Consider the following 55,661-nt stretch of genomic DNA (forward strand, 5'->3'; position numbering starts at 1 on the left):
CACGTCGAAACCAGGTCGCCCCCAACGAGAGAACTGTCATTGTACCCCAAGCGCAAGGGAAGTACAGCGCTTTCGCTTAGAGCAAGCTTAATCCGCAAGCCCCAAAAAAAGCCACAATACTTGGCCAAAATGCAATATTCTATTGCGATCATGACGCAACGAAAGCAACCCGATATGGCGTGTATCGTATGTGGCAACACCAAGGTCGCAGGCCTCGAAGGATGGCATGCGACCTGTCCCGTATGCAGCTATGAAAGCGCCGCGCTGACCGACGCGATCAATGCCCACACGGGACCCGAAGTCAACGAAGCCGAGCGCGAAGCCGGCCTCAAGGCGCTGCGGCTGGAGAATTTCCGCGTCATCGTCCAGTACGCCCGGAAGCATGCGCCCCCGGCAGGCCGCCGCCTGCTCGACGTTGGCAGCGCCCATGGCTGGTTCCTGGAAACGGCGCGCGAACAGTTCGAGGTGCTGGGCGTGGAGCCGGATGCCGTGGTCGGGGGACGCGCCGCCGCGCGCGGCCTGCCTGTTCGATCGGGCTATTTCCCGGACGTGCTGGCCGACGGGGAGCGCTTCGATGTCATCGTGTTCAACGACGTCATCGAGCACATCCCGGATATCCGCTCCGCCCTCGGCGCCTGCCACGAGCGTCTCGACAGCGGCGGCATCCTGATCCTCAACCTGCCGAGCAGCAGCGGTTTCTTCTACCGCCTGTCCAAGCTGGTCGCGCGGCTCGGCTGGAAGGCGCCGTTCGACCGCCTGTGGCAGAAAGACCTGCCGTCGCCGCACGTGCACTACTTCAATCCGAGCAACCTGCGCCGGCTGGTCGCGGGGCAGGGCTTCGAACTGGTCGAGGCCGCCGAACTGCCGGCCCTGCGCGCCAAGGGCCTGCTGGAGCGCCTGCGCTGCGCCGGCAATGTGCCGCTGGTCTCGCTGTACGTCCAGTACGCCGCCATCCTGTGCGCCATTCCGGTGCTGCGCATGTTCCCGAGCGACATCATCGTCGGCGTATTCAGAAAAAAAGCCGCAGGCTGAACGGCCTGCGGCTTCCGACGAGGAGGGGGCTCGTCTTAACGGTTGCGGTTGGCGATTTCGTTGCCGATGATGCCGCCGCCGATCACGCCGGCGACCGTGGCCAGCTTCTTGCCGCTGCCGCCGCCGATCTGGTTGCCGATCAGGCCGCCGATCACGGCGCCGGTGCCGATGCCGACATAGTTCGGCTGGGCCGGTGCGGGCGCCGGAGCAGGCGCCGGCTGGTAGCGCGGCTCGTCATGGCTGGCCGGCTTCGGCGCGGCGTGCACCACACGGGTCTTCTCGATCACCTTCACGACCGGCTTTTCCTTGATGATCACCGTCGGTTGCGGCTGCGGCTGCGGCTGCGCCTGCACCAGCTGCTGGGCCTGCGGCTGCGCATACGCGGCCAGGACCGGCTGGGCGGCGACCATCGCCGGCGCCATCTGCGGCGCGCCCGGCGCGGCGGCCAGCGGCATCGCCACCTGGCCCGGCGCCAGGGCGAGCTGGGCGCCGTTCGGCGCGGTCACGCCGGCCTGCACGCCGTAGGGCGAGGCGGCCGCCAGCGCGGCGGCTTGCGGCTCAGGCGCGCTCTTCGACGAGGGCAGCAGACCGGTGATCGCGGCGGCGCCGGTCAGGCTGACGATGATCACCGAGGCGGCGGCGGCTGCCATCAGCGGGTGGATGCGGTTGAGGGTCTGCGTCGTTTCCATTTTTTCTGCTCCCGTGAGACGTTGTGTTGTCGTATGGGAGTAGATTAATGGCAGGCCCGACTCAGGGATAGACGATGGCCTGTATCAATCGTAAGGATGTGTAAGCGCCGGGCTCAGGCCGCGGCCTGGCGGGCCGCCTCGCCGATCGCGCGCAGCGTTTCCAGCAGGTGGCTCGGGGTGTCGAGCAGGTAGTCCGCGCCCCAGGTCGAGGGCTCGATGGCGCCGCAATAGCCCCAGGCGCAGGCGACCGTCACCATGCCGGCCGCGCGGCCGGCTTCGATGTCGCGCAGGTCGTCGCCCACGTACCAGCAGTGCTCGGGCGCGAGCCCGAGGCGGCGCGCGCCTTCCAGCAGCGGGGCGGGGTGGGGCTTGGAAAAGCCCGTGGTGTCGCCGGACACGATGCAGCCCGCGTGCGCCAGGCCGATCTGCGGCAGCAGCGGATCGGTGAAGCGCGCCGGCTTGTTGGTGACGATGCCCCAGGCCATGCCGGCCTGTTCGATCTCCAGCAACAGTTCGGCCACGCCCTCGAACAGGGTGGTGAGGTCGGACATCGCCGACTGGTAGCGGTCGAACCACTGCAGGCGCAGTTCCTCGTAGCCTTCGTCGCCCGGCGCCAGGCCGAAGGCGGCGCCGATCATGCCGCGCGCGCCGGCGGACGCGGTCGGTCGCAGCACTTCATAGGGCGTCGGCTCCAGGCCGCGCTGGGTGCGCAGCCAGTTGACGGCGGCGGCCAGGTCGGGCGCGGTGTCGGCCAGCGTGCCGTCGAGGTCGAACAGGATGGCACGCGGTGCCGGCATCATGGTAGGGAAGGTCATGGCATTCAAAGCGGTTTGCTGCACGCCACCATGTAGTTCACATCGGTGTCGTTGTTGAGCGAGTAGATCTTGGTGAGCGGATTGTAGGTCAGGCCCTTCATCCCGTCGACCTGCAGGCCGGCCTGGCGCACGTAGTGCGACAGTTCGGCCGGGGTGATGAACTTGCCGTAGTCGTGGGTGCCGCGCGGGAGCATGCGCAGGATGTACTCGGCGCCGATCACGGCGAACAGGTAGGACTTCGGATTGCGGTTCAGGGTCGAGAAGAACACGTGGCCGCCCGGCTTGACCAGGTCGGCCGCCGCCTGGACGATCGAGGCCGGGTCGGGAACGTGCTCCAGCATCTCCATGCAGGTCACCACGTCGAACTGGCCGGCTTCCTGCACCGCCATCTCTTCGGCCGCGATCAGCTTGTAGCGCACCTCGACGCCCGATTCCAGGCTGTGCAGGTCGGCGACCTTCAGCGCCTTCTTCGACAGGTCGATGCCGGTCACCCGCGCGCCCTTGCGCGCCATGGATTCGGACAGCACGCCGCCGCCGCAGCCGATGTCGATCACGTTCTTGCCCAGCAGCGGGGCGCGCGCGTTGATCCACTCCAGGCGCAGTGGGTTGATTTCATGCAGCGGACGGAATTCCGAGGTCGGATCCCACCAGCGGTGGGCCAGTTCGCTGAATTTCTGGATTTCTAAGGGGTCTGCATTGGTCGTCATAGCTCGGAATAATAACGGAAATGATCGGACGTAAAGGGTGTACGGTAGGAAAAATGTCGTTGCCTTGTTCAAGAGAACCCGGCTGTTCCCGCCTTCGCGGGGGAAGCGGGCGGCCGCAAGGATAGGCTGCCGCTTATTCGGCGCGAACGGCGCACGAACGAAAAAAAACCCCGCCGAAGCGGGGTCGCGGGCAGGGACTGCCGCTTATTTGTTGACGGTACGGGTACCGACGACTTCGATTTCCACGCGACGGTTCTTGGCGCGGCCGGCGGCGGACTTGTTGTCCGCTTCAGGCTGCTTCTCGCCCTTGCCTTCGGTGTAGATGCGGTTTTCTTCCAGGCCCTTGCCCTTCAGGTAGGACTTGACGGCTTCGGCGCGGCGGACCGACAGCTTCTGGTTGTAGGCGTCGGTGCCGACCGAGTCGGTGTGGCCGACGGCGATGATCACTTCCAGGTTCATGTCGCCCAGCTTCGAGGCCAGCTCGTCCAGCGATGCCTTGCCCGCAGGCTTCAGCACGGCCTTGTCGAAGTCGAAGAAGGCGTCAGCCGAGTAGCTCACCTTTTCCGAGGTCGGGACCGGCGCGACCACGACCGGGGCGACGGCTTCCGGAGCCGGCGGCGGCGGAGGCGGCGGCGGTGCGACGCACTTGCCGTTCTCGAGCTTCTCGGGCGGCACGCAGAGCGGCGCATCGCAGCCCGGCGCCGCGTCGGCCGGGGTCCAGTAACCGGTACGCCAGCACAGGCCGAAAGGATTGCGAGTAGTCACGCCGCGGCTGTCCTGCACATAGGCGCCGTAGGGCTTGGCGGTCTGGATGTCGGTGGTCAGTGGGGCATAGGGCGGCGCGCTTTGTGCAGCCGCATTGCCCGCGATCGCGGCGAATGCGACGAGCATGAGGGTGGCCAGTTTATTCATATTGTTTTCCTTTCGGTTGATTCCGTGTCGAGACGGACAGGCTCTATGTAGACAGGATACTAACATGGAGGCCGCGCAGTCCGTTTCGCATTGTGAAACGAGCAATTAACTTCCTGGCCATTTTGCCATATGCACCAAAATCGCACGAAGCACGCCCAAAAAACAGCAAGCATTATTTCCTCAGCGTTGTTTTATCGCAACATTCGAACAAGGCGCATTGCCCGACATCGACAATGCTGGAATTTTGGCATCATCCGATCCCGGGAGCGCACCAGCCGGGCCCGTCTGCGGAATTGCGCTGCTGCTATGACGCGCGTGGTAGAATCGTCCGTTGGAATTCATAACCATAGCCTGAAGAGCAGTCGACCCGCCCAATGGATCAATTCGCAAAAGAAACAGTCCCCATTTCCCTCGAAGAAGAGATGCGCAAGAGCTACCTCGATTACGCCATGAGCGTGATCGTGGGCCGAGCCCTGCCGGATGTGCGTGACGGCCTGAAACCGGTGCATCGTCGCGTGCTGTACTCCATGCACGAGAGCAATTACGTACACAACCGTCCGTACGTGAAGTGTGCGCGCGTGGTCGGCGACACCATGGGTAAGTACCACCCGCACGGCGACGCGTCGATCTACGACACCCTGGTCCGCATGGCCCAGGATTTCTCGCTGCGCTACACCCTGGTGGACGGACAGGGCAACTTCGGTTCGATCGACGGCGACAGCGCCGCGGCGATGCGTTACACCGAGTGCCGCCTGGACAAGATCGCGAGCGAGATCCTGGCCGACATCGACAAGGATACGGTCGACTTCCAGCCGAACTACGACGGCAAGGAAAAAGAACCGACCGTCCTGCCGACCCGCATTCCCAACCTGCTGATCAATGGTTCGTCGGGCATCGCGGTCGGCATGGCCACCAACATCCCGCCGCACAACCTGTCCGAGATCCTGCACGGCGCGCTGCACGTGCTGCGCAACCCGGAATGCACGATCGACGAACTGATCGAGCTGATCCCGGCGCCGGACTTCCCGACCGCCGGCATCATCTACGGCGTCTCGGGCGTGCGCGACGGCTACCGCACCGGCCGCGGCCGCGTGGTGATGCGCGCCAAGACCCACTTCGAGGAATACGGCAAGGATGGCGGCCGCACCGCGATCATCGTCGACGAGCTGCCCTACCAGGTCAACAAGAAATCGCTGCTCGAGCGGATCGCCGAGAACGTGCGCGACAAGAAGCTGGAAGGCATTTCCGACATCCGCGACGAGTCCGACAAGTCGGGCATGCGCGTGGTCATCGAGCTCAAGCGCGGTGAAGTGCCGGAAGTGGTGCTGAACAACCTGTACAAGCAGACCCAGCTGCAAGACACCTTCGGCATGAACATGGTGGCGCTGGTCAACGGCCAGCCGAAGCTGCTGAACCTGAAGCAGATGCTGGAGTGCTTCCTCTCGCACCGCCGCGAGGTCGTCACCCGCCGCACCGTGTTCGAACTGCGCAAGGCGCGCGACCGCGGCCACATGCTGGAAGGCCTGGCGGTGGCGCTGGCCAACATCGACGATTTCATCGCGATCATCAAGGCCGCGCCGACTCCGCCGGTCGCGAAGACCGAGCTGATGGCGCGTTCCTGGGATTCGTCCCTGGTGCGCGAGATGCTCAGCCGCACCGAGACCGGCGCGGCGGGCGGCATCGAAGCCTTCCGTCCGGAGCACCTGCCGAAGCACTACGGCATGCAGTCGACCGGCCTGTACAAGCTGTCCGACGAGCAGGCCCAGGAAATCCTGCAGATGCGCCTGCAGCGCCTGACCGGCCTGGAGCAGGACAAGATCGTCAACGAGTACAAGGAAGTGATGGCCCACATCGCCGACCTGCTCGACATCCTGGCGCGCCCGGAGCGCGTGACCACCATCATCGTCGATGAAATGGATGCGATCCGGCTCGAGTACGTCGTGAACGGCAAGGACACCCGCCGTTCGACCATCGAGCACAACGCCAGCGACCTCGAGACCGAAGACCTGATCACCCCGCAGGACATGGTGGTGACCCTGTCGCACTCGGGCTACATGAAGGCCCAGCCGGTGTCCGAATACCGCGCCCAGAAGCGCGGCGGCCGCGGCAAGCAGGCGATGGCGACCAAGGAAGACGACTGGATCGACCAGCTGTTCATCGCCAACACCCACGACTACATCCTGTGCTTCTCGAACCGCGGCCGGATGTACTGGCTGAAGGTGTGGGAAGTGCCGCAGGGCTCGCGCAACTCGCGCGGCAAGCCGATCGTCAACATGTTCCCGCTGCAGGACAACGAGAAGATCACCGTGGTGCTGCCGCTGTCGGGCGAGAACCGCACCTTCCCCGAAGACCACTACGTCTTCATGGCGACCTCGCTGGGCACGGTCAAGAAGACCCCGCTGCGCGACTTCAGCAACCCGCGCAAGGCCGGCATCATCGCGGTCGACCTGGACGAGGGCGACGTGCTGGTGGGCGCCGCCCTGACCGACGGCAAGCACGACGTGATGCTGTTCTCCGACGGCGGCAAGGCGGTGCGCTTCGACGAGAACGACGTGCGCCCGATGGGCCGCACGGCGCGCGGCGTGCGCGGCATGAACCTGGAAGAGGGCCAGCAGGTCATCGCCCTGCTGGTGGCCGAGAACGAGCAGCAGACGGTGCTGACCGCGACCGAGAACGGCTACGGCAAGCGCACCCCGATCCTTGAATACACCCGCCATGGCCGCGGCACCAAGGGCATGATCGCGATCCAGACCACCGAGCGCAATGGCAAGGTGGTGGCCGCGACCCTGGTCGACGAGACCGACGAGATCATGCTGATCACGACCGGCGGCGTGCTGATCCGCACCCGCGTGGCCGAGATCCGCGAGATGGGCCGTGCGACCCAGGGCGTGACCCTGATCGCGGTCGAGGATGGCACCAAGCTGTCCGGCCTGCAGCGCATCGTCGAGACCGACCTCGAGGAAGTCGAGCTGGAGCCGGCGCCGGAGTAATTCCGCCGCCACGCCGCCGGCCCAGCCAGGCCGGCGGCGCTTGATGTCCCACCGGCTCATTCCACCCGCCTGGAAATATCGATGAAAAAGCTCTTCGCCGCCCTGACCGCCGCCGCCGCCTTCGCCGGCCTGCCTTCGCTGGCCGCCGCCGCGCCTGCCGATCCTCAGGCCACCGAAGCCGTCAAGGCCATGCTGGACGCCATGCAGGTGCGCCAGATGATGGCCTCGTCCTTCGTCGAGATGGAAAAGACGATGCCGGCGGTGATGCGCGCGCAGGTGGTCGGCGTGATCGAGGCCGATCCGACCCTGAGCCCCGCGAAGAAGCAGGAAGCGCTGGCCAGGGCCGAGAAGATGCTCCCCGGCGTCGCCCAGGCGGTGAGCCGGGTGTTCCGCGATCCGGCCCTGGTCGACGAGATGCTCGCCGAGATGGTGCCGCTGTACGCGAAGCATTTCACCACCGCCGAGATCCGGGAGCTGACGGCCTTCTACGGCACGCCACTGGGCCGCAAGATGATGGCGACGATGCCGAAGCTGTCGGCCGAAAGCATGGCGCTGAGCCAGAAGCTCGTCACGCCGCGGCTCGGCAAGCTGATGCAGGACGTCATGAAAGACGCACAACAACCTTAACCGCCCTCGAAAGGACCGCATGACCAAGATCTTCAATTTCTCCGCCGGTCCGGCCGTACTGCCCAGGGAAGTGCTGCAGCAGGCCGCCGACGAGATGCTCGACTGGCACGGCAGCGGCATGTCGGTCATGGAGATGAGCCACCGCGGTCCGGAATTCATCTCCATCCACAAGCAGGCGGTCGCCGACCTGCGCGAACTGCTGGCGATCCCGTCCAACTACAAGATCCTGTTCCAGCAGGGCGGGGGCCTGGGCCAGAACGCGGTGATCCCGCTGAACCTGGCCGGCCGCCGCCCCCAGCCGGCCACCATCGACTACATCCATACCGGCTCGTGGTCGGGCAAGTCGATCAAGGAAGGCGCGCGCTATGCGCGCGTCAACGTGGCCGCATCGAGCGAAGCGAACGGCTTCACTTCGGTGCCGCCGCAGGAATCCTGGAAGCTCAGCAAGGACGCGGCCTACCTCCACATCTGCACCAACGAGACCATCGACGGCGTCGAGTACGACTTCGCGCCCGCGATCGACCCGGACGTGCCGCTGGTGGCCGACATGTCCTCGCACATCCTGTCGCGCAACATCGACGTGTCGAAGTACGGCGTGATCTTCGCCGGCGCGCAGAAGAACATCGGCCCGGCCGGCCTGACCCTGGTGATCGTGCGCGACGACCTGCTCGACCACGCGCTCCCGGCCTGCCCGTCGGCCTTCCACTGGAAGACCGTGGCCGAGCACGACTCGATGTTCAATACGCCGCCGACCTACGCGATCTACATCGCGGGGCTGGTGTTCGCCTGGCTCAAGAAGCAGGGCGGGATCGCGGCGATGGAACAGCGCAATATCGAAAAAGCGCGCCTGCTGTACCAGGCGCTGGACGCCGACGATTTCTACAGCAATCGCGTGGCGCCCGCGTACCGTTCGCGCATGAACGTGCCGTTCTACCTGCGCGACGAATCCCTGAACGAGAAATTCCTGGCCGGCGCGAAGGCGCGCGGGCTGCTGCAACTGAAGGGCCACAAGTCCGTCGGCGGCATGCGGGCATCGATCTACAACGCGATGCCGATCGAGGGTGTGCAGGCACTCGTCGATTATTTGAACGAGTTCGCCGGACGTTGATCGCGTCCGTGTGACACGAACGCCGGCTGAACGCGTGGGCAGCTCGGAAATCAGTTCGCTGGACTGATTTCCCCCACGCGTCCAACGCACGCGCGAACAAATCGACCTTGATTAGCATAACGATGACAGACAAACTCAAACCCCTGCGCGAACAGATCGATGCGATCGATGCGCAAATCCTCGAACTCCTGAGCCGCCGCGGCCAGGTTGCGGAACAGGTCGGCCACGTGAAGGCCGAGACCAATGCGCCGGTGTTCCGCCCCGAACGCGAAGCCCAGGTGCTGCGCGGCGTGGCCGAGCGCAACCCGGGCCCGCTCAAGGACCGCGACGTCCAGACCATCTTCCGCGAGATCATGTCGTCCTGCCGCGCGCTGGAAAAGCGCGTCACGGTCGCCTATCTCGGGCCGTCGGGCACCTTCAGCGAGCAGGCCGTGTTCCAGCAGTTCGGCAGCGCCATCGAGACCCTGCCGTGCGTGTCGATCGACGAGGTGTTCCGCGCCACCGAGGCCGGCACCGCCGACTTCGGCGTGGTCCCGGTCGAGAACTCGTCCGAAGGCGCGATCAACCGCACCCTCGACCTGCTGCTCGCCACCACGACCAGCATCAGCGGCGAAGTGTCGATCGCGGTCCACCACAGCCTGATGACGAAAACCGGTTCGATGGACGGCGTCACCGTGGTGTGCGCCCACTCGCAGGCGCTGGCCCAGTGCCAGGCCTGGCTCAACCAGCATCACCCGAAGATCGAGCGGCGCGCCGTGGCCTCGAACGCCGAGGCGGCCGTGCTGGCCAGCCAGGACCCGACGGTCGCGGCGATCGCCAGCGAGATGGCGGGCGAGCAGTACCAGCTCGGCGTGGTGCAGGCGCACATCCAGGACGATCCGCACAACCGCACCCGCTTCGTCGTCATCGGCCACCACCAGACCGGGCCTTCGGGCCGCGACCACACCGCGCTGGTGCTGGCCGTGCCGAACAAGGCGGGCGCCGTCTACAACCTGCTGGCGCCGCTGGCCAGGCACGACGTGTCGATGACCCGCTTCGAGTCGCGCCCGGCGCGCATCGGCACCTGGGAATACTACTTCTACGTCGATATCGAGGGGCATGTGCATGACGCGGCGGTCGCGCGCGCGCTCGAGGAGCTGAAAGACAACGCCGCTTTCTTCAAGGTGCTGGGTTCCTACCCGCAAAGCCTTTAAATATAGCCACAGAGAGAATCACATGTCGAAATTCGGACCAGAATACGTTCGCGCCATCGCCCCCTACCAGGCCGGCAAGCCCATCGCCGAAGTCGCCCGCGAGTTCGGGCTCGACGAAGCGGCCATCGTCAAGCTCGCGTCCAACGAGAACCCGTTCGGCCTGCCGGAATCGAGCCGCCAGGCGATGGCGGCGGCCGCCGCCGACCTGGGCCGCTACCCCGACGCCAACGGCTTCGAGCTGAAGGCCGCGCTGGCGGCGCGCTACGACGTGCCGGCCGAATGGATCACCCTGGGCAACGGCAGCAACGACATCCTGGAGATCGCCGCCAAGGCCTTCGTCCAGAAGGGCGAGGCGGTGGTGTATTCGCAGTACTCGTTCGCGGTCTATGCGCTGGCCACCCAGGGCCTGGGCGCACGCGCGATCGTGGTGCCGGCGGTCGACCACGGCCACGACCTGGAGGCGATGGCCGCCGCCATCGACGCCGACACCCGCCTGGTGTTCATCGCCAACCCGAACAACCCGACCGGCACCTTCATCCCGGCCGCGCAGATCGAGGCCTTCCTGCAGAAAGTGCCGGAACACGTGATCGTGGTGCTGGACGAGGCCTACAACGAATACCTGGCGCCGGAACACCAGTTCGAATCGAGCCAGTGGGTGCGCAAGCACCGCAACCTGATCGTCTCGCGCACCTTCTCCAAGGCCTACGGCCTGGCCGGTCTGCGCGTCGGTTTCGCGATCGCGCAGCCGGAAGTGACCGACCTGATGAACCGCGTCCGCCAGCCCTTCAACGTCAATTCGCTGGCCCAGGCGGCCGCGATCGCCGCGCTGAACGACAAGGAATTCCTGGAAAAGGGCGCCCGCAACAACGCCGAAGGCTACCGGCAGCTGACCGCCGCCTTCGACGAACTGGGCCTGCAGTACGTGCCTTCGTTCGGCAACTTCGTGCTGGTCAGGGTCGGCGACGACGACCAGGCGGGCGCGCGCGTCAACCTGGCGCTGCTGAAGCAGGGCGTGATCGTGCGCCCGGTCGGCAACTACGGCCTGCCGCAGTGGCTGCGCATCTCGATCGGCCTGCCGGAAGAGAACGCGGCCTTCATCGCGGCGCTCAAGCGGGCGCTGGGCTGATGCTGAACAAGGTCGTCATCATCGGCGTCGGCCTGATCGGCGGCTCGTTCGCCCTGGGCCTGAAGCACGCCGGAGCCGTGCGCCAGGTGGTCGGCATCGGCCGCGATCCGCGCACCATGGCGCGGGCGCTCGAGCTGGGCATCGTCGACGCGATCGCCGCGTCCTGCCAGGAAGCCCTGCAGGGCGCCGACCTGGTGCTGCTGGCCGCGCCGGTGGCCCAGACCGGCCGCATCCTGGAAGGCCTGCTGCCCTGGCTGGAGCAGGGCACCGTCGTGACGGATGCCGGCAGCACCAAGTGCGACGTGGTGGCTGCGGCCCGCGCCGCGCTCGGAGGGAAGGTGGCCCAGTTCGTGCCGGGCCACCCGATCGCCGGCAGCGAATCGAACGGTCCGGATGCCGCCATGCCCGGCCTGTACCGCAACAAGAAGGTGGTGCTGGCGCCGCTGCCGGAAAACGCCGCGGCTGACGTGGCGCGGGTGGCGGACGCCTGGCGCGCCTGCGGGGCGCTGATCCATACCCTGAGCCCGGAAGACCACGACCGCGTGTTCGCGGCCGTCAGCCACCTGCCGCACCTGCTGGCCTACGCGCTGGTGGACGACATCGCCGCCAAGCCGCACGCCGACCTGCTGTTCCAGTACGCCGCCAGCGGTTTCCGCGACTTCACCCGGATCGCCGGCTCCTCGCCCGAGATGTGGCGCGACATCAGCCTGGCCAACCGGGCGGCGCTGCTTACCGAGCTGGATGCATATCTGGCACAATTGACTACCTTGCGCGCCAGGCTGGCCGCTGCCGACGGCGCCGGACTGGAAGCCGTCTACGCCAATGCCCAGCGCGCGCGGCGCGAGTGGATCGAGGCGATCGAAGCCGGATCCCCGCCACCGCCGCTTAACCAGGATTGCAAATGACGCAGCAAAAACATTATCCGCAGCACATCGATCTCGAGCCGGTGCTCCGCACCGAGGGGACGGTGCGCCTGCCGGGCTCCAAGAGCATCTCGAACCGCACCCTGCTGCTGGCCGCGCTGGCGGAGGGCCCGACCACGATCCACGACCTGCTGGCCTCCGACGACACCATGGTGATGCTGGGCGCGCTGCGCTCGCTGGGCATCAAGTGGGACGAAGTGGATGAGCGCACCGTGATCGTCCACGGCAACGGCGGCGTGCTGCCGGTGCACCAGGCCGACCTGTTCATGGGCAATGCCGGCACCGCGATCCGTCCGCTGACGGCCGCGCTGGCCGTGATCGGCGGCGACTACACCCTGCATGGCGTGGCGCGCATGCACGAGCGCCCGATCGGCGACCTGGTCGACGCGCTGAACGCGGTCGGCGCCCAGATCGAGTACACGGGCGAGCAGGGCTTCCCGCCGCTGCGCATCCGCCGCGGCCACATCCATGCCAGCCGCATCGCCGTGCGCGGCAACGTGTCGAGCCAGTTCCTGACCGCGCTCCTGATGGCCGCGCCGCTGATGGCCAAGGACCACGCGGTGGCGATCGACGTGGTGGGCGAGCTGATTTCCAAGCCCTACATCGAGATCACCCTGAACCTGATGCGCCGCTTCGGCGTGACGGTCGAGCAGAACGGCTGGCAGTCGTTCACCGTGCATCCGGGCCAGCACTACCGCAGCCCGGGCACCATCCACGTCGAGGGCGACGCCTCGTCGGCCTCCTACTTCCTGGCGGCGGGCGCGATCGCCGGCGGCCCGGTGCGGGTCGAAGGAGTGGGGGAGAACAGCATCCAGGGCGACGTGCGCTTCGCCGACGCGCTCGAGCGCATGGGCGCCATCATCACGCGCGGCGAGAACTGGATCGAGGCGCGCTCGAACGGCGTGCTGAAGGCCATCGACGCCGATTTCAACCATATCCCCGACGCGGCGATGACGATCGCGGTGGCCGCGCTGTACGCCGACGGCCCCAGCACCCTGCGCAACATCGCCAGCTGGCGCGTCAAGGAAACCGACCGCCTGGCCGCCATGGCGACCGAGCTGCGCAAGGTCGGCGCCGAGGTGGAAGAGGGCCCGGATTACCTGCGCATCACGCCGCCCGAGCAGCTCAAGCCGGCCACCATCGACACCTACGACGACCACCGGATGGCCATGTGCTTCTCGCTGGCCTCGCTCGACGGCGAGGCGCGGCGCGGCAACGCGATGCGCATCAACGACCCGAAATGCGTGGCGAAGACCTTCCCGGACTACTTCGAGGCCTTCGCCGGCATCGCCCGCAACGAACTTTTTTAACCAAGCGGACGGCCTGACCACGTCGCCGCCCGCGTCCAATCGACGACCTATGCCCCACTCCAACGTTCCAGTGATCACCATCGACGGCCCTACCGCTTCCGGCAAGGGCACGGTGGCAGCCAAGGTGGCCGAACGGCTGAGCTTTCACCTGCTCGACTCGGGCGCGCTGTACCGCCTGACGGCGCTGCAGGCGATGCGCCGCGGGACCGAGCTGCGCGACGAACACGGCATCGCCAAGCTGGCCGAGCACCTGCCGGCGCGCTTTGTCGGCGGCGATATCTTCCTCGCCACCGAGAACGTCACGCATGCGATCCGGGCGGAGGAGGTGGGCAATATGGCATCGAAGATCGCCGCGCTGCCGACCGTGCGCCAGGCCCTGTTCTCGCTCCAGCTGGGCTTCCGCGAGGCGCCGGGACTGGTCGCCGACGGCCGCGACATGGGCACGGTCATCTTCCCTGGGGCCAAGTTAAAAGTGTTTCTTACGGCAAGTGTTGAGGCGCGCGCGCAGCGCCGGTATAAGCAATTGATTGACAAAGGATTTTCTGCTAATATGGACGATCTGCTGGCGGATTTGCAGTCCCGCGACGCACGCGATACCAACCGCGCCGTCGCCCCGCTGGTCCCGGCAGAGGATGCGCACATCCTGGATACCTCCGACATGAACGCCGCCGAGGCGATCGAACAGGTGCTCCAGTGGTATGCGCATACATAAAACAAGACTTTGAATGGCGTGTGGTCTGCGTCGGGTAGCCTGTCAGCAGCTTGACCGGCTTTCGTTCGTTGACCTCGCAACGTCATTCCCGCGCAGGCGGACATCCAGGTTCGGTGCGTCATTGTTGGCTCGAGTCATCGCCGCGTGATCGCAAGCAAACCGGGATCCCCGCCTTCGCGGGGGTGACGGTCTCGAGATTGCTTCCCTGTATCGAGGGTAGCGGTGTCGGAACCGTCATCCTTTGGTGCCTGCAGCGGCATTCCGCTGTCGCAGGCGTGTTTCAACCTAACCCAGTTCAGTCCGCAATATCGACGGCCTGCTGGCTAACATGAAATAAACTCTTTTATGTCTACTGCAACTACCGAAGTAACCGGCATGGAAAGCTTCGCAGCCCTCTTCGAGGAATCGCTGTCGCGTCAAGATATGCGCTCGGGCGAAGTCATTTCGGCTGAAGTCGTGCGCCTGGATCACAACTTCGTGATCGTCAACGCCGGCCTGAAATCGGAAGCTTTCATCCCTATCGACGAATTCAAGAACGACCAGGGCGAACTGGAAGTCAAAGTAGGCGACTTCGTTTCCGTGGCGATCGAATCGCTGGAGAACGGCTTCGGCGACACCATCCTGTCGCGCGACAAGGCGAAGCGCCTGGCATCGTGGCTGGCTCTGGAAAAAGCAATGGAATCCGGTGAAATCGTCACCGGTACCGTGAACGGTAAAGTCAAAGGCGGCCTGACCGTCCTGACCAACGGCATCCGCGCATTCCTGCCGGGTTCGCTGGTCGACACCCGTCCGGTCAAGGACACCACCCCGTTCGAAGGCAAGACCCTCGAATTCAAGGTTATCAAGCTGGACCGCAAGCGTAACAACGTCGTGCTGTCGCGTCGCGCCGTCATCGAAGCATCGATGGGCGAAGAGCGTGCGAAGCTGATGGAAACGCTGAAGGAAGGCACCGTCGTCACCGGCGTCGTCAAGAACATCACCGACTACGGTGCGTTCGTCGACCTGGGCGGCATCGACGGCCTGCTGCACATCACCGACCTGGCATGGCGTCGCGTGCGTCACCCGTCGGAAGTCCTGTCGGTTGGCCAGGAGATCACCGCCAAGGTCCTCAAGTACGATCAGGAAAAGAACCGCGTCTCGCTGGGCGTCAAGCAGCTGGGCGACGATCCGTGGACCGGTCTGTCGCGTCGCTACCCGCAAGGCACCCGCCTGTTCGGCAAGGTCACCAACCTGACCGACTACGGCGCGTTCGTGGAAGTCGAGCAGGGCATCGAAGGCCTGGTGCACGTCTCGGAAATGGACTGGACCAACAAGAACGTGGCTCCGAACAAGGTTGTCCAGCTGGGCGACGAAGTCGAAGTCATGGTTCTCGAGATCGACGAAGAGCGTCGCCGTATCTCGCTGGGCATGAAGCAGTGCAAGGCCAATCCTTGGGACGACTTCGGCATGACCCACAAGAAGGGCGACAAGGTCAAGGGTTCGATCAAGTCGATCACCGACTTCGGCGTGTTCATCGGCCTGCCGGGCAACATCGACGGCCTGGTGCACCTGTCGGACCTGTCCTGGACCGAAGCCGGCGAAGAAGCCGTGCGTCGCTTCAAGAAGGGCGACGAGCTGGAAGCCGTCGTGCTGGCGATCGACGTCGAGCGCGAGCGTGTCTCGCTGGGCGTGAAGCAGCTGGAAGGCGACCCGTTCAACACCTTCGCGTCGCTGAACGACAAGGGTTCGCTGGTCACCGGCACCGTGAAATCGGTTGAGCCGAAAGGCGCCGTGATCGGCCTGACCGAAGAAGTCGAAGGCTACCTGCGCGCTTCGGAAATCTCGCGTGACCGCGTGGAAGACGCTGGCACCCACCTGAAAGTGGGCGACAAGGTCGAGGCACTGGTCATCAACATCGATCGCAAGGCTCGCAGCATCCAGCTGTCGATCAAGGCGAAAGACAGCGCTGATACCCACGAAGCCATGCAGAAACTGCAATCCGACAACAGCGCAGCATCGGGCACCACCAGCCTGGGCGCACTGCTGAAGGCCAAGTTCGACAACAAGGGCTAATCCTTTTCCTGAGGCGACCAGATGACCAAGTCCGAGCTGATCAACCGACTGGCTGAGCGTTATTCGCAGCTGGTGGCGAAGGATGCGGAGTTTGCAGTCAAGACCATCCTCGATGCGATGACCAACGCCCTGGCGACCGGGCAGCGCATCGAGATCCGTGGTTTCGGCAGCTTCGCGCTGAACAGCCGGCCCCCGCGCATCGGACGCAATCCGAAGTCCGGCGACAAGGTGATGGTGCCCGAAAAACGGGTGCCCCACTTCAAGCCGGGCAAGCAGTTGCGCGAGCGGGTGGACGCGATGGTCGGGCAACCGATCATTAACGACTGAGTTGTCAGGGTCGTCTGCCAGGAGCAGGCAAGAAACGGCGTCCGTGAGGATGCCGTTTTTTTTCGTGCTTACTGTGCGTGAAATAGCGCACCTCCCGCAGAGCAACCCCAGCCATTTTGAAATATCATGGCGAATATGCGACACTTCGCCCTTATGCCACCCACCAGCGGAACCTGCTGATGAAATTCGTCTCGACCATCGCCGGCGTCATCCTGTTCATCCTGTTCTTCGGCTTCGCGCTGAAGAACACGCAGGAAGTCGACCTGCATTTCTTCCTCGACTATGAACTGCGCGGTCCGCTCGTGCTGATGCTGCTGGCCTTCTTCGTGGCCGGCGCGGCGCTCGGCATCCTGGCGCTGACGCCGGCCCTGTTCCGCCAGCGCCGCCAGACCTCGCAGCACAAGAACACCATCCAGGCACTGCAAAGCGCGGCCGGCACCGGTAACGCACCGCCGCCGCCCGACAGCGTCAACCCGGCGCGCTGAACGGCGCCACCACGACAATAAGAATCCATGGAATTTGAACTCTGGATGCTGCTTGGCATCCCCTTCTTTTTCGGCCTCGGCTGGCTCGCCGCGCGGGTCGACATCAATGAACTCGTCTCCGAATCGCGCACCCTGCCGCGCGGTTACTTCAAGGGCCTGAACCACCTGCTCAACGACCAGCCCGACAAGGCCATCGATTCCTTCATCGAGATCGTCAAGCTGGACCCGGAATCGGCCGACATGCACTTCGCGCTGGGTAACCTGTTCCGCCGCCGCGGCGAGACCGAGCGCGCGATCCGCGTCCACCAGAACCTGCTGGCCAGGCCCGACCTGCCGGCCGAGCAGAAGGCGCACGCGCAGTACGAGCTGGGCATCGACTACCTGAAGGCCGGATTGCTGGACCGCGCCGAGGAAACCTTCAACCTGCTGGTCGACACCCCGTTCGCGGTGCAGGCGCGGCGCGCGCTGCTCGAGATCTACCAGCGCGAGAAGGAATGGCGCCGCGCGATCGACGCCGCCGAAGGCCTGCAGGAATCGGGCGCCGGCGCGCGCCAGAAGGAAATCGCCCAGTTCTATTGCGAGCTGGCCCAGGACGCGCTGGTCCACCTGGCCCCGAGCGACGCCATGGCGCTGCTCGAAAAGGCGCTGCAGGCCGACCGCAACGGCGTGCGCGCCACCATCCTGTACGGCGACGCGCTGCTGGCGCAGGGCGACACCGAAGGCGCGCTGAAGGCCTGGCGCCGCGTCGAGCAGCAGAGCGTGCCGCACGTGGCCCTGGTGGCGGGCCGCCTGATGGATGGCTACCGCAAGGTCGGCCGTCCGCAGGAAGGCGTCAACCTGCTGCGTTCCTACCTGGCCGAAGCGTCGTCGATCGACCTGATCGAAGTCGTGTTCAAGGCCGTCATCGAGCTGGACGGCGTGGACGCGGCCAAGCAGCTGGTGATCGAGGAGCTGCGCCGCAATCCGACCCTGCTGGGCCTGGACAAGCTGCTGGAAGCGCGCCTGATGGATGCGCCGGCCCATGTCTGGGAAGAGCTGTCGATGGTGAAGAACCTGGTGCAGCGCTACACCCAGAAGCTGGCGCGCTACCAGTGCAGCTATTGCGGCTTCAAGGCGCGCCAGTTCTACTGGCAGTGCCCGGGCTGCAGCCGCTGGGAGACCTATCCGCCGCGCCGTACCGAAGAACTGAACGTCATGAACTGATGCGCCGCCGGGCCACCGGCCCGGTGCACGCAAGCCCGCGCACGCAACCACGTCCTCGCCATGAATACTCCAATCCCGAGCCGCCTGCTGGCGGCAGACAGCTACCGCCACCAGGCGGCCCCGCAACTGTCCACCGTGCGCCTGCTGGTGGTGGGCGACGTCATGCTCGACCGCTACTGGTTCGGCGACGTCTCGCGCATCTCGCCCGAGGCGCCGGTGCCGGTGGTGCGCATCGAGCGCCGCGAGGAACGCCTCGGCGGCGCCGCCAACGTGGCGCGCAACGCGGCCGCGCTGGGCGCGCATACCGGCCTGCTGGGCGTGGTCGGCGACGACGAGGCGGGCGACCAGGTCGAGCAGCTGCTGCGCGATTCAAGCATCCACAGCTACCTGAAGCGCGACGAGGCGATCTCGACCATCATCAAGCTGCGCGTCATCGGCCGCCAGCAGCAGATGGTGCGCATCGATTTCGAGGACGCCCCGACCGAGAACGTCCTGCGCGACAAGCTGACCCAGTTCAAGGCCTTGCTGCCCGACTACGACGTACTGATCCTGTCCGACTACAACAAGGGCTCGCTGGTCAACGTGGCCGAGATGATCCGCTCCGCGCGCGAGGCCGGCAAGATCGTGCTGGTCGATCCGAAGGGCGACGACTTCACGCCCTACACCGGCGCCACCATCCTGACCCCGAACCGCTCCGAGCTGCAGCGCGTGGTGGGCGGCTGGAAGACCGAGGAACAGCTGGCCGAGAAGGCGCAGCGCCTGCGCGAGGAACTCGGGCTGGATGCGCTGCTGCTGACGCGTTCGGAAGAGGGCATGAGCCTGTTCAGCGCCAACGAGGTGCTGCACGTGCACGCCGATGCGCGCGAGGTGTTCGATGTCTCGGGCGCGGGCGATACCGTGATCGCGACCCTGGCCGCGATGCTGGGCACGGGGGCGACCCTGGCCGAGGCCCTGGCCACCGCCAACCGCGCCGGCGGCATCGTGGTCGGCAAGCTCGGCACCGCGACCGTCACCCGCGAGGAGCTGTTCCCCGGCTGATCCTGGTCAAACCCTCGCCGTCAACGCCGGCGGGAGGGAGCCGTTAGGGCGTGGATGGACGGCGCCGCCGTCCAGCGTACCAACCTACGGAGGGAATACATGATCAAGAAGCTGATGCTTTGCTTTGCCACGCTGGCCTTCACGGCCGGCTTCGCGTTCGCCCAGGTCGACGTCAACAAGGCCGACGCCGCGGCCCTCGACGGGGTGAAGGGCGTGGGACCGGGCATGTCGAAGGCGATCCTGGCGGAGCGCGCCAAGGGCGAGTTCAAGGATTGGCCCGACCTGCAGCAGCGCGTGAAGGGGCTGGGCGACAAGAAGGCCGTCAAGCTGTCGGAGGCAGGGCTGGTGGTCAACGGCAAGGGCAAGGAAGGAGCGGCGCAAGCCAAGCCGGCGAAGGCGGCAAAGCCGGATCCGAAGGCAAAAGCCGCTAGCTGAGTGTTCATGGGATGGGCGGATGTCCGCCCATCCCACGTAATGACTGACATCCGTTCCCATGCATGAGAAGATGCGCAAGTTTGATTGCACATCACCAAGAAAGGTACTCATGCCTCGTTCCCGCATTTCTTCCCGCCTGCTGGCAGCCCTGCTGGCCGCAGCCAGCGCCTCGACCGCCGCCGCTCCGGCAGCCGCCCCCGACATCAGCCGCGAGCAGGCCCAGATCAGGAAGATCGTCGCCGAGATCTCGCCCAAGCGCATCGAAGCCTACGTCCGCAAGCTGGTCGGCTTCGGCACCCGCCACACGATGTCGGACACCGGATCCGAGACCCGCGGCATCGGCGCCGCGCGCCGCTGGATCAAGGCCGAGCTGGAACGCTGCGGCGCCGGCACCCCCCTGCAGGTCGCCTTCGACAGCCACGTGGCCCCGGTCTCGCCGCGCATCTCGCGTCCGACCGAGATCGTCAACGTGGTCGCCACCCTGCCGGGCGCCCAGGATGCCGCGAAGGACCGCTACTACGTGGTCAGCGGCCACTACGACTCGCGCGCCACGGACGTGATGGACGCCACCTCGGAGGCGCCCGGCGCCAACGACGACGCCTCCGGCACCGCCGCCGTCATGGAGCTGGCCTGCGTGATGGCGAAGTACAAGTTCGACGCCAGCCTGGTGTTCATGGCGGTCGCCGCCGAGGAGCAGGGCCTGATCGGCGCACGCCACTGGGCGGTGCAGGCGCGCGAGAAGAACCTGAACGTGGCCGGCATGTTCACCAACGATATCATCGGCAGCTCGCGCGCCGACGACGGCAAGATCGACAACAAGCAGGTGCGCCTGTTCGCCCAGAGTATCCCGGCGACGAAGGAAATGAGCGAGGCCGTGCGCCAGCTGGTTGCCACCGGCGGCGAGAACGACTCGATCTCGCGCCAGCTGGCGCGCCATACCAAGGAGCAGGGCGAGCGCTACGTGAAGGGCTTCAAGGTCTCGGTGATCCAGCGCCACGACCGCTACCTGCGCGGCGGCGACCACATGCCCTTCCTGGAGCAGGGCTATGCCGCGCTGCGCTTCACCGAACCGAACGAGGACTTCGCCCACCAGCACCAGGACCTGCGCACCGAGAACGGCAAGGTGTACGGCGACCTGATCGAGTTCGTCGACTTCGACTACATCGCCAGGGTCGCCAGGGTGAACGGCGCGGCCCTGGCCTCGCTCGCGCTGGCACCGGCCGCACCGCGCGAGGTCAGGCTGCGGACCGACAAGCTGACCAACGACTCGACCCTGGTCTGGCAGCCGAACCCGGAGCCCGATGTCGCCGGCTACCGCATCGTCTGGCGCGACACCACCGCCGCCAACTGGCAGGGCGCCAAGTGGGTCGGCAACGTGACCGAGGCCACCGTCGACCTGTCGAAGGACAATGTGTTCTTCGGCGTGCAGGCGGTCGACAGGGACGGCAACGTCGGCGTCGCCACCTACCCGTCGCCGCAACGCTGAGCTTGCGCAAACGGCATGCAGGCGGCTCCCCGGGGCCTCCTGCATACGCGGCATTGCTTCTCGGATTAGAATGGTGGTTTGAATCCGGCAAAGAATAGAGAAAGCAATGGCATCAATGGCATATAAAACCATCGAAGACACCATCGGTAACACTCCGCTGGTGCGGCTCCAGCGCCTGCCCGGCGCGGATGCAGCGGCGCGTAACAACATCATCCTGGGCAAGCTCGAGGGCAATAACCCCGCCGGCTCGGTGAAGGACCGCGCCGCCATGTCGATGCTGCGCGGCGCCGAGGAGCGCGGCCAGATCCGTCCGGGCGACACGCTGATCGAAGCGACCAGCGGCAACACCGGCATCGCGCTGGCCATGGCCGCCGCGATCCGCGGCTACAAGATGGTGCTCCTGATGCCGGACAACCTGTCGGTCGAGCGCCGCCAGAGCATGGCCGCCTACGGCGCCCAGATCATCCTGACGCCGAAGTCGGGCGGCATGGAGTACGCGCGCGACATGGCCGAACAGATGCAGAGGGATGGCCAGGGGATCATCCTCGACCAGTTCGCCAACCTCGACAACCCGCGCGCCCACTACGAAACCACCGGTCCCGAGATCTGGCGCGACACCGAAGGCCGCATCACCCACTTCGTCAGCGCGATGGGCACGACCGGCACCATCATGGGCGTGTCGCGCTACCTGAAGGAGAAGAACGAGGCGATCCGCATCGTCGGCGCCCAGCCCGAGGAAGGTTCGTCGATTCCCGGCATCCGCAAGTGGCCGGAAGCCTACCTGCCGAAGATCTACGAGCGCGCACGCGTGGACCAGGTCGAGAACGTCAGCCAGGCCGCGGCCGAGCAGATGGCGCGCCGCCTGGCGGCGGAAGAGGGTATCTTCTGCGGGATTTCGGCGGCGGGCGCCTGCGAAGTGGCGTTGCGGATCTCGCAAACCGTGGAGAACGCGACGATCGTGTTCGTCGTCTGCGACCGCGGCGACCGCTACCTGTCGACGGGCGTGTTCCCCGCTTGAGGCAAGCATCCTGCACCGGCCCTGTGGCCGGCGCCCATTCCCCTTGCGCCGGCCGGCGGCTCAACGGGTGACATGCGCGCTACCTGGCGGTGCGCGCATCGCGGCCGGGCGCGCAATGCGCCGGCCGCATCCTGTCCGGGGACAGGAAAGAGTCCTGCTTAGTCGCGCGCAGCCGGAACCGCGCCTTCCTTCGGTTTGAACTGCTTGTCGCTGATGCGGAACTTTGCACGGCGATCGCCCATCAGGTAGCGCAGGTCGCGGATCGACAGGTCGCTCACCTCATGCATGCGGATCAGCAGCGAAGCGCCGACCGGCAGGCGGTGGTGGCGGATTTTCGAAATCACCGGCGGAGCCACTTCCAGGGCGCGCGACAGCGCTGCGTCGTTCTTCAGGCGCAGGTTCTCGATCAGCGTGTCCAGCAGGCGGTTCGGGTTGTATTGCAGCAGTTCGTCGCCTTCCGAATCGCTGTTCATATCAATGCCGACTTGGTTTGTCATGATTCAAATTCCTATATGAGTTGAACGGAGTCGCTGGCGGCCTACCGATTCCGGAAATTTAATTTCGTAATTTTCTATTCAATTGTACAACTATTTCTATTCCGTTACTTGTCAACAATGCGGAATAAATGTCTCGCCACGGGATTGTTGTCTTAATGCAACAATAGCCCCAATGCAATTCTCTCACAAACTCACTGAAAAAATAATTGTTTTTTGTATATTTTATGCTGCAGTGCCGTCAATTTTTTCATGCAATCAAGTATGGCGTATGCTGCCTAGAAAGCAAGAAAAAGGGGGGTATGAGGCGAGAAGAGGTGTTTCCGCTGAGAACGGAGCACAAGAGGAGGGATACCCCTGGGGGGTATGTTGCCGCAGAGCTAAGATTTGCGGCGAGAAAAGGCGGGAAACCAGTTACAAAGACTTACAAAGTTTCCCGCTTGGCAATAATTAAGTCGACCGTGAAAGAAGGACCGCTCGGCCGAGTTCCACGACCGACATCGCATAGAAGTAGCTGCGGTTGTACTTGGTGATCGCGAAGAAGTTGTCGTTGGCGACCCAGTACTCGGTCGGCTCGGCGCCGTTCTGCAGGTCCACCAGGCCGTACAGCGGCCCGGACGGCAGGGAAGCGGCGGTCAGGACGCCGGCGGCGCGCAGTTCTTCCGGCTGCAGGGTGGCGCTCAGGCCGCGGCCAAGCAGGCTTTCCCAGGTGCGGCTCGGCGAGACGTCGGCCGCGAACACGGGCGGACCGCGGTGTTCGGCATTCCAGCCGTGCTGGACCAGGAAGTTGGCGACGCTGCCGATCGCATCCGCGGGCGAGCCGCGCAGGTCGACCTGGCCGTCGCGGTCGAAGTCCACGCCATACTTCAGGATATTCCCGGGCATGAATTGCGGCATCCCGACCGCACCGGCGAAGGAGCCGAGCAGCGACAGCGGCTCCATGCCGCGCTCGCGCGCCAGCACCAGCGTGTTGGCCAGCTCGCTGCGGAAGAAGTCCATGCGCGCGGCCCGGTTCGGGGTATCCGGATAGGCGAAGGCGAGGGTGGTCAGGGTATCCACGACCCGGAAGCGCCCGGTGTCGCGGCCATAGATGGTTTCCACGCCGATGATGCCGACGATGATTTCGGCCGGCACGCCATAGGCGGCCTCGGCGCGCGCCAGCGCCTCGGCATTCTCGTTCCAGAAGCGCACGCCGGCGGCGATGCGGATCGGCTCGATGAAACGCTCGCTGTAGGCCTGCCAGTTCTTCGGCTTGCCCGGCGGCGCCGGCTTGACCAGCTGGACCGCCGAATCGATGAAGCGCACCTGGCCGAACAGCGTCTCGAGGTCGGCGCGTTCGAAACCGTGCTGGGCGACCATCTCGTCGATGAAGCCGCGCACCGGCTGCCATTCCAGGAAGTTGACGTGTTCGCCATCGTAATCGATGGCGGCGGCGGCCGCGGCCGCCGGCAGGACCTTGGCCGCCTTCTTCGCGGCGACGGGTTTTTTCTTGGCGGCTTTCGCGGCCTTCGCGGTTTTCGCGGACTTTGCCGGTTTTGCCTTGGCGCCCGGCCTGGCTTTCGCGTGCGCGGCGCGCGCGTGGGACTCGTTGACGGAGGCCAGCGCAGCGCCTTGGGCTGCGACTGCCAGCGCCAGCGCGGCAAACAGGGGAACTAAGGATTTCATCTGACTTGCGACAATAAGCTCTTCAATGTTGCGGCCAGCCGGGGATCGGCCTGGGGCGGCGCATAGCGCCAGCGACTATACCTGCGCAGGAATTCGGCAGCGGCCTCGCGCGACTGCGGCGCCAGGCGGCTGCTCGCCGCGACCCGGGCCGCGTAAGCGCTCGGCCCCTCGTCCACTGCACGTGCCAGGCCAAGCTGGCCCAGGCGCCTGCATAAAGACCAGTATAGTGCATCGATCGGATTAATTTCCTTGCGGCGAAATAAAATTCCTGCGAGCAGCAACATCAAACAGCAAGCCATTAACACGGCGACAAAGCGCCAGTTGAGCAGGCTGGATTGAATGCTGTGCATCACATTGCGCTGGCGTTCCGGCGAGTAGTTCAGCACCCACTGGTTCCATCCGTTATTGACCGCGGCGAAGGCATTGCGCAGCTGGCCGAACCAGGCAGTGCCGCCGGCGTCGAGCCCGCGGAAGGCGTCGATGCCGAACGGCGCCGGCATCTCGACCGCGGCGCGCAGCCCGCGCTGCACGCGTTCCGGCGCCACCGCGGCGGTCGGGTCGACCCGCACCCAGCCGCGTCCGGCCAGCCACACCTCGGCCCAGGCATGGGCGTCGGACTGGCGCACCGTCATGTAGCCGTCGATCGGATTGAGCTCGCCGCCCTGGTAGCCGGTCACCACGCGCGCCGGCACCCCGGCCGCGCGCATCAGGAACACGAAGGCGCCCGAGTAATGCTCGCAGAAGCCGGACCGGGTGCGGTACAGGAATTCGTCGACCGTGTGGCGGCCCAGCAGCGGCGGCTCGAGCGTGTAGGCGAAGGGCTGCTCGCGGAACAGGCGCAGCACGGCGTCGACGCGGCGCGCCGGTTCCCCTTCGGCGCGCAGCGCCATGCCGGCCTGCAGCGCGCGCGGGTTGAAGCCATAGGGCAGCAGCAGCCAGCGGCCGGCGTCGTCCAGCGTTGCGCCGCGCTGCAGCGCGTAGTCGAGGTGCGCGCGCGCGCGGTAGCGCACCCGTTCGGCCAGCGGGGTGGCGCTGGTCAGTTCGAACTGCGGCGAGACGCGCACCGCGCGGCCCGGCACGTCGGGCAGGCGGCCCGGCATCTCGAGCATGAAGATCCAGCGTCCCTGCGACGGTTCGAGCGTGACTTCATAGTCGACCGCGGCGCCGCCGACCGACAGGCGCATCAGGTCGCGGTCCTGCATGCGGCCGCCGCCGCGGGTCCAGGTCAGGCCGTCGAAGGCGTCGAGCACCGGCCCGCGCCAGTACAGGCGCGCCTGCTCGGGTGCCGGTCCGGTGAAGCGCACGCGGAAGGCCGGGTCGTCCGACATCGCCAGGCTCGACACCAGGCCCGGGGCCATCTGGTCGGACAGGCCGGCGCGTCCGCCGCTGTTGTCCTGTCCGCCCCCGCCCCACAGCGGCCCGTGAATGCGCGGGAACACGACGAACAGGACCAGGGCCAGCGGCGCGGCCAGCAGCAGCATGCGCGCGCTGATCGCCAGGCGCGCTCCCAGCTTCGGCACGCTGCCGGTGAACTGGAACGACAGCTGGGTGGTCAGCAGCGCCAGCACCGAGACCAGCATCAGGAGCGCGGTGACGATGCCCTGCGAATAGAAGAAGTTGGTCAGGACCAGGAAGAAGCACAGGAAGATCACCACGTACAGGTCGCGCCGCGCATGCATTTCCAGCATCTTGAAGGCGACCAGCAGCACCAGCATCGCCACCCCGGCATCGCGCCCGAGCAGCGTGTTGTAGCTGAACTGGACCCCGACCATGGCGGCCGCCGCGATCGGCAGCAGCACCAGGCCCGAGGGCATGCGCCTGCCGCGCAGGGTGATCGCGGCGCGCCAGGCCAGGGTCGCGCCGCACAGCAGCGACACCCACAGCGGCAGGTGGGCCGCATGCGGCGCCAGCACCAGCAGCGCGCTGGCCAGCAGCAGCATGGTGTCGGCCTTGTCGCGCGGCAGCGACCGGAAGGCGGCGCGCGGCGATTTCATGAGGACTCTCCGCTGCCGTACAGGGCCAGCGCGCGCAGGCAGGCCGCCTGGTGGGCCGCGCCGAGCGAGGCGTCGTAGCGCAGCGCCCCGAGGCGGAAGGCATAGGGCAGGGCGCGCTGCTCGGCGTCCAGCACCCAGCGCGTCATGCGCGCCAGGCGCAATTCGAGGTCGAGCCGGGCCGGCAGGGCGTCGAAGTCGAGCACCAGGTCGTCCCCGCCGCCGCCTTCGAAATGCTTGGTGACCAGCTGGCCGCCGAGCGCGGGATCGAGGCGCGCGATCTGGCGCCAGGCCAGCTGGCGCGGCGAGTCGCCGGCCTGGTAGTTGCGCACGCCGGCGAAATCGTCGTTGCCGGCCGCGCGCGCATTGTCGCCCGCGCTGCCCAGCAGCGGCAGCGCGGGGGCGCCGTCCTCGGGGCGCGGGTAGACCAGGGCGCGCATGCCCGGGCGCCAGTAGCTCCAGGCGTGGAACAGCCCGAGCGGAAAGCGGGTGGACAGCTTCACGCGCGCCGGCGCCAGCCAGCCGCGCCTGGAGGTCGGCAGGGTGAGCACCACGCTGGCGTTCGATGCGGGCGCGACGTCGGTCACGTGGCGCGGCTCCGGCAGGTCCGAGAAATCGGCCCAGATGCCGTAGCGCGCCAGGCGCGTGCGGTTGGCGATCTGGAGTTCGAACTGCGCTTCCTGGCCGGCGAACACGGGCGCCACGCGGCCCTGCTGCAGGCGCAGGTGGGCCAGGTTACGGTAGGTGAACACCATGTCGACCAGGGCGCAGGACACCGCGGTGAAGGTCAGCGCGAAGCCCAGGCCCAGCGCGTAGTTCACCGATCCGATCAGGAGCACCAGCAGCAGCGCGGCGAAGCCGATCCCGGCGCGGGTCGGCAGGATGAACACGCGCCGCTGGCTCAGCAGCACCTCGCCGGTGTCGAGCGTCCCCTTGCGCGGCAGCCAGGCGCCGGTGGTGCGGCGCAGCCAGCCTCTGAACGCCACCGCCATCAGACCGCGACGGACTTCTGCAACTGCAGCACCAGGTCGCGGCTGGCCAGCGCGGTGCCGTGCGCCGCCTTCAGCGGCCGCAGGCGGTGCGCGCAGACCGGCACCAGCACGGCCTGGACGTCTTCCGGGATCACGTGGTCGCGCCCTTCGAGGGCGGCCCAGGCGCGTCCCGCCTGCAGCAGCGCGATCGCGGCGCGCGGCGACAGGCCCTCGGCGAACAGGCCGTTCTGGCGCGAGGCCTGGGCCAGCGCCTGCACGTAGCTCACCAGCGCATTCGAGGCGTGGATCTCGCGCAGCGCGCGCCGGGCCGCGGCCAGTTCCGAGGGCTGCATCGCCGGCTGCAGGGTGCGCAGCATCTCGCGCCGGTCCTCGCCCATCAGCAGCGCGCGCTCGGCGGCGGCGTCCGGGTAGCCGAGCGAGAGGCACATCAGGAAGCGGTCCAGCTGCGACTCGGGCAGCGGGAAGGTGCCGACCTGGTTGGCCGGGTTCTGGGTCGCGATCACGAAGAAGGGTTCGGGCAGGGCGCGGGTGACGCCGTCGGCCGTGACCTGGTGTTCCTCCATCGCTTCCAGCAGGCCGGACTGGGTCTTGGGCGTGGCGCGGTTGATCTCGTCGGCCAGCAGCACCTGGGTGAAGATCGGGCCGGGGTGGAACACGAACTCGTTGCGTTCGCGCTCATAGACCGAGATCCCGGCGACGTCGGCCGGCAACAGGTCGCTGGTGAACTGGACCCGGTTGAACTTCAGGCCCAGTGAGATCGCCAGCGCGTGCGCCAGCGTGGTCTTGCCGACCCCGGGCAGGTCCTCGAGCAGCAGGTGGCCGCCGGCCAGCAGGCAGGTGATGGCCAGGCGCACCTGCTGGTCCTTGCCGATCACCACCTGGCTGACCTGGCGCGCGGCGGCATGCAGTTGATTGAACATAGTGAAGGGTTCCGGTGGTTCATCGAGCGTCGGTGGCCATGCCGGGCGAGCCGCCGGCATGGTAGATTAGCGCCATAGACTTGTACCCTGTAGCAACAAGCCTTCCCGAAGATTCTATGCGAGAACGGCGCTGTGGGTGTATATGGATGAGCACTGGCGGAGACAAGAGCAACATGAGCACAGCAATTTACACCCACCCGGACTGCCTGCGTCACGAAATGGGCAGCTGGCACCCGGAGTCCCCGGCGCGCCTGCAGGCGATCGACGACCAGCTGATCCTGGCCCGTCTCGACGGCCTGATCGAGCAGCGCAGCGCGCCGCTGGCGGACACCGCGGACATCCTGCGCAACCACACGCCGGGCATGCTGGCGCTGGTGCGCGACCACGTGCCGGCCGTGCCGGGCGACTACTATCCGCTCGACGGCGATACCTCGCTCTGTCATGACAGCTACCGGGCGGCGCTGCGCGCGGCCGGGGCCGCGGTGGCCGCGACCGACGCCGTGATCGCCGGCGAGATCGACAACGCCTTCTGCTCGGTGCGCCCGCCGGGCCACCACGCGACCCCGACCGAGCCGATGGGCTTCTGCCTGTTCAACAATGTCGCGATCGCGGCGCTGCATGCGCTCGAGGTGCACGGGCTGGAGCGGGTGGCGATCATCGATTTCGACGTCCACCACGGCAACGGCACCGCCGACTCTTTCCGCAACGACCCGCGCGTGCTGATGGCGAGCTTCTTCCAGCATCCGTTCTATCCGTACAGCGACCCGGAGCCGATCACGGCCACCAGCGTGAACGTTCCGGTGCCGGCGTGCAGCAACGGCGAGGCGGTGCGCAAGCTGGTGCAGGAGCACTGGCTGCCGGCGCTGCATGCGTTCAAGCCGCAGATGATCTTCGTCTCGGCCGGCTTCGACGGGCACCGCGACGACGACATGGGCGGGATCGGGCTGGTCGAGGCCGACTATGCGTGGATCACGCGCCAGGTGATGGAGGTGGCCAGGCAGTATGCGAACGGGCGCATCGTCAGCTGCCTCGAGGGAGGGTATGCCTTGTCGGCGCTGGGGCGCAGCGTGGTGGCGCACCTGAAGGTGCTGGCGGAGCTGGAGTAGCGCCCTGCGCGTGCCTGCTCACCGGCGGCGCCGGGCGCGTTCGATCAGTTCCTGGGCCATGCGCCCGATTTCCGGCGACATCCCGCGGCCCGCAACGAGGCGATTCTTGGCCAGCAAGGCGGAAGCGGAGACGAAAGGGGCGGCGAACGACGTGCCGTAGGTCCCGTCCGTGAACACGCCTTGCCCGCCGGTTTCGTCCGGATCGTCTCCTCCGAACGCCGCCACCGAGAACAAATCGCAATTCGGGCCGTCCGGGATGCTCGAGTAGCGCGCCCTTTCCCGGCGGCTGTTTTCGGCAACGGCGAACAGCAGCGTCTCGACGTCCTCGGTCAGCCAGCGCGAGTTCGGCGCCTGTCCCGAGTTGCCGGCCGCCATGACGGTCAGGGTGCATGGCGCGCTGCTGCCGGCCAGGCGGATGACCAGGGGTAACAAGCTCGACAGGAGGGTGGGCGCCGGGACGCGCTGCCTGCAATGGGGGCAGACGAACCAGTCGTTTCGAAGCGCGACGCTGAGGTTGACGACGTCGGGCGCCTCGCGCACGACGATATCTCCCAGCGCCCGTGCGATCGTGAGCGCCGTCAGGTGCGCCGGTTCGGCGGGAAGGCGGCCGACAGTGAGCGCCACCGCTCTTGGCAGGATGCGGTCGAGGATGCTCGCGACGCGCGTCCCATGGCCCGAGGCATCGGAGCGCTCCGCGTCGCGCAGCAGCCGGCCGGCGTTCGCATAATCGAGGAAGCGGATTGGCCGATGCCCTGTGTAGTCGCTCGACAGCCCGCTGTCCAGGATGGCCACCTTGTGCGCCTGCGGCGACGGACCGAGCCGGTTCCTGAGCAGGGTACGAATGGCGCTCGCCTCGCGTGTGGCGAACGGGGACAGGCGCAGCGTATCGGCCAGGAGCGCCGTCCTGGCCGGCGCCGGAAGCGGGTGCCTGGTGCCAGCCGCTTCGGACCGGTGGTCGAACAGCCCGGACAGGCGGGCGCCGAGCCGGCCGAATACCGATTCGGCCGACAGCGGAAGCAGGTGGTTCACATCGACGGCCGCCTCCCTGCTCTCGATATACCTGGCAAGGCGGGCGCTCATGCGGCTCACCGCATGGATCTCGAGGCCGGGCTCGGTGCGCAGGACGACGGTCGCGAGCCGGGCCAGTTTGCTGTCGGACTTTGTGCCGGCATCTTCGCTGACCAGGGGCTCCACCGGTCCCAGCTCTCCAGGGAGATCCCTGCCGATTTCCTGCAGGGCGTAGGCTGGACCGATCGCCACCGCCTGGCCGGGAACGAAGCTGCACATCGCTGCCTCCCGCGGGGAACTACTTCTTTTTCCAGACCAGCTTGATGGATACCGTGGCCGCGCCTTCCATCGACATGACCACCCACTTGCCCCCGGCTTTCATGGCAAGGTCGAGCCTGATCTCCACCTCGTCCGCGGATGCCGCGGTGTCGCTGAGCTTGGCGCGCAGCGGCGCAATCGCGTCCGAAAGAAGGTCGCCGAGCGAGGTGAACGCGTCCTTTGCCCGCTCGGTGATGCCGCCTTCGGCAGCGGACAATCCCCCCGATTGCGACACGGAGATTTCGAGTTCCGGGGCCTTCGGTTCCTGGGCCTTCTTCGCGCCTTGATCTGTGTGCGGCGACATATCCACCTCGCTTGGGTTCCCGGGACGCAGCTGTCCGGTTCATGGTGATCGGGGGCCGTTTCGAGCGTATAAGGATTCCGAGGATTCCGAGGATTCCGTCCGCGCGCAGCGGCCGACTTATCGGGGCAAGATTCAGTATTTACATCTAATAATTCTTTGTCAATCTTTTTGTGACACCTGTCGTGGAAATGCATAGCCGTCGCGGGATCGGCCTGGCGCACTGCACGAACATACCGATGACACCAAAACGCTACACGTAAACCGGCGTGCTTTGACACCTTCGCAAGCCAAGCATACAGTCGATTTTCAGCCCGAAAAAAGGCCAGCCGACCGTCCGGCGCAACCAGAATGAGGGAGAACATCGTGAAATCCATCCGCACCCTGTGCGCGCTCTGCCTGCTGCTCGCCTCGGGCCTGGCGTCCGCCGTCAACTTTACGCTCTGGATCAACGGCCGCGTCGACGGCGGCGCCGCCGGCAGGATCGGCAACTACAACGACTTCGCCTACTGGGGCCCGGTCTCGACCCCCGCCGGCGTCGCCAAGAAGGCCGTCAACTGGGACGGCCGCAGCAGCATCGCCTCGCAGAGCGAAACGGTGCGCAACGCGCTCGACTGCTACTGCACCGGCCCCAACTGGTGCTACATCGCCACCTACAGCGCCGGCGACCTGCTGCTCGGCTACACGCTGGCCAACTACGGCGGTTCGACGCGCCCGCGCAAGAACGCCATTCCGAATTCGAGCGGCGTGTGCGGCGCCATCCGCACCGAGAGCCAGACCGGCTGGAACATCAAGTGGGTGTTCGTCGCGGCCGGTTCGGCCGGCGGCAGCGAGCTGGCCGACATCGGCGCCTGGACCACCTCCGCACCGCTGGTGCAGGACCTGAAGACCACCACGGCGCGCGCCATGTACGACCATAACAACACCCACAACATCCGGTTCTACATGTTCGCCGGCGCCAGGGGCACGCTCTATTCGGGCATCCTGCCCGGCCAGGACGACGAGGTCATGGCCTACCACAGCAGCGGCGGCGTGGCCGGCAACGCGGGCCGCTCGCTGTGCAACCCGGGCGACTGGTTCTGCAACGACCTGACCCTGGGCGAGGCCCCCAACCAGGGCGGCAGCGTGAAGTGGAGCAATCACACTGTCCAGTTCCGTGACGACGGCGAGAACTACAACCACTATATCAACGGGAACTGGGGCGGCATCGTGGGCGTCATGCGCCTCGGGGTCGTCGCGAATGCCAGGTGAGCACCGCAAGCGGGCAGCCGGACGGGAACAGTGCCGCAGGCAGTGTTCCCGTCCACATCTGGCATCCTGTCTCCCATGCACGCGCTACCCGCGACACATACCGGCAACACGCCCCCGGTATGCGGTTTGACACGTCTGCATGTCAAGAATACAGTCTTTCTCAGCCATAAAAAGGCTCGCCGGACACCCCGGCGCAACCATCCTCAAGGAGAAGACAGTGAGACAAGTCCGCATGCTGTGCGCGCTGTGCCTGCTTTTCGCTTCGACCCTGGCGGCTGCCGCCAACTACACGCTCTGGATCAACGGCCGCACCGGCGGCGGGGCGATCGGCAACTACAACGACTTCGCCTACTGGGGCCCGTCCGGCACCGCCGCCGGGGTCAACAAGAAGGCCGTCAACTGGGACGGCCGCAGCAGCATCGCCTCGCAGAGCGGCAAGGTGCGCGACGCGCTCGACTGCTTCTGCACCGGGACCAACTGGTGCTACATCGCCACCCATAGCGCCGGCGACCTGATGCTCGGCTATACGCTGGCCAACTACGGCGGTTCCGCGCGCCAGAAGAAGAACCCGACGCCGAATGCGAGCGGCGTGTGCGGCGCCGCGGACGGCGGCACCCAGACCGGCTGGAACATCAAGTGGGTGCGCGCCGCCTCGGGCGCCGGCGGCGGCTCCGAGCTGTCCGACGCCGGTTCCTGGACCACCTCCGAGCCCCTGGTGCAGGACCTGAAGACCACCACCGCGCGCGCCATGTACAACCACAACACCACCCGCAACGTCTGGTTCTACATGTACGCCGGCGCCAGGGGCACCGCCTACTCGGGCATCCTGCCGGGCCAGGACGACGAGGCCGTGGCCTACCACAGCACCGGCGGCGTGGCCGGCAGCGCGGGCGGTTCCTACTGCAACCCGGGCGACTGGTTCTGCAACGACCTGACCCTGGGCAGCACCGCCAACGAAGGCGGCGGCGCCAAGTGGAGCTACCACTCGGTCGCGTTCCGCGACGACGGCGAAGCCTACAACCACTACGCCAACGGCAACTGGGGCGGCATCGTCGGCGTCGTGCGCACTGCGGTAGTCAACAGTGCCTACTGAGCCTGACAACACCCACGCCCGGCGCGGCTGGCGCCGCCATGCCCTGCCTGCCGGGCTGGGCGCGCTGGTGCTGGCCGCGCTGGCCGCGCTCGGGCTCTACCTGGCGCGCGGCGACGGCGCCCCGGCCGGTCCGGCCGCGGCCCCGCCGCCGCCGTCCGGGCCGCAGTTCTTCGGCCGGCAGGCCAATGAGGGCGGCCTGCCGGCGCCGGACACGCGCGCCGAGCAGCGCCGCCAGCTGGTCGAGCAGGTCAAGCTGACCGACCACACCTATTGCAGCTATCTCGAAGGGACCAGGTATCCGCACGCGTCGCGCCCGGCCGCCCAGCATGCGGACCAGATCCATCCGAACCAGCCGATCGCCGAGATGAACCCGATGCGCCTCGAGGGCGGCAAGAGCAGCGCCGATGTGCTGCTCCAGAGCTCGCAGTCGCGGGTCTACCTGGCGGCCGGCGAAGGCGTCGCCTTCACCTTGCGGACGGTGGATGCGCAGGGACAGGTGGTGCCGCTGGTGATCACGCGCGCGGTGGCGCAGGGCATGACCTATGGCGACAGCCGGCCCACGCCGCAGGTCAGCCTGGCGTTCGCCGACGACGGCGGCGGCGCCGATCCGGTCGCGGGCGACGGTACCTTCACCGCCGTGCTGTCGCCGGCGCAGGGCGGGCTGGCGGGCTTCCACGGCACCATCCGCACCGAAGTGCGCTACAACGCGGGCGGGCGCAGCGGCTTCGTGCTGTTCGACGTGGTCTACACGCCGACCCTGCCGGCGGTCTGGACCGGCCAGGTGCGCGAAGCGACCGAGGACGGTTCGCTGCAGTTCTACCTGCGCGCCGAGGTGCGCCAGCCGGGACGCTACATCGTCAGCGGCCGGGTCGACGACGCGCGCGGCAGGCCGTTCGCGCTGGCGACCTTCAACGACCTGCTGGGGCCGGGACCGCAGGACGTCAAGCTGACCGTGTTCGGCAAGCTGATGCACGACGGGGCGCCGCAGCTGCCGCTGGTGCTGCGCGACGTCGAGGGCTACCTGCTGCGCGAAAACCTCGATCCCGACCGGCTCCTGATGCCGCGCCTGGAGGGCAGGGTATTCGCCAGCAAGACCGGCTCGCTGAAGGGGATCTCGGACGAGGAATGGCAGAGCGAGGAGCGCAGCCGCTACCTGACCGAGTATGCGAAGGACCGCAATGCCGCCCGCGCCCGGCTGGCGGCCTTCGATCCGGAAGCGCCACTGCCCCCGAGCGCCTGCGCGGCACCGCGCTGAGCCTGGCGCCGGCTCCCGCGGGGGCCGGCGCTTTCCATCAGACCGGCAGCAGCGGCAGCCGGTCGACCAGCATGGACGTCACGATCGCCCCGCACAGCAGGCCGACCCCCCACCACCGGGCCAGGGACGTCCGGCACCGTTCACGCACTCGCATCTGTCGTCTCCTCGTGATTGTCTTGCTGGCGATGAGTGTGCTCCGCAAATATGTCATCCTTGTTGCAGGCGCCGCTACGGAAGCGTGCTTGCCGGGCCGGGAAGGGGCCGGCCGCGGCCTCAGCCGACCAGCAGGGGGAAGCAGTCGAGCGCGATGGAGAGCGCGACCACCCCGCACAGCGCGCCAAAGCCCAGCCATTGCACGATCGTTTTCCTGGTCACTGCGCGCATCGTTTCCTCTCCTGGTATGGCGCCCGACGGGCGGAACCGCTAGTGTGCTTGCAGGATGGAACGCAATTTTGCTTTATGTCAACGATTCGTTGCAACAAGCGGGCCGCTGGAGAGCAAGCTTCGTGACCGACCCGGCGCCAGCGTAAAATAGCGCCTTGAACGCAAGATGAAGAGAGCAAAGCATGTCGATACAATGGTTCCCGGGCCACATGAACCTGGCCAAGAAGGAAGCGGCCGAGCAGATGGAAAACATCGACCTGGTGGTCGAGGTCCTCGATGCGCGCCTGCCCGAGGCGAGCTGCAATCCGCTGGTGGAGGAATTGCGCAAGTTCCGCCAGCGTCCCTGCCTGAAGATCCTGAACAAGATCGACCTGGCCGACCCGGTCGCGACCGCGGCCTGGAAAGCCTACTATGACGCCCAGGAGGGCGTGACCGCCTACCCGATGACGACCAAGAAGCCGGGCGACGTGGCGCGCATCCCGGACCTGGCCCTGTCGCTGGCGCCGCACCGCGGCGTGCCGACCAAGCCGCTGCGCCTCATGATCATGGGCATCCCGAACGTGGGCAAGTCGACCCTGATGAACGCGCTGCTGAAGAAGCGCGTGGCCAAGGTCGGCGACGAGCCGGCGGTCACCAAGGTCCAGCAGCGCCTGTACCTGAACAAGAACGTGGTGCTGGTCGACACCCCGGGCATGCTGTGGCCGAAGATCGCGATGGCGAGCGACGGCCTGATGCTGGCGGCCAGCCACGCGATCGGCTCGAACGCGCTGGTCGAGGAAGAGGTGGCCGAATTCCTCGGCACCCTGCTGCTGGAGCGCTACCCGCACCTGCTGACGGCGCGCTACGGCTTCAAGACCGAAGGCATGGACGGCGTGTCCGTGATCGAGGGAGTCGCGGCGCGGCGCGGTTTCCGCGTGCGCGGCGGCGAGTACGACTACGAGAAGGCGGCGCACACGCTGCTGCACGACTATCGCCACGGCGCGCTGGGGCGGATCAGCCTGGAGACGCCGGACACGCGCGCGGCGGCCCTGGCGAAGCACGCGGCCGAGATGGCCGAGAAGGCGCGTATCGCGGCCGAGAAGGCGGCGGAAAAGGCCGAACTGGCGGCGCGCGGCAAGCGCGGGACCTGATCCAGGCCCGCCGGAAGCGCAGCGACGCCCGGGTTACGCCGGCGTCCCGAACTGGAAGCTCGACACCGCCAGGCTCCCGAAGAACGCATCCTCGTGATACACGCAGGCGGCCGCCTCATGCCCGGCCGCCCCCAGCGCCACCATCAGCGGAATCAGGTGCTCCTCGCGCGGATGCGCCGCACGCGCCTGCGGCGCCTCGTCCCAGTGCAGCAATGCCTGTTCGCGCGCGGCCGGATCCAGGTCGAGCAGGACATGCTGCAGCCAGCCGTCGAACGCATGCGACGCCGTCCTTCCCGCCGGTCCGAACTGGCGCAGGTTATGGAAGGACAGTCCGCTGCCGATGATCAGGATCCCCTCGTCGCGCAGCGGCGCCAGCGCCCGCCCGGCGTCGATGTGGGCCGCCGGGTCGAGGTCCTGGCGCAGCGACAGCTGCACCACCGGCATGCGCGCTTCCGGATACACGGGATACAGCATCGAGAAGGTCCCGTGGTCGAAGCCGCGCTCCGCATCGAGCCCGGCCTCGTGCCCGGCCGCTTCCAGCAGGCCGGCGACGCGCTGCGCCAGCGCCGGATCGCCAGGCGCCGGATAGCGCACCTGGTAGGTGTGCGGCGGGAAGCCGCCATAGTCGTAGATCATGCCCGGCGCCGCGCCCGAGGACAGCATGAAGCGCGGCGCTTCCCAGTGGCTGGTCACGACCAGCACCGCACGCACGGCATCGCCAGCCTCGATCCGCATCGCCGCCAGCGAGGCGGCCAGCTTGTCGTACGCCGGGCCGGTCTGTTCCCTCATCCACGGCCAGGGACCGCCGCCGTGCGACACGAAGTAGGTGGGTAAGCGCGCCATGATCCGTCCTTGGAATACCGGGAAAGGTCCATGGTAGCCGATCCTCCCGCGCCTTGCCGGCCCCTGCCGGCCCCTGCCGGCCCCTGCCGGCCCCTGCCGGGAACGCCGGCACCCTTGTCAGGTTATAATCACCCCGTTCTGGTGCCCGCGCACGCTCCCCGCGTGCGCAGTTAAACGGGAAACACGAGGCGACAGCGCTGCGCGCTGCCGCCATGGTGTGCTGCCCCCGCAACGGTCAACAAGCGTCGCTCGACGAGCGGCAGGCCCCCTCGACAACCACTGTGCGCGCGCATAGGAAGGTGAGGCGGTCCGTCTTGCAAGCCCGGATACCGGCCAGACAGGTGGAGACGCGCATCGCGTCTCCGTTGACTCCGGTGTGCGGGGACGCAGGCCGGTGGCTTTTTTCGAGAACGAATCCATCATGAACTTTGCTGCTGTACCGCGCAGCGCGCCGGCCTTCAAGCCGCTCGCCCTGGCCTGCGCCCTGTCCCTGTCCGCCGTTGCCGCCCAGGCACTGGCCCAGGACAGCCTGCCTTCCGTCTTCATCACCGGTGCGCGCTTCCCAGCCACCGCCGTCCAGGCGCCGATCGGCGCCACCGTCATCACGGCCGAGCAGATCCGCAGCGCCGGCGCCACCGACGTCAACCAGGCGATCCGCAAGATCGGCGGCGTGTTCGGGCGCCAGAGCCTGGACGCCTCGCCCGACTTCGCGCTCGACCTGCGCGGCTTCGGTTCGAATAGCGCGCAGAACCTGGTCATCATGGTCGACGGCGTGCGCCTGAACGAGAACGAACTGGCGAATGCCAGCCTGTCGAGCATCCCGGTCGACACCGTCGAGCGCATCGAGATCACGCGCGGCGGCAGCAGCGTGCTGTACGGCGAGGGCGCGACCGGCGGCGTGATCCACATCATCACCGGCCGCGCCGGCAAGGCCGGCAAGCCCGGCACCAGGGGCTCGGTGTTCCTCGAGGCCGGCCGCTTCGACCAGCACGACCTGCGCGCCTCGCTGGCCCATGGCGCCGGTCCCTGGTCCTTCGACGCCGCCGTGGCCGACCGCGGCAGCGACGGCTTCCGCGACAACAGCGAATACAAGCAGAAGACGGCCAGCGCCGGCGTCCAGTACGCGTACGCCCCGAACGCCCGCGCCGGCGTGCGCGTGGAGAGCGCGCGCTCGGATTCGCAGTTCCCGGGTTCGCTGACCGAGGCGCAATTCCTCGCCGATCCGCGCCAGACCCGCACGCCGAGGGACTTCGGCACGCTCGACACCGACCGCGTCAGCGCCTTCGTCGAGCAGCGCGTCGGCGCCTTCGACCTGGCCGCCGAGCTGTCGCACCGCCGGCGCGACCTGACGGCCAATTACTTCTTCCAGGGCGCGGGCGGCGAGACGCTGTCGCGCCTGGCCTACGAGGCGAAGCAGACCCAGTTCTCGCCGCGCCTGCGCCACGCCATGGAGCTCGGCGACAAGCGCAACGAACTGGTGGCCGGCATCGACCTGATCCGCTGGGACCGTGCAACGACGTCCGACTTTTCGCTGGGCGATGCGCGCCAGGATTCGAAGGCGATCTACGTGCGCGACGAACTGCGCTGGAACGCGCCGCACAATGCGCGCCTGGCGCTGGGCGCGCGCCACGAGAAATTCGACAAGGACTACGCCGACCCGCTGGCCTTCCCGCCGGTGGTCGACGAAAGCCGTTCGCAGTCGCTCAATGCCTGGAGCCTGGAAGGCAGCATCGACGTGCTGCCGCAGGTGACCCTGTTCGCCAAGGCCGGCCGCAGCTACCGCGTCGCCAACGTGGACGAGAACAGCCTGCGCTCGGGTCCGGAACTGATCGAGCCGCAAACCTCGCGCGACCTCGAGCTGGGCCTCACCGCCGGCGACGCGGCGCGCCAGGCAACAGCGCGCCTGTTCCGCCACCGCCTGCGCAACGAGATCTTCTACGACCCGACCATCGGCTGGGGCGCCAACACCAACCTCGACCCGACCCGCCGCCAGGGCGTGGAAGTCGAAGGGCATGCGACGTTCGCGCGCAGCTGGCGCGTCACCGGCCAGTGGCAGTACGTGCAGGCCGAGTTCACCGACGGCCCGAACGCCGGCCGCGACATGGTCCTGGTGCCGAAGCACGTGCTCACCGCGCGCCTGGCCTGGGCGCCGGGCAACGGCCACAGCGCCGACATCGGCGCCCAGTGGGTCGACCGCCAGCGCAACGGCGGCGACTTCGACAACAGCTGCAGCACGCGCATCCCCTCGTTCACGACCATCGACGCCCGCTATGCGCGCCGCATCGGCCCGTGGGAAATCGCGGCCTCGGCGCTGAACCTGGCCGACCGCCAGTACTACAGCAACGCCTTCGGCTGCCGCTCCGGGATCTATCCGAGCGATGGCCGCCAGCTGAAGCTGTCGCTGCGCTACGACTTCTGACGCACATCGGCCGGGACGCGGGTCCCGGCCATCGGAGAGCTCGATGAAACGATTGTTGAAGACCGTGCTGCTGGCATCCATGTCGATGGCGTCGGCCGGCCAGGCCGCCGTCAGCGTGGTGGACGATGCCGGCCGCCGGATCACGCTCGGCAAGCCCGCGCAGCGCGTGATCTCGATGGCCCCGCACGTCACCGAGCTGCTGTACGCGGCCGGCGCCGGCGAGCGGGTGGTCGGCGCGATGAACTACAGCGACTACCCGGAAGCGGCGAAGAAGCTGCCCCTGGTCGGCAGCAACAGCCAGGTCGACGTCGAGCGGGTGCTGGCGCTGAAGCCCGACCTGCTGGTGGTCTGGCACAGCGGGAATACCGCGCGCCAGATCGCCCAGCTGGAAAGCCTCGGCATCCCCGTCTTCCACAGCGAGCCGCGCCGGCTGGAAGGGGTGGCCGACAACCTGGTGCGCCTCGGGCAGCTGATGGGAACGAGCAGCGCCGCGCAGGCGGCCGCCGCCGGCTACCGCGCCCAGATCGCCGCCTTGTCCCAGCGCTACGGCAGGCGCAGCCCGGTCACGGTGTTCTACCAGATCTGGGACCGGCCCCTGTACACGCTGAACGACGGCCAGATCGCCAGCGACATCATCCGCCTCTGCGGCGGGCGCAACGTGTTCGGCGAACTGAAGGTGGTCGCGCCCGAGGTCAGCATCGAGGCGGTGCTGGAGCGCGATCCCGAAGTGGTCCTGGCCGGCAGGCGCTACGACCCGGCCAATCCCGGCCTGGGGCTGTGGCAGCCCTACAAGGGCATGACGGCGGTCAGGCGCGGCAACCTGTTCACGGTCGATGGGGATTTGCTGAGCCGGCCCGGCCCGCGCACCGCCGAGGGCGCCGCGCGGCTGTGCGAGCAGCTCGAGTCGGCCCGTCAACGGCGCCGTTAGCGGCGCGTTAAAGAGGTAAGCAATTGCAAAAAGTTGGCCCAGGTTCATAGAGGAGAGCAAAAAAGTGGTAATCTCGCGGTCGTTCGCTTAATCACTTTGTGGAAGGATAGTTATGCGCTCTCTGCGTTTTGCCCTCGTTGCCGCCAGCCTGATCGCCGGTGTCGCCAACGCTTCGCCAGCCGATCCGAAAAACGGCGCCGAATACACCACGCTGTCGGCCCCGCAACCGGTCCAGGCAACGGGCAAGAAGGTCGAGGTCATCGAGTTCTTCGCCTACCACTGCCCGGCATGCAATGCGTTCGAACCGGCCCTGAACCAGTGGGTCAAGAAGCAGGGCGACAACATCGTCATGCGCCGCATCCACCTGCCGTTCCAGGGCCCCGCCGATCCGGAAGCGCACCTGTTCCTGACGCTGGAAGCGATGGGCAAGCTGGAAGAGTTCCACCACAAGGTGTTCCGCGCCGTGCACGTCGAGCGCAAGAAGCTGTCCACCGATGACGCGATCATCGCCTGGGCGACCTCGAACGGCCTGGACAAGGCGAAGTTCATGGAAGCGTGGAATTCGTTCGGCGTGACGACCAAGCTGCGCCGCCTGCAGCAGGTGTCGGCCGCCTACAAGGTCAGCAGCACCCCGACCATCGTGATCGACGGCAAATACGTGCTGTCGCCGGCAACCGTGGCGGAATCGAATAAAATCCAGGATATGGGCCAGCTGATGCAAGCCACCAGCCAGGTCATGGACGCACTGGTAGCGAAGGCAGCCAAGACGAAATGAGTAAAGATGTCGAGCGCGAAGTCCTCAAGATGTACGATGGGTCCCGGCCCAACGAGGACGAGCTGTTTGAGACCAGCAATGTGAACCACATCGCATGGTCGCTGGCGGTGCTGTTCGCAGGCATCGCCGTCTGGCTCGCCATCGCGCTCGTCAATGCCGAGAACCAGCGCTACGCGCTCATGACCAACAAGTGTGCCGATCCCGTCTTCAAGGGCGAGGTCGACAAGAAATGCCTCGTGACCGTGCACTCGCGCGAGCACTGGTGGGAACATTTGTGGGTCGGCGCGACGCACGTGCGCGGGCGGTACGACGAAGAGCCCAGCCGTTACGCCAGGAAGAAATAAGCGCGTAGGGTGGGCAGCTTTGCTGCCCACGCGGTGATTGTTGGCGGCAGGATCGTCGAGCACGATACCGAAACCGCTAGCGATCGCCGCGTGGGCGGAAATCCGCCCACCCTACGATGTTGTCGACGCGGGCGTCACCGTGTACGCGCAGCGCCGCGCCCCGCTCAGCTGGTGCTCGATCCGCACCACCTTCACCTCCGGCCCCAGCACGCGCTGGAACACGTCCAGCTCCGACCTGCAAAAATCCTGGCAGCTGCGCGCCGCCGCGCAGATCGGGCAGTGGTGCTCGACCAGCAGCATGCCGCCGTCTTCCCGCGCCTGCGCCTCGGCCATGTAGCCTTCCTCGTCGCGCGCCGCCGCCAGCGCCGCCACCCGCTCCGCCAGCACTGTCTTGCCGTCGATCCGCGCGCGGTAGAGCGCTTCGCCGGCCTGTTCGCGCGCGGCGACCAGGCGCTCGATGGCGTCCTCGCCGAACAGGGCCCGCACCTGGGCGATCAGCTCGAGCGCCAGTTCGGCATGGCGGTCGGGGAAGCGCGCGTGGCCGCGGTCCGTGAGGCGCCAGCGCCGCACCGGCCGCCCGACCTTGCCCGGGTTGTCCTCGAAACTCACCAATCCCTTTTCCTGGGCCTGCTCCAGGTGGCGCCGCACGCCCATCGAGGTCAGCTGCAGCAGGCCGGCCAGCGCCTGGGCCGTCTGCGGGCCGCGCAGCTTCAGGTGGAGCAGGGTCTGTTCCATCGTGCTCATGGCTTCTCCAGCCCCGGATGCACGCTGTGCACGCTCCAGCTGCGCATCGCGAGGGCGGCCCAGGCAGCCAGCAGGCCGCCCAGGATCAGGATGGCGCGGGTATCGACCAGGGTCAGCACCGAGCCGACCAGCGCCATCACGATATTCGCCAGGCAGAAGGTGGTGGACAGCAGGGCCATCACGCTGCCCTGGCCATGGTGGGCGAACTGGTCCGCCGACCAGGTCTGCAGCGCGGCGTTGTAGTAGGCATGCGGCACCCCGAACAGGACGATCGCCAGCACGCCCAGCCACAGGTTGCCCAGGCCCACGCACAGGATCGCGGCGGCCGCCAGGCCCGCGTGCGAGCCGGCGCGCTTGCGGCCGTCGAGGGGGCTGGCGCGTCCGGCGAACAGCGCGCTCGACGTCATCAGGGCGCACATGCCCATGTTCACCAGCGCGATGCGACGGGCGTCATAGCCGCCGATATCCACCAGCCAGAGCGGGAAGAATTCGTACAGGGCGGCGACCCCGCAGGCATAGGCGAAATGGACGTTGAACAGCTTGCGCAGCGGCGCGTGCCCGAGCAGGGTGAAGGCGTGGCGCTGGCGCGCGGTGGCGAACCAGCCCAGCGCCGGCGCATGGGCGGCGCCGGCCGGCAGGCTGATCCGGACGCAGAGCGCACCCAGCAGCAGCGCGCCGGATGCGACCTGGAAGGGCAGCGCGACCCCGCCGCCCATCGAGAAGCCGGCCAGCAGCGGCCCGACCAGCCAGCCCAGGTGGAAGGCGCCGTTCAGCCAGGACAGCGCATGGTTGCGCAGCGGCCCCTGGATCCGTTCGATCACGATCGCGCGCATCACGGCGCCATTGCCCTCCAGCAGACCGGTGACGAAGCGCGCGCCCAGGAACAGGACATAGGATTCCATCACCATCGCCGCCGCCGTCAGCAGGTGGCCGACCGCCGCCCCGATGGTGGTGAGCAGCAGCGCGCGGCGGCGCCCGAAGCCGTCCGACAGCGGGCCCAGCACCGCACTGCCGATCAGCAGCCCGACCGGATTGATCATCAGCGCGATCCCGAGCAGCATCTTGGGCGGCAGGCCGAGGAAGGTGTTCAGGCCGTTTGCGCCGCCGTCCGCGAACAGCGGCGCCAGCAAGGGATAGGGAAGGGAGGCCCCGGTGGTGGACAGCAATCCGAGGCCGCACAAGGTGGCGATGAGCAGGCGGTCGTTCATGGAGGGGGCCGCATAAGGAGACCCGTCGAGCGTACTCTGCAATAGCAATTAAGTAAACGAATTTGTTTATTTATTGCTGGGCAGATTCAGCCCTTGCTTCCATGGGCAGGGCGATCACGAAGCGCGCCCCGCCCAGCGCCGAGCGCTCGGCGCGCAGGCTGCCGCCATGCAGGGCCACCGCCTTGCGCGCGATCGACAGGCCGAGCCCGAAGCCGCCGGTGGCGCGGTCGCGGCTGCGGTCGAGCCGGTAGAAGGGGTCGAAGATCCGGTCGCGCTCTTCTGCCGGAATGCCGGGGCCGTCGTCGTCGACCGCGATCTCGATGCCTTCGGCATCGCGCCGGGCCGACAGCAGCACCCGCGCGCCGGCATACTTCAGCGCGTTGCGCAGCAGGTTGCCGACCGCGCGCGCCAGCAGGCGGCCGTCCGCCTCGATCGTGCCCAGGTCCTCACCCAGTTCGCATGCCAGCGCGTGGGCGGCCGGCGGCAGCGCGTTGCAGCAGTCGCGCAGCAGCGCGTCCAGCTCGACCGGGGCGCTGTTCAGCGAATTGGCGCTGTCGAGCTTGCTCATGTCGAGCAGTTCGCTGACCAGGTTGTTCAGTTCGGCCAGGTCGCCCTCCATGGCGGCGATGCGCTTGTGCAGGTCCGGGTCCCTGGCGCGGGCGTCGAGCAGTTCGAGCGCGAACTCCAGGCGCGCGATCGGCGTGCGCAGTTCGTGCGACACCGAATGCAGCAGGCTGCGCTGCGAATCCAGCAGGTGTTCGATGCGCCCCGCCATATGGTTGATGCGTTCGGCCAGCGGATAGATGCTGGCCGAGGGCTTCATGTGAGAGCGCACCGACAGCTTGCCGCCGCCGAATTCGTCCGCCATGCGCGACAGCGACTGCAATCCTTCCCAGTGCGAACGCGACCACAGGGCGATCGGCACCAGCAGCGCCACCGCGACGATCACGTAGCGCAGCGCTTCCATCTTGAGCGCCTGTCCGATGTCGATCGGCAAGTCCCGCGCATGCAGCACTTCCTCGTGGCTGCCGATGTAGCGCTCGCCCTCGAGGTCGACGCGCCGGTAGAAGGCCCGGCTGGCCGGCTCGAGCACGATCTCGCCGCGGTCGAGCGCCGCCCGCTGCGCCGCGCCCAGGGCCGCGCGCGCCTGGTCCAGCGGGAGCAGGTCATAGCGCACGTCGGACACTTCGCGCACATTGTTCAGGCGCGCCAGCCATTCGTCGGCGGGCGCCTGGTCGACATATTGTTCGAGCAGGAAGATCTGGGCCGCGGCCTGGCTGCGCGCGATGTCTTCCAGCGGATCGCCGAACAGGCGGCTGAACGCGAAGTAGATGACAAAGGTCGCCGCCGTGATCGACAGCATGACGAGCACGAAGAAGCGGAAGAAAATCCGGTTCATGCTGTGGTCCTTGGTAACTGTCGGTAACGAAATACTGCCAGATGCATTGACTTCTCCTCGCCCGGCATTGTACAGGGGCAAGAGGATCGGCGTGGGGCCTTACAAAATGATGACAATTCGTCGACATCTGAAGGCGGAACTCGGCGGGGCGAGCGGCTAAGATGCTCCTACATCAGGAACCTGAAGGTTTTCCGTTTGCCCACCTGATGCGCGAGTGTCGGTGGGTTTTTTTATTCGAGCAGGAAGCGACTGGCTGCTGTCATGCCTGCGGCGACGGAGCAGTCGTTTCCGAATGCACCAAGCTGGGTCCCGTCGCAGTTCACCGAAGAAATTCGTACCTTGAAGTAACAAACCCGGGGGGAGGGCGGCTTGCTCGACGTAAAATAACGAGTTACCGAACTTTCCGATTGTGCAAAAGATGAAACAGCTTCTCGTCCTGGTCCTGGCCGTCTCGGGCAGCGCTGCAAGCGCACAGACGCCGACCACCAACCCGATGCCCGATGGCAGCCGCGATATGTACGCGGGGCTGGGCGTCGTGTCGGCTCCGCGTTACGAGGGGGCGGACAGCAGGAAGGTATCGGCCTTGCCGGTGCTCCAGGTCCAATGGAGCAACGGCCTGTTCATCTCGGGACTGAGCGCCGGCATGCACCTGTCCGACCGTCCGACGGTCGAGTATGGCCCGCTGCTGACCCTGCATCCGGGCCGCGACGAGTCCGGCAGCGGCCGCGGCATCGGCGTGGTCGAGATGTCGGGCCTGCCGAGCCTCGTGGCGCGCGCCGCCCGCGGCAACCCGCTGTCGGGCATGGACGATATCCGCTACCGCCTCGAAGGCGGCGGCTTCTTCAACTATTACCTGGCGCCCCAGTGGCGCCTGACCAGCAGCGTGGTGGTCGGCTCCGGCCATGACCGCGACGGCGCCCGCATGGACCTGGGCGTGCAGCGCCTGGCCGCGCAGGTCGCGCCGCACCACACCCTGTCGTTCAGCGCCGGGGTGTCGGTGGTCAACCGCGCCTACAACCAGTCGTATTTCGGCGTCACCGAGGCCGAATCCTTCGCCAGCGGCCATCCGGAGTACCGCCCGGGCGGCGGCCTGAAGGATGTGCGTCTCGGCGCGCGCTGGAACTGGACCCTGAGTCCGTCGTGGATGCTGACCACCCATGTCCAGGCCACGCGCCTGGTGGGCAATGCCCGCACTAGCCCGCTCGCCGAGCGGCCGACCAACGTGACGGTTTCGACCGCACTCGCCTACCGGTTCTGATGATGCGATTCCCGCACCTTACCGCATGCGTGCCCCTGCTGCTGACGGCCAATCTGGCCGTGGCCCAGGCGCAGCCGCAGGCGGGCGACTGGGTAAGCTATCGTGATGCTTACCGGTCGATGGTGCTTTTTGATAAATACGGCGGAGCGAAGAATTTGCTCCAGAGCCACCTGCAGGTGGCGCCGAAAGAGAAGGGTGCGCTCGCGGAAGGCGTGCAGCTGGCGCTGACGGGAAAAACCGTCCAGACCAACCTGCCGCTCGATGCGACCGGGCGCGGCGTGCTGCCGCTCCTGAAGGCCGCCTATGACGAGAATGCGGTGCTGGCGCCGAACCGCCGCCTGGGCGGATTCGCGCTCAGGCCGCGCGTGACGATCGCGCCGCGCGCCGACGGCGCCTATGACGCGGCCGAGCTGCGCGCGGCCTGCGAGCAGGCGCTCGGCTTCGCCCGCTACAGCGATGCGTCCGCGCGCGGCCGCCAGTGCGCCGGCGTGCGGCTGGTGTTTCCGAAGAAGGGTGTGGAAGCCGGCGCGCGCGTGCGTCGCGCCGACGGGGGGGAGCAGGCCCTGCCGCTGGCGCGCGGCGCCGCCTTCGCGGGCGATGTCGACGACGACTTCCCGGTCGTGACCTACCGCTTCGGACCTGGCGAGCGCGTCCAGGTGGTCACCTATAACGCGCCGCTGGCGATCGTCCCTTTGTTCGAGTAAACCCTCAGTTCCAGGCCGAGGGCGAGAACAGGTAGCCTTCGCCCCACACCGTCTTGATCTTTTCCGAGTCCGCGTCGTCGAACTTGCGGCGCAGCTTCGAGATGCAGTTGTCGATGCTGCGGTCCAGGCCGTCGAATTCGATGCCGCGCATCTTCTTCAGCAGCGCATCGCGCGACAGCACCCGGCCCGCCGCCTCGGCCAGCACCAGCAGCAGCTTGTACTCGGTGTTCGACAGCACGCAGGGCTGGCCGCGCCAGACCACGCTGCGGTCGCTGGTGACGATGCGCAGGGCGCCGAACTGCAGCACGCGCGAATCGTTGCCGCCCTTGGCCTGGGTGCGGCGCATCAGGGCGCGCAGGCGCGCCAGCAGCACGCGCGGCTGGACCGGCTTGTTGACGAAGTCGTCCGCGCCCTGTTCCAGGCCCGAGACTTCGTCGTACGAATCCTCGCGCGCGGTCAGGATCAGGATCGGCACCTCGGACATCTCGCGCAGCTGGCGGCACACCACCATGCCGTCGAGGCCGGGCAGCATCAGGTCGAGCACAACGACGTCCGGAGAGAGCTCCTTGAAGCGTTCGAGCGCCAGGTCGCCGCGCGTGACCAGATCGACCGAAAATTCATAGCCGGACAGGTATTCCATGACGAGCTCGGCCAATCGCGCGTCATCTTCCACCAACATTACACGGTACATACAGTTCTCCTTGGACTGTGATTGTATGCGACCAATTGCTGAAAATCACAACCTCCATAATTGAGAGACATTCGATTACATATTCGTGACAAGTGCGGCGCCTGCAGCCTGCCTGGGCAGCAATGGTCGTCTTGACCATGCCCTCCAGGCACAGGCCGGCATCGTGTCATCGTCCTGTCATGCAGCGGGCATATGCTGGGCCCATAAAAGACGATAATGACAACGAGGAGACTGGACATGGAATGGCTGAACCAACTGCGCGCCCGTCGCTACGGGCGTGTCTCGCGCTACCGGTCGCGGCTCGCCGACCTGCCGCCCGGACTTGCCGCCGCATGGCGGCGCAGCGCCCCGGACGAATTTCCAGGCATCCCGACGGATGCCTTTTTTTTCGTCCGCGCCGCCGAAGGCCTGCTGAACTTCTTCGATGCGGTCAGCGCGCGCCGGACGCCCTGCAGCCTGCCGTCGCTGGCGGCGGACTCGGTATGGCACGCCTGGCTGCGCCACGACGCGGCGGGCCTGGAGAACTACTGCAGGCGCCACTTCGGCGCGCCGGTCCCGCACCGCGAGGCGGCGCTGCTGGGCCGGGGCGCACTGGCGGCAGCGCTGGTGGCCTGCCGGAGCATCGACGGCATCGCGGCGCAGGGGCCGGCAGTGCCGGGCCTGTTCGCGCTGGACGCCCGGCTGAGGATGCCGCGCGGCCACGGCTACTGGTCCTGCCGGGGCGAAGTCGTGTACCGCCGGCTCGACGGAAACGGGCGGCGCTCCGGGACGCCGCAGCCGCATCCCGACATCACGCTTGCCGCGCTGCTGGCGGCAGGCTTGATCGGCAGCCAGGCCTACGACGAGGCCATGCGCGGGCAACAGGGCGGCGACCCGGGCGCCCATGGCGCCTATGGCGCGGACGGCGGCAATGGCTGCGACGGGGATGGGGCCGCGGGGGGCGGCGCCGGTGGCGGCTCCAGTGGCGGCTCCAGTGGCGGCTCCAGTTGCGGCTCCAGTTGCGGCTCCGGATGCGGCGGGGGAGGAGGCGACTAGGGCGTGGCCGGCGCCACCGGCGACGGTCAACCGGGAAGGAAGTAGTACATGATCCGGCCCACCTGGTCGCCGATCCGGTGCCACTCGAAGAACAGGACGGCGACGGCCAGGAGCACGAGCATGGGTTTCATTGCTTTCGGCAGGTATTTACGGAGCGTCATGAAGTACTCGCTTGCTTGCAAAAAAGGCCAAACAATAGCAAATTCGACAGCGTGAAGATTCACCATTTCCCACAATCCTGTCAAATCTGACAGGATTGAGTTCCAGATTCGCCATATACCGCCTGGAGCAGCCCTGCAGCGTGGTAAAAAACAAACATGGCCCGCATTGCGGGCCATGTCGGGACGCGTTCCGGCGGCGGGCCGCGGAACGGTCAGGTCATTCAGGCGAAGTTCTGGTTCGCGAATTCCCAGTTGGCGACGTTCCAGAAGGCTTCCAGGAACTTGGCGCGGGCGTTGCGGTAGTCGATGTAGTAGGCGTGCTCCCAGACGTCGGCGGTCAGCAGGGCCTTGTCGGCGGTGGTCAGCGGGGTGCCGGCGTTCGAGGTGTTGACGATGTCGACGCTGCCGTCCGGCTTTTGCACCAGCCAGGTCCAGCCCGAGCCGAAGTTGCCCAGCGCCGACTTGTTGAACTCTTCCTTGAACTTGTCGAACGAGCCCCACTTGGCGTTGATCGCGTCGGCGACCTTGCCGGTCGGTGCGCCGCCGCCGTTCGGGGTCATGCAGCTCCAGAAGAAGGTGTGGTTCCATACCTGGGCGGAGTTGTTGAACACGCCGCCCGAGGATTTCTTGATGATCTCTTCGAGGGCCATGTTCTCGTACTCGGTGCCCTTGATCATGTTGTTCAGGTTGGTCACATAAGTCTGGTGGTGCTTGCCGTGGTGGTATTCGAGGGTCTCGGCCGAGATGTGCGGCTGGAGAGCGTCCTTGGCGTACGGCAGGGGCGGCAGGGTATGTTCCATGTTCTGTCCTTAATGAGTTGGCAACGGGCGCTTATTCTAAACCGGATAACATAATGTTGCATGAAGCGCTAAAAAGAAGCGCTTCATTCGAGAATGCTTTGCACTTGCGCCACACCGACTTCGGCGCTGCCGTTGGCCAGGCGCACGGTCAGCGTGTCGCGCACCTTGATCTGGGCCGGGTCGCGCAGCACCTGTCCCTTGCTGTCGCGCACGATCGCATAGCCGCGTTCCAGGGTGCGCTGCGGGTTCAGCAGTTCGAGCTGGGCGGACAGCGCATGCAGGGCGTCGCGCCGCCGTTCGACCTGGCTGCACAGGCTGGCGTTCAGGTGGCGCTGGTCGGACAGGAGCTGGGCGCGCAGCGCGCGCATGTCGGGGCGGTAGCGCGACCAGCGCTGGCGCAGCTGGGCCAGCATCATGCCGTGGCGGTTGACGGGCACGTGCAGCGCGTGGGTCATCGCGCTCGCCATCGCCAGCAGCTTGAGGCGCTGGTTGCCGATCCGCGCCGAGGGGCTGAGCAGGCGGCGGCCGAGGTTGTCCAGCCCCTGGCTGGCGTCCGACAGCGTGCGCTCCATCGCGCGCCGCAGGTCGGCGCCATCGGCTTCCAGCGAGGCCAGCCAGTCGGCGCGCGGCGTGGCGGCCAGTTCGGCGGCCGCGGTCGGGGTGGCGGCGCGCACGTCGGCCGCGAAGTCGGCGATGGTGACGTCGGTCTCGTGGCCGACGCCCGAGATCACGGGAATGGCGCAGGCGTCGATCGCGCGCGCCACGCATTCTTCGTTGAAGCTCCACAGGTCCTCGATCGAGCCGCCGCCGCGGCAGACCAGCAGCACGTCGACTTCGGCGCGGCGCGAGGCGGTCATGATGGCTTCGGCGATCCTGTCGGCCGCGAACTGGCCCTGCACCGGCGCCGGGTAGAGCACGATCCGCACGTGGGGCGCACGGCGGCGCAGGGCGGTCAGCACGTCGCGCAGCGCGGCCGCCTGCGGGCTCGTGACGATGCCGACGCTGCGCGGGAACAGCGGCAGGGCGCGCTTGCGCTCCGGGTCGAACAGGCCCTGGGCCGCCAGCTTTTCCTTCAGGCGCAGGAAGGCTTCGTACAGCTGGCCCACGCCGGCGCGGCGGATCGCCTCGACATTGATCTGGTAGTCGCCGCGCGCGCCGTACAGCGTGACCAGCGCCCGCACCTCGACCCGGTCGCCCTCGCGCGGGTTGAAGCCCGCCATCTGCGCGCGGCTGCGGAACATCACGGCGCGCACCTGGGCGGCATCGTCCTTCAGGGTGAAGTACCAGTGGCCCGAACTGGCCCGCGTGAAGTTGGAAATCTCGCCGCCGATCCAGACCAGTGGAAAACTACGCTCGAGCAATCGAGCCACCTGCTGGTTCAGGGCGGTGACGGTCAGCACCGGCGGAGCGGTGTAGGCGGGGTCGGCATCGTGCATGGCTGGCGGGGGAAAAGGCAAAGCTGATGCTTATGTCATATCTTCCCTTAAACGACAAGGGCTTTTCACCTGCCTGTGCAGAACTTTCTGTTGCCGCTTTTCAATGCAGAATAAAAGATGTGTTTAAATTCAATGGCTTAGCGGTGAGTCTCCCCACTTGGCCACAATCTTATCCACAAAATCTGTGTGGAACTCATCCATAAGACCCAAGACTGCGCAGGATTTGGGCAGTGCAGGATGCTTGATTTAAATCAGATACTTAGCGCTAGTACCTTGGGCTTGATCACATGCTTGTCCACAAAAGCTGTGAATAGCCAGGGCTGCCGCCCGGCCGGGAGCCAGGGGCTAGTGCAGGGCCGGCAAGGGAGCAGGCATGCTCAAAAATGAAGCGTGGAAACTTTCTTGTTCTAGATCAATGGCTTACCGTGTGGAAAATAGCCTTGCACACAATCTTGTCCACAAAACATGTGCACAAGCTGCCCAACACTGCGGATGTCGCGGAGACGGGACGATGTTTCTTTTGGGGAAATTCTGATTCTGTATGTTCATACAGTACTGCCTGTTTTCTAGGCACGGCAGGTCGACTTGATTAGAATCAATGACTTAGCATGGCATTCGGCGGTTTCCACACACTGTTATCCACAAAAAATGTGCACAGCCGTACTTTCCCTGTATCCCGAGCAAAATTGGCAAACAAAAGAAGCAATCCAAGTCGTTTCGGGTCGCAAATGTTATGCATTTACGTGATTTGCTTAAATTTGAAGCGCTGAGAGTTTTTCTCAATGGATCAAGCACTTACGATCAAGAATTGCCCCTTGCTCACACTCTTGTCCACAAAAAATGTGAGGAACCTTGCGGTCATGGATGAGAAGTACACGTCGGCTCGCTGCCTGTTTTTTGATCTATGGAAAATTATCCATGCATATCAAGGACTTGGGTGTTTCTGGGTCGCATTGCACACACTTTTGTCCACAGAATTTGTTCGTAACTACATGTTGGGGTGAACAAGCCAGTCGGCCTCAGCAGGCCGCCGCCACCCCGCACAGGCCAGCCCATGAGACTGCCATTTTCTTGCGCAGGATCAAAAAGCCTATAAAAATCAAGGGTCTTTGTGCTATCGCAAGGCCTTGCGCACAATTTTATCCACAGAAGATGTGCAGAACTGTACTTGCCGCTTTGCTGGCAACTTGTTACATTGCCGAATTCATTTCCACACCTCAGGAGTTTCTCTTGCTCGCCATTTTTCAAGCCGCAGGCTGGCCTATCTGGCTGCTGCTGGTCGCGTCGATCGTTGCCGTTGCCCTGATCGTCGAACGCATCATCTACCTGCGTCGCGAGAAGATCCTCCCGAAACAGCTGCTGGACGAAGTGATCCGCGTCTACCGCAACGGCAAGGTCACGCCGGACGTGGTGGACAAGCTGGAACAGAATTCGCCGCTCGGCACCGTGCTGGCGGCCGCCCTGCGCAACGTCGACGCGCCGCGCGACGTGATGAAGGAATCGATCGAGGAAGCGGGGCGCGGCGTGGCCACCGGCCTGGAACGCTTCCTGACCACGCTCGGCACCATCGCTTCGCTGGCCCCGCTGATGGGCCTGTTCGGCACGGTGGTCGGCATGATCGAGATCTTCGGCGCCCAGGCCCCGACCGGCGGCAACAACCCGGCCCAGCTCGCGCACGGCATTTCGGTGGCCCTGTATAACACCGGTTTCGGCCTGGCGATCGCGATGCCGGCCCTGGTCTTCTACCGCCACTTCCGCAACCTGGTCGACACCTTCGTGGTCGACATGGAACTGCAGGCCGTGAAGTTCGTCGACGTCGTCCACGGGTCGCGCAAATGATCGATTTCCGCCGCGGCCGCAAGCGCGAGGATCCGGAGATCAACCTGATCCCCTTCATCGACGTGCTGCTGGTCGTCCTGATCTTCCTGATGGTGTCGACCACCTACAGCAAGTTCACCGAGCTGCAGATCACCCTGCCGACCGCCGAGGCCGACAAGCCGGCCGAGAAACCCTTCGAGATCAACGTCACCATCGACGCCAAGGGCAACTACACGGTGAACAGCCTGCCGGTGTCCTTCCACAGCGTGGCCGGCCTGGCCCAGGACCTCAAGAACGCCGCCCGCACCACCGAAGGGCGGGTCGTGGCCAGCCCGGTCGTGATCGTCAACGCCGACCAGTTCGCGATGCACCAGATGGTCATCAACGTGCTGGAAGCGGCGCGCGTGGCCGGCTACGACAAGCTGACCTTCGCCGCCCAGACCGGCGCGAAGAAATAAACCGACGGCGCGGGCGCATTGCCGCCCGCGCCGCTCCCGCATGGCATCCCCATCCCATCTCGAAACGACCCTGACCCGGGCCTGGCTGCGGCGCGGCATCCTGGCCTGGACGCTGCTGCCGCTGGCGCTGCTGTTCCGCATGCTGGCGGCAACGCGCGCGCTGCTGTTCCGCGCGGGGGTCCTGAAGTCCGAACGCCTGCCGGTGCCGGTGGTCGTGGTCGGCAACATCTTCATCGGCGGCACCGGCAAGACCCCGCTGACCATCTGGCTGGCCCGGGCGCTGCGCGCCGCCGGCCTGCGTCCGGGCGTGATCTCGCGCGGCCACGGCGGCAAGGAAAGCGCCCCGCGCGACGTGCTGCCTTCCTCCGATCCGCGCGAAGTGGGCGACGAGCCGCTCCTGATCGCCGCGCGCGCCGCCTGCCCGGTGGTGGTGGGGCGCCGCCGCGCGGAGGCGGGCAGGGCGCTGCTGGCCGCGCACCCGGAAGTCAACGTCCTGATCGCCGACGACGGCCTGCAGCACTACGCGCTGGCGCGCGACGTCGAGATCGTGCTGTTCGACGGCCGCGGCGTCGGCAATGGCTGGACCCTGCCGGCCGGCCCGCTGCGCGAGGCGCCGTCGCGCCGGCGCGACTTCACGGTCGTCAACGCGCCCGCCATCACGGCCGCGCTGGCGGACGCGGTGGGCGGGCGGCCTTACCGCATGCAGCTCGAGGGCGGCCTGGCGGAGCCGCTGTCCGGCGCGGGCAGTCCGGTGCCGCTGGCGGCGCTGGCGGGAAAGCGCCTGGTCGCCAGCGCCGGCATCGGCAATCCGGGCCGCTTTTTCGCCATGCTGCGCGGCCATGGACTGGACTTCGCCGAGCTGCCCCTGCCCGACCACCACGATTTCCTCGACCAGCCGTTTGCGGCCCTCGATGCCGATGTCATCCTGATCACGGAGAAGGATGCAGTAAAATGTCGGCAACTTGATAACCTGAAGGACGATCCACGGCTGTGGGTCGTGCCCGTGACGGCGCAGCTCGATGCTGCGCTGGCCGAACAAATCGTGGAGAAATGTCGTGGACGCTCGACTGCTTGATATCCTGGTCTGCCCGCTGTGCAAGGGACCGCTTGAATACGATAAGAAGGCGCAGGAACTGACCTGCCGCCCGGACCGCCTGGCATACCCGATCCGCGACGGCATCCCCATCATGTGGGCTGACCAGGCGCGCAAGATCGAGGCGGTATGAGCTTTACCGTCATCATCCCGGCGCGGCTGGCCTCGACCCGCCTGCCGAACAAGCCGCTGGCCGACCTCGGCGGCAAGCCGATGGTGGTGCGCGTGGCCGAGCGCGCCCGCGCATCCGGCGCCTCGCGCATCATCGTCGCCACCGACCACCAGGACATCGCCACCGCCTGCGCCGCGCACGGCGTGCACTCCTGCCTGACCCGCGCCGACCATCCTTCCGGCACCGACCGCATCGCCGAGGTGGCGCTGGTGCTCGGCCTGGCCGACGACGAGGTGGTGGTCAACCTGCAGGGCGACGAACCGCTGATCGACCCGGCCCTGCTGGCCGCCTGCGCCGCGCGCATCCGCGACGGCGTGCCGATGGCGACCTGCGCCCATCCGATCGCCGATGCGGCCGACGCCTTCAACCCGAACGTGGTCAAGGTCGTGCTGGACAAGGCCGGGCGCGCGCTGTACTTCTCGCGCGCCACCATTCCCTGGCACCGCGACGCCTTCGCCCAGTCGCGCCAGGTGCTGGCGGAGGGCTATGTGCCGCTGCGCCATATTGGCCTGTACGCCTACAGCAACGCCTTCCTGCAGGCCTATCCGAAGCTGGAGAGCGCGCCGCTCGAACAGATCGAAGCGCTGGAACAGTTGCGCGTGCTGTGGCACGGCTACCCGATCGCGGTGCACGTCACCGACAGCGCGCCGCCGGGCGGCGTCGACACCCCGGAAGACCTGGCGCGCGTGCGCCTGCATTACGCCGCCTCCTGAGCCCGCGCCATCCGCGGCGGCGCAGCGCCGCCGCTGTGTCAAAAAATGGCGTCGGCAGGCCCCAGGATTGGCGTTGAGGATGACTTTTGTGGTAACTTTCGGGTCAAGGTAGTCAGGAATGCATCACCACGCGATCGCTCGCCAACCACAATATCCCGTTTTTTTCATTATCCTCTAGGACTCTAGGAAACTCATGCGTCTCATTCTGTTAGGAGCGCCCGGCGCCGGCAAGGGCACCCAGGCTAACTACATCAAGGAAAAGTTCAACATTCCGCAAATCTCGACCGGCGACATGCTGCGCGCGGCGATCAAGGCGGGCAGCGAGCTGGGCCTGGCCGCCAAGAAGGTGATGGACGCCGGCCAGCTGGTGTCGGACGACATCATCATCGGCCTGGTGAAAGAGCGCCTGAAGCAGGCCGATTGCGCCAACGGCTACCTGTTCGACGGCTTCCCGCGCACCATCGCGCAGGCCGACGCGATGAAGGACAGCGGCGTCAACATCGACTACGTGCTGGAAATCGACGTGCCGGACGTGATGATCGTCGAGCGCATGTCGGGCCGCCGCA

54 protein-coding genes, 1 other RNA gene and 1 riboswitch (2 of these 56 cut by a window edge) are annotated in these 55,661 nt (G+C 66.6%); of the genes, 35 read left to right on the forward strand and 20 right to left on the reverse strand.

Going from position 1 to position 55,661, the window contains the following annotated elements; genetic code table 11:
• Positions 1 to 23: a transfer-messenger RNA gene (ssrA, locus tag H162_RS33100) on the reverse strand (it extends 334 nt beyond the left edge of the window).
• A gap of 151 nt (positions 24 to 174) precedes the next feature.
• On the opposite strand from ssrA, the gene H162_RS0105760 reads away from it, so the two are divergent.
• Positions 175 to 1,032 (forward strand): class I SAM-dependent methyltransferase, encoded by an 858-nt coding sequence (locus tag H162_RS0105760; RefSeq protein WP_020652502.1) that lies wholly within the window; start codon positions 175 to 177, stop codon positions 1,030 to 1,032.
• A gap of 35 nt (positions 1,033 to 1,067) precedes the next feature.
• Here the strand turns inward: H162_RS0105760 and H162_RS35635 are convergent, their stop codons facing one another.
• From H162_RS35635 to ompA, 4 genes are all read right to left on the reverse strand, one after another.
• Entirely contained in the window at positions 1,068 to 1,721 is a 654-nt protein-coding gene (locus H162_RS35635; RefSeq protein ID WP_020652503.1) for a glycine zipper 2TM domain-containing protein, read from the reverse strand.
• A gap of 113 nt (positions 1,722 to 1,834) precedes the next feature.
• A complete protein-coding gene (locus H162_RS0105770; protein ID WP_020652504.1) occupies positions 1,835 to 2,536 on the reverse strand; it encodes an HAD family hydrolase in 702 nt (233 codons plus the stop codon).
• A 5-nt stretch (positions 2,537 to 2,541) separates the two neighbouring features.
• A complete protein-coding gene (gene ubiG / locus H162_RS0105775; protein WP_020652505.1) occupies positions 2,542 to 3,243 on the reverse strand; it encodes a bifunctional 2-polyprenyl-6-hydroxyphenol methylase/3-demethylubiquinol 3-O-methyltransferase UbiG in 702 nt (233 codons plus the stop codon).
• 204 nt (positions 3,244 to 3,447) lie between these two features.
• Positions 3,448 to 4,155 (reverse strand): outer membrane protein OmpA, encoded by a 708-nt coding sequence (ompA, locus tag H162_RS0105780; protein WP_020652506.1) that lies wholly within the window; start codon positions 4,153 to 4,155, stop codon positions 3,448 to 3,450.
• Positions 4,156 to 4,529: 374 nt separating this feature from the next.
• Between ompA and gyrA the strand changes: the two genes are divergently transcribed.
• The 16 genes from gyrA to cysM all read left to right on the forward strand — a co-directional run bounded on the left by gyrA (position 4,530) and on the right by cysM (position 22,188).
• Positions 4,530 to 7,145 (forward strand): DNA gyrase subunit A, encoded by a 2,616-nt coding sequence (gene gyrA / locus H162_RS0105785; RefSeq protein WP_026354278.1) that lies wholly within the window; start codon positions 4,530 to 4,532, stop codon positions 7,143 to 7,145.
• A gap of 81 nt (positions 7,146 to 7,226) precedes the next feature.
• Positions 7,227 to 7,772: a DUF2059 domain-containing protein gene (locus H162_RS0105790; protein ID WP_020652508.1), complete on the forward strand. Its 546-nt coding sequence runs from the start codon at positions 7,227 to 7,229 to the stop codon at positions 7,770 to 7,772.
• Positions 7,773 to 7,791: 19 nt separating this feature from the next.
• The gene (serC, locus tag H162_RS0105795; RefSeq protein ID WP_020652509.1) at positions 7,792 to 8,880 is read left to right on the forward strand and encodes a 3-phosphoserine/phosphohydroxythreonine transaminase; all 1,089 of its coding nucleotides are present in this window, start codon (positions 7,792 to 7,794) and stop codon (positions 8,878 to 8,880) included.
• Between the two features lie 122 nt (positions 8,881 to 9,002).
• A complete protein-coding gene (pheA, locus tag H162_RS0105800; RefSeq protein WP_020652510.1) occupies positions 9,003 to 10,073 on the forward strand; it encodes a prephenate dehydratase in 1,071 nt (356 codons plus the stop codon).
• Between the two features lie 22 nt (positions 10,074 to 10,095).
• Positions 10,096 to 11,199 carry a histidinol-phosphate transaminase gene (hisC, locus tag H162_RS0105805; protein WP_020652511.1) on the forward strand — a complete coding sequence of 368 codons (1,104 nt, stop codon included), beginning with the start codon at positions 10,096 to 10,098 and terminating at the stop codon, positions 11,197 to 11,199.
• Positions 11,199 to 12,104 (forward strand): prephenate dehydrogenase, encoded by a 906-nt coding sequence (locus tag H162_RS30210; protein WP_020652512.1) that lies wholly within the window; start codon positions 11,199 to 11,201, stop codon positions 12,102 to 12,104. The genes hisC and H162_RS30210 overlap by 1 nt, the downstream gene beginning before the upstream one ends.
• Positions 12,101 to 13,432, forward strand: a complete 1,332-nt coding sequence (aroA, locus tag H162_RS0105815; RefSeq protein WP_020652513.1) for a 3-phosphoshikimate 1-carboxyvinyltransferase — start codon at positions 12,101 to 12,103, stop codon at positions 13,430 to 13,432. The genes H162_RS30210 and aroA overlap by 4 nt, the downstream gene beginning before the upstream one ends.
• Positions 13,433 to 13,481: 49 nt before the next feature.
• Complete coding sequence (gene cmk, locus H162_RS0105820) at positions 13,482 to 14,144, forward strand: (d)CMP kinase (protein ID WP_026354279.1); 663 nt, start codon at positions 13,482 to 13,484, stop codon at positions 14,142 to 14,144.
• Positions 14,145 to 14,519: 375 nt separating this feature from the next.
• Positions 14,520 to 16,196 carry a 30S ribosomal protein S1 gene (rpsA, locus tag H162_RS0105825; protein ID WP_020652515.1) on the forward strand — a complete coding sequence of 559 codons (1,677 nt, stop codon included), beginning with the start codon at positions 14,520 to 14,522 and terminating at the stop codon, positions 16,194 to 16,196.
• Between the two features lie 21 nt (positions 16,197 to 16,217).
• Positions 16,218 to 16,523, forward strand: coding sequence for an integration host factor subunit beta (locus tag H162_RS0105830; protein ID WP_020652516.1), 306 nt, complete (start codon positions 16,218 to 16,220; stop codon positions 16,521 to 16,523).
• A gap of 179 nt (positions 16,524 to 16,702) precedes the next feature.
• A complete protein-coding gene (locus H162_RS0105835) occupies positions 16,703 to 17,008 on the forward strand; it encodes a LapA family protein (protein ID WP_020652517.1) in 306 nt (101 codons plus the stop codon).
• Positions 17,009 to 17,035: 27 nt separating this feature from the next.
• Positions 17,036 to 18,211 (forward strand): lipopolysaccharide assembly protein LapB, encoded by a 1,176-nt coding sequence (lapB, locus tag H162_RS0105840; RefSeq protein WP_026354280.1) that lies wholly within the window; start codon positions 17,036 to 17,038, stop codon positions 18,209 to 18,211.
• Positions 18,212 to 18,271: 60 nt separating this feature from the next.
• Positions 18,272 to 19,249, forward strand: a complete 978-nt coding sequence (gene rfaE1 / locus H162_RS30215) for a D-glycero-beta-D-manno-heptose-7-phosphate kinase (protein WP_020652519.1) — start codon at positions 18,272 to 18,274, stop codon at positions 19,247 to 19,249.
• A gap of 99 nt (positions 19,250 to 19,348) precedes the next feature.
• On the forward strand, positions 19,349 to 19,684 hold the full coding sequence (locus tag H162_RS30220) for a ComEA family DNA-binding protein (RefSeq protein WP_020652520.1): 336 nt from the start codon (positions 19,349 to 19,351) through the stop codon (positions 19,682 to 19,684).
• Positions 19,685 to 19,793: 109 nt separating this feature from the next.
• The gene (locus H162_RS0105855) at positions 19,794 to 21,170 is read left to right on the forward strand and encodes a M28 family peptidase (protein WP_020652521.1); all 1,377 of its coding nucleotides are present in this window, start codon (positions 19,794 to 19,796) and stop codon (positions 21,168 to 21,170) included.
• 115 nt (positions 21,171 to 21,285) lie between these two features.
• A complete protein-coding gene (cysM, locus tag H162_RS0105860; RefSeq protein ID WP_020652522.1) occupies positions 21,286 to 22,188 on the forward strand; it encodes a cysteine synthase CysM in 903 nt (300 codons plus the stop codon).
• A gap of 158 nt (positions 22,189 to 22,346) precedes the next feature.
• On the opposite strand, the gene H162_RS0105865 is transcribed toward cysM, so the two are convergent.
• The 5 genes from H162_RS0105865 to H162_RS0105885 form a co-directional block, all read right to left on the reverse strand.
• Complete coding sequence (locus H162_RS0105865) at positions 22,347 to 22,685, reverse strand: hypothetical protein (RefSeq protein WP_026354282.1); 339 nt, start codon at positions 22,683 to 22,685, stop codon at positions 22,347 to 22,349.
• A gap of 447 nt (positions 22,686 to 23,132) precedes the next feature.
• Positions 23,133 to 24,347 carry a lytic murein transglycosylase B gene (gene mltB, locus H162_RS0105870; protein ID WP_020652524.1) on the reverse strand — a complete coding sequence of 405 codons (1,215 nt, stop codon included), beginning with the start codon at positions 24,345 to 24,347 and terminating at the stop codon, positions 23,133 to 23,135.
• A complete protein-coding gene (locus tag H162_RS0105875; RefSeq protein WP_020652525.1) occupies positions 24,344 to 26,341 on the reverse strand; it encodes a transglutaminase TgpA family protein in 1,998 nt (665 codons plus the stop codon). The genes mltB and H162_RS0105875 overlap by 4 nt, the downstream gene beginning before the upstream one ends.
• A complete protein-coding gene (locus tag H162_RS0105880; RefSeq protein WP_020652526.1) occupies positions 26,338 to 27,330 on the reverse strand; it encodes a DUF58 domain-containing protein in 993 nt (330 codons plus the stop codon). The genes H162_RS0105875 and H162_RS0105880 overlap by 4 nt, the downstream gene beginning before the upstream one ends.
• On the reverse strand, positions 27,330 to 28,250 hold the full coding sequence (locus H162_RS0105885) for an AAA family ATPase (RefSeq protein WP_020652527.1): 921 nt from the start codon (positions 28,248 to 28,250) through the stop codon (positions 27,330 to 27,332). The genes H162_RS0105880 and H162_RS0105885 overlap by 1 nt, the downstream gene beginning before the upstream one ends.
• A gap of 173 nt (positions 28,251 to 28,423) precedes the next feature.
• Between H162_RS0105885 and H162_RS0105890 the strand changes: the two genes are divergently transcribed.
• Complete coding sequence (locus H162_RS0105890) at positions 28,424 to 29,356, forward strand: histone deacetylase family protein (protein ID WP_026354283.1); 933 nt, start codon at positions 28,424 to 28,426, stop codon at positions 29,354 to 29,356.
• Between the two features lie 18 nt (positions 29,357 to 29,374).
• On the opposite strand, the gene H162_RS0105895 is transcribed toward H162_RS0105890, so the two are convergent.
• The gene (locus H162_RS0105895; RefSeq protein ID WP_020652529.1) at positions 29,375 to 30,643 is read right to left on the reverse strand and encodes a S8 family serine peptidase; all 1,269 of its coding nucleotides are present in this window, start codon (positions 30,641 to 30,643) and stop codon (positions 29,375 to 29,377) included.
• 19 nt (positions 30,644 to 30,662) lie between these two features.
• Complete coding sequence (locus H162_RS0105900) at positions 30,663 to 30,986, reverse strand: CU044_2847 family protein (RefSeq protein WP_156885485.1); 324 nt, start codon at positions 30,984 to 30,986, stop codon at positions 30,663 to 30,665.
• A 363-nt stretch (positions 30,987 to 31,349) separates the two neighbouring features.
• On the opposite strand from H162_RS0105900, the gene H162_RS0105905 reads away from it, so the two are divergent.
• The 4 genes from H162_RS0105905 (at position 31,350) to ylqF (ending at position 36,096) form a co-directional block, all read left to right on the forward strand.
• Positions 31,350 to 32,234 carry a hypothetical protein gene (locus tag H162_RS0105905; protein ID WP_229451949.1) on the forward strand — a complete coding sequence of 295 codons (885 nt, stop codon included), beginning with the start codon at positions 31,350 to 31,352 and terminating at the stop codon, positions 32,232 to 32,234.
• Between the two features lie 217 nt (positions 32,235 to 32,451).
• Positions 32,452 to 33,327, forward strand: a complete 876-nt coding sequence (locus H162_RS0105910) for a hypothetical protein (protein ID WP_229451951.1) — start codon at positions 32,452 to 32,454, stop codon at positions 33,325 to 33,327.
• Positions 33,317 to 34,582: a choice-of-anchor X domain-containing protein gene (locus tag H162_RS0105915; RefSeq protein WP_020652533.1), complete on the forward strand. Its 1,266-nt coding sequence runs from the start codon at positions 33,317 to 33,319 to the stop codon at positions 34,580 to 34,582. Before H162_RS0105910 ends, H162_RS0105915 begins: the two co-directional genes overlap by 11 nt.
• Before the next feature lie 593 nt (positions 34,583 to 35,175).
• A complete protein-coding gene (ylqF, locus tag H162_RS0105930; protein ID WP_020652536.1) occupies positions 35,176 to 36,096 on the forward strand; it encodes a ribosome biogenesis GTPase YlqF in 921 nt (306 codons plus the stop codon).
• 33 nt (positions 36,097 to 36,129) lie between these two features.
• Here the strand turns inward: ylqF and H162_RS0105935 are convergent, their stop codons facing one another.
• Positions 36,130 to 36,939 carry a DODA-type extradiol aromatic ring-opening family dioxygenase gene (locus H162_RS0105935; protein ID WP_020652537.1) on the reverse strand — a complete coding sequence of 270 codons (810 nt, stop codon included), beginning with the start codon at positions 36,937 to 36,939 and terminating at the stop codon, positions 36,130 to 36,132.
• Between the two features lie 122 nt (positions 36,940 to 37,061).
• Positions 37,062 to 37,291: riboswitch (cobalamin riboswitch) on the forward strand.
• 69 nt (positions 37,292 to 37,360) lie between these two features.
• Between H162_RS0105935 and H162_RS0105940 the strand changes: the two genes are divergently transcribed.
• The 4 genes from H162_RS0105940 (at position 37,361) to H162_RS30225 (ending at position 41,405) form a co-directional block, all read left to right on the forward strand.
• Complete coding sequence (locus H162_RS0105940) at positions 37,361 to 39,358, forward strand: TonB-dependent receptor family protein (RefSeq protein WP_026354285.1); 1,998 nt, start codon at positions 37,361 to 37,363, stop codon at positions 39,356 to 39,358.
• Positions 39,359 to 39,401: 43 nt separating this feature from the next.
• Positions 39,402 to 40,286, forward strand: coding sequence for a cobalamin-binding protein (locus tag H162_RS0105945; protein WP_026354286.1), 885 nt, complete (start codon positions 39,402 to 39,404; stop codon positions 40,284 to 40,286).
• 112 nt (positions 40,287 to 40,398) lie between these two features.
• Positions 40,399 to 41,061: a thiol:disulfide interchange protein DsbA/DsbL gene (locus H162_RS0105950; RefSeq protein WP_020652540.1), complete on the forward strand. Its 663-nt coding sequence runs from the start codon at positions 40,399 to 40,401 to the stop codon at positions 41,059 to 41,061.
• Positions 41,058 to 41,405: a hypothetical protein gene (locus tag H162_RS30225; protein WP_020652541.1), complete on the forward strand. Its 348-nt coding sequence runs from the start codon at positions 41,058 to 41,060 to the stop codon at positions 41,403 to 41,405. Before H162_RS0105950 ends, H162_RS30225 begins: the two co-directional genes overlap by 4 nt.
• 111 nt (positions 41,406 to 41,516) lie before the next feature.
• Here H162_RS30225 and H162_RS0105960 read toward each other — a convergent pair whose 3' ends face one another.
• The 3 genes from H162_RS0105960 to H162_RS0105970 all read right to left on the reverse strand — a co-directional run bounded on the left by H162_RS0105960 (position 41,517) and on the right by H162_RS0105970 (position 44,756).
• Complete coding sequence (locus H162_RS0105960) at positions 41,517 to 42,149, reverse strand: helix-turn-helix transcriptional regulator (RefSeq protein WP_020652542.1); 633 nt, start codon at positions 42,147 to 42,149, stop codon at positions 41,517 to 41,519.
• Positions 42,146 to 43,357 (reverse strand): MFS transporter, encoded by a 1,212-nt coding sequence (locus tag H162_RS0105965; RefSeq protein WP_020652543.1) that lies wholly within the window; start codon positions 43,355 to 43,357, stop codon positions 42,146 to 42,148. Before H162_RS0105965 ends, H162_RS0105960 begins: the two co-directional genes overlap by 4 nt.
• 70 nt (positions 43,358 to 43,427) lie before the next feature.
• Complete coding sequence (locus H162_RS0105970; protein WP_020652544.1) at positions 43,428 to 44,756, reverse strand: ATP-binding protein; 1,329 nt, start codon at positions 44,754 to 44,756, stop codon at positions 43,428 to 43,430.
• A gap of 418 nt (positions 44,757 to 45,174) precedes the next feature.
• Between H162_RS0105970 and H162_RS0105975 the strand changes: the two genes are divergently transcribed.
• On the forward strand, positions 45,175 to 46,014 hold the full coding sequence (locus H162_RS0105975) for a MipA/OmpV family protein (protein ID WP_020652545.1): 840 nt from the start codon (positions 45,175 to 45,177) through the stop codon (positions 46,012 to 46,014).
• On the forward strand, positions 46,014 to 46,718 hold the full coding sequence (locus H162_RS0105980; protein ID WP_026354287.1) for a hypothetical protein: 705 nt from the start codon (positions 46,014 to 46,016) through the stop codon (positions 46,716 to 46,718). Before H162_RS0105975 ends, H162_RS0105980 begins: the two co-directional genes overlap by 1 nt.
• A 4-nt stretch (positions 46,719 to 46,722) precedes the next feature.
• On the opposite strand, the gene H162_RS0105985 is transcribed toward H162_RS0105980, so the two are convergent.
• On the reverse strand, positions 46,723 to 47,409 hold the full coding sequence (locus H162_RS0105985; protein ID WP_040786581.1) for a response regulator: 687 nt from the start codon (positions 47,407 to 47,409) through the stop codon (positions 46,723 to 46,725).
• A gap of 237 nt (positions 47,410 to 47,646) precedes the next feature.
• Between H162_RS0105985 and H162_RS33910 the strand changes: the two genes are divergently transcribed.
• Positions 47,647 to 48,444, forward strand: a complete 798-nt coding sequence (locus H162_RS33910) for a UCP032817 domain-containing protein (protein ID WP_020652548.1) — start codon at positions 47,647 to 47,649, stop codon at positions 48,442 to 48,444.
• A gap of 26 nt (positions 48,445 to 48,470) precedes the next feature.
• Here H162_RS33910 and H162_RS35530 read toward each other — a convergent pair whose 3' ends face one another.
• The 3 genes from H162_RS35530 to xseA all read right to left on the reverse strand — a co-directional run bounded on the left by H162_RS35530 (position 48,471) and on the right by xseA (position 50,841).
• Positions 48,471 to 48,605, reverse strand: coding sequence for a hypothetical protein (locus H162_RS35530; RefSeq protein ID WP_267872144.1), 135 nt, complete (start codon positions 48,603 to 48,605; stop codon positions 48,471 to 48,473).
• Positions 48,606 to 48,826: 221 nt separating this feature from the next.
• Positions 48,827 to 49,405, reverse strand: coding sequence for a superoxide dismutase (locus tag H162_RS0106005; protein ID WP_020652550.1), 579 nt, complete (start codon positions 49,403 to 49,405; stop codon positions 48,827 to 48,829).
• Positions 49,406 to 49,488: 83 nt separating this feature from the next.
• The gene (gene xseA, locus H162_RS0106010; RefSeq protein WP_020652551.1) at positions 49,489 to 50,841 is read right to left on the reverse strand and encodes an exodeoxyribonuclease VII large subunit; all 1,353 of its coding nucleotides are present in this window, start codon (positions 50,839 to 50,841) and stop codon (positions 49,489 to 49,491) included.
• Positions 50,842 to 52,071: 1,230 nt separating this feature from the next.
• Here xseA and H162_RS0106015 point away from each other — a divergent pair.
• The 6 genes from H162_RS0106015 to adk form a co-directional block, all read left to right on the forward strand.
• Positions 52,072 to 52,680: a MotA/TolQ/ExbB proton channel family protein gene (locus H162_RS0106015; RefSeq protein ID WP_020652552.1), complete on the forward strand. Its 609-nt coding sequence runs from the start codon at positions 52,072 to 52,074 to the stop codon at positions 52,678 to 52,680.
• Complete coding sequence (locus H162_RS0106020; RefSeq protein WP_026354288.1) at positions 52,680 to 53,117, forward strand: ExbD/TolR family protein; 438 nt, start codon at positions 52,680 to 52,682, stop codon at positions 53,115 to 53,117. The genes H162_RS0106015 and H162_RS0106020 overlap by 1 nt, the downstream gene beginning before the upstream one ends.
• Before the next feature lie 40 nt (positions 53,118 to 53,157).
• The gene (gene lpxK / locus H162_RS0106025) at positions 53,158 to 54,192 is read left to right on the forward strand and encodes a tetraacyldisaccharide 4'-kinase (RefSeq protein WP_020652554.1); all 1,035 of its coding nucleotides are present in this window, start codon (positions 53,158 to 53,160) and stop codon (positions 54,190 to 54,192) included.
• Positions 54,173 to 54,343 (forward strand): Trm112 family protein, encoded by a 171-nt coding sequence (locus H162_RS33110; protein WP_020652555.1) that lies wholly within the window; start codon positions 54,173 to 54,175, stop codon positions 54,341 to 54,343. The genes lpxK and H162_RS33110 overlap by 20 nt, the downstream gene beginning before the upstream one ends.
• Positions 54,340 to 55,095: a 3-deoxy-manno-octulosonate cytidylyltransferase gene (gene kdsB / locus H162_RS0106035; RefSeq protein WP_020652556.1), complete on the forward strand. Its 756-nt coding sequence runs from the start codon at positions 54,340 to 54,342 to the stop codon at positions 55,093 to 55,095. Before H162_RS33110 ends, kdsB begins: the two co-directional genes overlap by 4 nt.
• A gap of 193 nt (positions 55,096 to 55,288) precedes the next feature.
• Positions 55,289 to 55,661: the 5' portion of an adenylate kinase gene (adk, locus tag H162_RS0106040; protein ID WP_020652557.1), read on the forward strand. Its footprint extends 284 nt past the window's final position; 373 of the gene's 657 nt are visible here — the first part of the coding sequence; its start codon is at positions 55,289 to 55,291; the stop codon falls past the right edge of the window.

The organism is Massilia niastensis DSM 21313 (genome assembly GCF_000382345.1).
GTDB lineage: Bacteria > Pseudomonadota > Gammaproteobacteria > Burkholderiales > Burkholderiaceae_D > Telluria > Telluria niastensis.

Excerpts from the sequence above, each read along its gene's own strand:
- H162_RS0105760 (WP_020652502.1), top strand. The coding sequence starts at position 175 with ATGGCGTGTATCGTATGTGGCAACACCAAGGTCGCAGGCCTCGAAGGA.
- H162_RS35635 (WP_020652503.1), bottom strand. The coding sequence starts at position 1,721 with ATGGAAACGACGCAGACCCTCAACCGCATCCACCCGCTGATGGCAGCC.
- H162_RS0105770 (WP_020652504.1), bottom strand. The coding sequence starts at position 2,536 with ATGACCTTCCCTACCATGATGCCGGCACCGCGTGCCATCCTGTTCGAC.
- ubiG (WP_020652505.1), bottom strand. The coding sequence starts at position 3,243 with ATGACGACCAATGCAGACCCCTTAGAAATCCAGAAATTCAGCGAACTG.
- ompA (WP_020652506.1), bottom strand. The coding sequence starts at position 4,155 with ATGAATAAACTGGCCACCCTCATGCTCGTCGCATTCGCCGCGATCGCG.
- gyrA (WP_026354278.1), top strand. The coding sequence starts at position 4,530 with ATGGATCAATTCGCAAAAGAAACAGTCCCCATTTCCCTCGAAGAAGAG.
- H162_RS0105790 (WP_020652508.1), top strand. The coding sequence starts at position 7,227 with ATGAAAAAGCTCTTCGCCGCCCTGACCGCCGCCGCCGCCTTCGCCGGC.
- serC (WP_020652509.1), top strand. The coding sequence starts at position 7,792 with ATGACCAAGATCTTCAATTTCTCCGCCGGTCCGGCCGTACTGCCCAGG.
- pheA (WP_020652510.1), top strand. The coding sequence starts at position 9,003 with ATGACAGACAAACTCAAACCCCTGCGCGAACAGATCGATGCGATCGAT.
- hisC (WP_020652511.1), top strand. The coding sequence starts at position 10,096 with ATGTCGAAATTCGGACCAGAATACGTTCGCGCCATCGCCCCCTACCAG.
- H162_RS30210 (WP_020652512.1), top strand. The coding sequence starts at position 11,199 with ATGCTGAACAAGGTCGTCATCATCGGCGTCGGCCTGATCGGCGGCTCG.
- aroA (WP_020652513.1), top strand. The coding sequence starts at position 12,101 with ATGACGCAGCAAAAACATTATCCGCAGCACATCGATCTCGAGCCGGTG.
- cmk (WP_026354279.1), top strand. The coding sequence starts at position 13,482 with ATGCCCCACTCCAACGTTCCAGTGATCACCATCGACGGCCCTACCGCT.
- rpsA (WP_020652515.1), top strand. The coding sequence starts at position 14,520 with ATGGAAAGCTTCGCAGCCCTCTTCGAGGAATCGCTGTCGCGTCAAGAT.
- H162_RS0105830 (WP_020652516.1), top strand. The coding sequence starts at position 16,218 with ATGACCAAGTCCGAGCTGATCAACCGACTGGCTGAGCGTTATTCGCAG.
- H162_RS0105835 (WP_020652517.1), top strand. The coding sequence starts at position 16,703 with ATGAAATTCGTCTCGACCATCGCCGGCGTCATCCTGTTCATCCTGTTC.
- lapB (WP_026354280.1), top strand. The coding sequence starts at position 17,036 with ATGGAATTTGAACTCTGGATGCTGCTTGGCATCCCCTTCTTTTTCGGC.
- rfaE1 (WP_020652519.1), top strand. The coding sequence starts at position 18,272 with ATGAATACTCCAATCCCGAGCCGCCTGCTGGCGGCAGACAGCTACCGC.
- H162_RS30220 (WP_020652520.1), top strand. The coding sequence starts at position 19,349 with ATGATCAAGAAGCTGATGCTTTGCTTTGCCACGCTGGCCTTCACGGCC.
- H162_RS0105855 (WP_020652521.1), top strand. The coding sequence starts at position 19,794 with ATGCCTCGTTCCCGCATTTCTTCCCGCCTGCTGGCAGCCCTGCTGGCC.
- cysM (WP_020652522.1), top strand. The coding sequence starts at position 21,286 with ATGGCATATAAAACCATCGAAGACACCATCGGTAACACTCCGCTGGTG.
- H162_RS0105865 (WP_026354282.1), bottom strand. The coding sequence starts at position 22,685 with ATGACAAACCAAGTCGGCATTGATATGAACAGCGATTCGGAAGGCGAC.
- mltB (WP_020652524.1), bottom strand. The coding sequence starts at position 24,347 with ATGAAATCCTTAGTTCCCCTGTTTGCCGCGCTGGCGCTGGCAGTCGCA.
- H162_RS0105875 (WP_020652525.1), bottom strand. The coding sequence starts at position 26,341 with ATGAAATCGCCGCGCGCCGCCTTCCGGTCGCTGCCGCGCGACAAGGCC.
- H162_RS0105880 (WP_020652526.1), bottom strand. The coding sequence starts at position 27,330 with ATGGCGGTGGCGTTCAGAGGCTGGCTGCGCCGCACCACCGGCGCCTGG.
- H162_RS0105885 (WP_020652527.1), bottom strand. The coding sequence starts at position 28,250 with ATGTTCAATCAACTGCATGCCGCCGCGCGCCAGGTCAGCCAGGTGGTG.
- H162_RS0105890 (WP_026354283.1), top strand. The coding sequence starts at position 28,424 with ATGAGCACAGCAATTTACACCCACCCGGACTGCCTGCGTCACGAAATG.
- H162_RS0105895 (WP_020652529.1), bottom strand. The coding sequence starts at position 30,643 with ATGTGCAGCTTCGTTCCCGGCCAGGCGGTGGCGATCGGTCCAGCCTAC.
- H162_RS0105900 (WP_156885485.1), bottom strand. The coding sequence starts at position 30,986 with ATGTCGCCGCACACAGATCAAGGCGCGAAGAAGGCCCAGGAACCGAAG.
- ylqF (WP_020652536.1), top strand. The coding sequence starts at position 35,176 with ATGAACCTGGCCAAGAAGGAAGCGGCCGAGCAGATGGAAAACATCGAC.
- H162_RS0105935 (WP_020652537.1), bottom strand. The coding sequence starts at position 36,939 with ATGGCGCGCTTACCCACCTACTTCGTGTCGCACGGCGGCGGTCCCTGG.
- H162_RS0105940 (WP_026354285.1), top strand. The coding sequence starts at position 37,361 with ATGAACTTTGCTGCTGTACCGCGCAGCGCGCCGGCCTTCAAGCCGCTC.
- H162_RS0105945 (WP_026354286.1), top strand. The coding sequence starts at position 39,402 with ATGAAACGATTGTTGAAGACCGTGCTGCTGGCATCCATGTCGATGGCG.
- H162_RS0105950 (WP_020652540.1), top strand. The coding sequence starts at position 40,399 with ATGCGCTCTCTGCGTTTTGCCCTCGTTGCCGCCAGCCTGATCGCCGGT.
- H162_RS30225 (WP_020652541.1), top strand. The coding sequence starts at position 41,058 with ATGAGTAAAGATGTCGAGCGCGAAGTCCTCAAGATGTACGATGGGTCC.
- H162_RS0105960 (WP_020652542.1), bottom strand. The coding sequence starts at position 42,149 with ATGAGCACGATGGAACAGACCCTGCTCCACCTGAAGCTGCGCGGCCCG.
- H162_RS0105965 (WP_020652543.1), bottom strand. The coding sequence starts at position 43,357 with ATGAACGACCGCCTGCTCATCGCCACCTTGTGCGGCCTCGGATTGCTG.
- H162_RS0105970 (WP_020652544.1), bottom strand. The coding sequence starts at position 44,756 with ATGAACCGGATTTTCTTCCGCTTCTTCGTGCTCGTCATGCTGTCGATC.
- H162_RS0105975 (WP_020652545.1), top strand. The coding sequence starts at position 45,175 with ATGAAACAGCTTCTCGTCCTGGTCCTGGCCGTCTCGGGCAGCGCTGCA.
- H162_RS0105980 (WP_026354287.1), top strand. The coding sequence starts at position 46,014 with ATGATGCGATTCCCGCACCTTACCGCATGCGTGCCCCTGCTGCTGACG.
- H162_RS0105985 (WP_040786581.1), bottom strand. The coding sequence starts at position 47,409 with ATGTACCGTGTAATGTTGGTGGAAGATGACGCGCGATTGGCCGAGCTC.
- H162_RS33910 (WP_020652548.1), top strand. The coding sequence starts at position 47,647 with ATGGAATGGCTGAACCAACTGCGCGCCCGTCGCTACGGGCGTGTCTCG.
- H162_RS35530 (WP_267872144.1), bottom strand. The coding sequence starts at position 48,605 with ATGACGCTCCGTAAATACCTGCCGAAAGCAATGAAACCCATGCTCGTG.
- H162_RS0106005 (WP_020652550.1), bottom strand. The coding sequence starts at position 49,405 with ATGGAACATACCCTGCCGCCCCTGCCGTACGCCAAGGACGCTCTCCAG.
- xseA (WP_020652551.1), bottom strand. The coding sequence starts at position 50,841 with ATGCACGATGCCGACCCCGCCTACACCGCTCCGCCGGTGCTGACCGTC.
- lpxK (WP_020652554.1), top strand. The coding sequence starts at position 53,158 with ATGGCATCCCCATCCCATCTCGAAACGACCCTGACCCGGGCCTGGCTG.
- kdsB (WP_020652556.1), top strand. The coding sequence starts at position 54,340 with ATGAGCTTTACCGTCATCATCCCGGCGCGGCTGGCCTCGACCCGCCTG.